Below are 54,336 nucleotides of genomic sequence, written 5' to 3' on the forward strand. Positions count from 1 at the left end.
GAACCAGTCCGGGAACATGTTCTCGAAGAGCTGCGGGATGGCGAGCTGGCCGTTGGTCACCTTCACCCCGGCGGCGATCGCCATGAAGCCGAGCAGCGCGAGCAGGCCCAGCATCAGCGAGTACAGCGGCAGGATCGTGGTGTTGCGGCGGATCACGTTGCGGCTCTTGGAGGAGAGCGTCGCCGTGATCGAGTGCGGGTACATGAAGAGCGCGAGCGCCGAGCCGAGCGCGAGCGTCGCGTACGTCCACTGGCCGGCCTCGCCGGGCACCAGGGCGCCCTTGGGCTTGTGGGTCAGCGGGTTGATCGTCTTGTACGCCTCGGCCGCCTTGCCGAAGATCTCGTCGAAGCCGCCGAGCTTGATCGGGATGTAGATGATCGCCACCGCGATGACGATGTAGATCAGCGTGTCCTTGACGAACGCGATGAGCGCGGGCGCGCGCAGACCGGACGAGTAGGTGTACGCCGCGAGCACGCCGAAGGCGATGAGCAGCGGCAGGTCCTTCACGAACCAGTTGGTGTTCTCGCCGCCGCCGACGCCCATCACGTCCAGGACGGCCTGGATGCCGACCAGCTGGAGCGCGATGTACGGCATGGTGGCGAGGATGCCGGTGACGGCGACCGCGAGCGACAGGCCCTTGGAGCCGAAGCGGCCGCGGACGAAGTCCGAGGTCGTCACGTACCCGTGCTTGTGCGACACCGACCACAGGCGGGGCAGGAAGGTGAAGATCAGCGGGTAGACCAGGATCGTGTACGGCACGGCGAAGAAGCCGGCCGCGCCCGCCGCGTAGATCGCCGCCGGGACGGCGACGAAGGTGTACGCGGTGTAGAGGTCGCCGCCCAGCAGGAACCAGGTGATCCAGGTGCCGAACGAGCGTCCGCCCAGGCCCCATTCGTCCAGGCTGTGCTCGTTCTCGGCCCGGCGCCACTTGGCCGCCAGGAAGCCCATGACCGTGACGGCCAGGAAGAAGAAGACGAAGACGCCGAGCGCGACGCCGTTCACGCCGTCCTTCATCGCGCGTCACCTCCCTTGCGGGCGCGCTGGTCACGCTGCCACAGCTTGTAGGCCACCACGGTCAGCGCGGTGGAGATGAGCACCCAGAGCATCTGGTACCAGTAGAAGAACGGGATCCCCATGAAGGCGGGGTCCACCTTCGCGTAGGAGCTCACCCAGAGCATCGCGACGAACGGCGCGACGAGGCAGACGGCGATCACCACCCTGAGGGGTGTGACGACCGGTTGTTTCCCTTGTGCGGCTTCTGACATGGCGATTCCGTCCCCTCGCTGATCACCTCGTAATGACGGGGAAATCTAGGGGACCGCTTCGATTCGCGGAACCCCTGTCCGTATAACGGATGAGACTCACAGCCAGCCCTCCTTCACCGCCCGCACGCCCGCCTCGAAACGGCTGCGCGCGCCGAGCCGCGACATCAGCTCCGAACTCATCCGCCGCACGGTGCGCAGGGAGACCCCGAGCCGGCGCGCGGCGATGTCGTCGGTGCAGCCGATGCCGAGGAGCATCAGCAACTCGCGCTCCTGCGGCGAGAGATCGTGCTCGTCGCGGCGCGGGGCCTCGCCGAAGGGGGTGCCCGCGTCCCAGAGGCGGTCGAAGAGGACGACGAGGGCGTGCACCAGGCCGGGGCTGCGGACCTCCAGGGCGCCGGCGCGGGCGTCCTCCGGATCGACGGGGACGAGGGCGGCCTCGCGGTCGACGATCACCATGAGCATGGGGACGACGGGCACGGTACGGGCCTCGCCGCCGAGGCCGCAGTACCAGCGCACGTAGTCGGCGGTCGGCGGGTCGTTGCGGAAGCTCTCCTGGTAGATCGACCGGATCCGCACCCCGCGCTCCAGGGCGAGCTGGTCCAGCGGCTGGCTGGCGTCCATGGTGTCGGGCAGCTGGGCCCCGCCCGGGAGCAGCGAGAGGCACTCGGTGCGGGCGCCGGCCGCCAGGTCCTCCAGGCGTTCGCGCACGGCGTCGAGGCCGGTGATCCGGTGGACGACGTCGTGCCGGGCGGGATGGTCCGGGCAGTCGGCGTAGGTGGCGAGGATCCCGGCCACCGCCCGGCCCGCCTGCTCGACCTGGCGTCTGCGCTTGCTGAGTTCGGCCTCGGCGCGGGAGAGCAGGAAGGAGAAGCCGACGTCCGGGGAGTACGGCTCCACCTCGCCCGAGTCCTCGTCCATCAGGACGAGCCTGAGGTCGGCGAGGCAGAGCAGGGCCTCGCGCACCTCCGTCTCGGTGCGGCCCAGATGGGCCGCCATCTCCGTCACCCCGTACTCGGGCCGCTCCAGGAGCAGACGGTAGACGGTCTCCGTCGGCTCCTTGATGCCGAGCGCCTCCAGCATTCCTATCTCCCCCTCGCTGTAGCGGTCGTCGATGCTAGAGGGGTGCACCCGTCTAGGTCTAGACCAATTGGGGTGAACTCCAAGGAGTGAGACGGGGGCGGGCGGCCGGTACGGCGAGGACCCGGCCGCCCAGCGCGTCCAGCAGCGCGGTCAGCGCGAACGCCGAGACGAGCAGCGCCAGTTCGACCTGCGGGCCGATCCCGACCGCGAGCACCGCGAGCGCGCCCGCGGCGGCCGCCAGGAGGCCGGCCGCGTCGGTGGCCCCGGCCGGCGAAGGGGAGGAGCCGGAGGGGGACGGCACGGGGACGGCCGCCGCCGAACGTTCCAGGGACACGCAGAACGCGAACGCCCCCACCACCAGCGGCACCCAGCCCGTCACCGCGCCCGTCCCGGCCGGCCCGAACTGCCACAGCAGCACCGGCCCGCCGGCCGCCGCGGCCGCGGCGAGCAGCGCGCCCAGGAGAGACCGGGCCGCCGCGTGCCGCTGCCTCCGTACGAGGACGCCGAAGGCGACGAGCGCGACCACCGGCACCGCGTACGGCAGCAACCCGTAGTCACCGTCCACCAGATCCCGGTCCACCACCCCCGAACCCCCGACCAGCGCGCCGGTCCCGGCGAGCGCCGCCCGCACCGCATCGACGGCCCGGGCGCCCCCGGCCGTCATCGGCTCCTCCTCCGGCACGACCACGACCAGGGCCGTACCGCCCCGGCGCCACCCGGGCCCGCTCGGCGCAGCCGCGAACCGCACGCCCGGCACCGCGGACGCCCTGCGCACCACCTCCTCGGCCGCGCCCGAAGGCACCAGCACCTCCAGCGGGTTGAGCACACCGGCCGCGACCCCGGCCGCTTCGAGCCGGCCGAGCCCCTCCCGCGCCGGGCCGGCGGCCACCAGGGCACGGGCCTCGGGGTTGCCGACCCGGAGCAGGGGCGCCGCACCCGCGCAGAGCAGGAGGAGGGCGAAGGCGACGAACGAGACGGGGCGGGCCCAGGCCCGGCGCGAGACGCCGGGCCGTCCGCGCCGCCCCGCTCCCACCGCCGACCGCAGCAACGGCTCCAGCGTCAGCGTCACCAGCACACCCACCACGCACACCGCCGCCCCAGCGATGCCGATCGAGCGCAGGAACACCGCCGGGAAGCAGGCCAGCGCGGTGAAGGCCGCCGCGCCCGCCGCGACTCCCGTGACCGTGACCGCGCCCGGCGGCCGCGCCCATCGCCGCACCATGACCACCAGGGCCGTCACCGGGATCGGATAGACCACGACGAAGCTGACCGGAACGGCCGAGGCCACCGCCTCGACCAGCAGCAATGAGGCCACCGAGACCGTCGCGGCGAGCAGCAGCGGGGCCAGGACCCCGAGCGGCGAGCGGAAGGCCCACGCGAGGAGCGCCAGGAAGCCGAGCGCGCAGGCCGCCTTCAGGACGAGCGCCAGGGGGCCGGGGCCGGCCGCCGCGCTGTCCGTCGTCAGCGGCAGCACACCCGTCACCTCCACCCCGGCGGCCCGCAGCGCCCTCGTCGTGTCCTCGACGGCGGTCAGGCCCGCCAGGTCCGGCTTCCCCGCGCCCGGGTAGATCAGGGCGTACGCGGTGCCGCCCTCCGTACGCGTCAGGGTGCGGGCGTCCGGGCCCGCCGCGCGGGCGACCGCTTCGGCGAAACGGCCGGCCGCGGCCCGGTCCCGTACCGCCGCCACCGCCACCAGCGGCGGGACGGCCGCCCCGTTGCCGTACCGGGCGTGGATCGTCTGGTTGGCGCGGTGGCCGGGCCCGCCGGTGGCGGTGAAGGACTGGTCGAGCCGGCCGAGGCCCGCCACCGCGACCGCCCCGCCGACCAGCAGCGCCAGCAGCCACACCACGCCGATCGCCCCGAGGCGCCCCCGGTCAGTCGGCATCGTCGAGCCGCTTCCTCAGCTCCTCGTCGAGCCGCAGCCCCACCGCGCCCAGCGCCTCGTCGAGCTGCGCCGGCGAACTCGCCCCGATCACCGGAAGCACCGGCAGCGCCCCGCCGAGCGCCCACGCCAGGACCACCTGGTTCGCGGACCGGCCAAGCGCTGCGGCGACCTCGCCGAGCACCTTCAGGCGCCGCTCCGAACCGGCGTGCCGGTACTGCTCGGGCACCTCCTTGCCCGGGTCGGTGTAGGCGCCCGTGAGCTGGGTCGTGTACGCCGTGAAGGTCAGCTCGGGCCGCGTGCCCAGGTAGTCGAGCAGCTCCTCGGAGGCGTGCGGGTTCACGCCGAAGTCGGCGCCCGGGCGCGGCCGCAGATAGGTGTAGCGCTGCTGCACGGCCGCGTAGTCCGGCACCCCGGCGGCCCGGGCGGCGCCCCGCGACTCCTCGATCCGCCAGGCGGCGAAGTTGGAGCAGCCGGCCCGGCCGATCTTCCCGGCGGCGACCAGCTCGCCGAAGGCGCCCATCGTCTCGGCCACCGGCGTCGCCCGGTCGTCGATGTGCGCGTAGTACAGGTCGATGCGGTCCGTGCCCAGGTTCCGCAGGCTCTGCTCGACCTGGCGGCGCAGCACCGGCGCCGAGAGCCCCTCCGCGCACTGCGGCCAGGCCGAGCCGGGCGGATCGGGCAGCGCGCCCACCTTGGTGGCGAGGACCATCTCGTCCCGCACGCCCCGGCTGCGCAGCCAGCGCCCGATGAGCAGCTCGCTCTCGGCGCCGGTGGCGCCCGGCTCCCAGAAGGCGTAGGTGTTGGCGGTGTCGATGAACGTGCCGCCGGCCTCGTGGAAGCGGTCGAGGACGGCGAAGGCGGTCTCCTCGTCGATGCGGGTGCCGAAGGGCAGCGTGCCCAGGCACAGCGTGCTCACCCGCGGGCCGCCGGGCCCGCCGAGCGTCGTGTACTCCATCAGATCTCCCTTTCCGAGCAGGGTGTGGTGACGGTCAGTTCCTGGACCAGGTGGTCGGAGAGGCCCTCGGCGTCGCGGAAGCGGTACGAGCCGACGCGGGCGCCGCCGCCCGTGAAGGCCCAGTCGATCCGCCACAGCCGCAGCCTGGAGCGGGCGTGCCAGCTCGCGGGCAGGAGCGAGCGGCAGGCGCCGATCGCGTCGCGCAACGAGCGGGGCAGCCGCCGGATGTCCCCGATGGCCGCGCTGGTGTTGAAGTCCCCGGTCACCAGGACCGGGTGCGGGTTGCCCCGCAGGTCGGCGACGAGCGCCGCGTACTCGGCGTCGCGGGCCGCCGCCCGGCGCCGCATGTCCCGGAAGAAGGCCGGGCGCAGCGGGTTCATGACGGTGAGCTGGACCGGGATGTGCACGTTGTACGTGGACAGGGTCCCGGCGCCGACCCGCAGGTCCGCGCGGAGCGAGCAGGCACCGACCGGCACCGGCGGCCCGGCGAGCGGGAACCGGGACAGCGTCACCGCGTTGTTGTCGATCGCCAGGTGGTGGCCCGGGAACGCGGCCCGCAGCCGCTCCTCGTCGTCGATGTCCCAGACCTCGCCGCCCTCGAAGCCGTTGAGGTACTCCTGCAGGACGTACACGTCCGCGTCGAGGCCGCGCAGGAAGCCGTAGAACCGGTCGGGGTCGCCGCCCTGGTTCCAGTGCTGGGTGTTCCAGGAGACGAGCCGCAGCCCTCCTGGGACGGAGACCGGCCGGAGTGCCCGCAGGTTGACGCCGTTCTGCGGCCAGGCGACCAGCAGCGAGCAGGCCGCGAGCGCCGCCGCGCCCCAGGCGCCGGTGACCGAGGCGGCGACGAGCAGCGCCAGCGGTACGGCGGCGAGGGCGACGGGCGGCAGCAGCGAGACCGCGAGCCAGGCCCACCAGCGCCCGTTGAGCACGAGGTGCAGTGCGAGGAAGACCGCCCAGAGCAGGGCGCACAGGAAGACCACGGCGTCAGCCCCCGCCCCGTTCCGTGTCCCTCGGCAGCCCGACCCACAGGTCCTGCGTCGCGTGGTCCGACAGCTTCTCCGGGTCGCCGAAGGAGTAGCGCTCGGCCCGCGCCCCGTTCCCGGTGAACGCCCAGTCGGTGCGCCAGAACGGCTTCCAGCCGCCCTCCTCCCAGCTCGTCGGGTACGGGTCGGTGCTCACGTCCGCCGCGTCGGCCAGCCGATCGCGCAGCGGGTCCAGATCCGCCATCGCGGCCGTCGCGTTGAAGTCCCCGGCGACGACCACCGGGTGGCGGTTCGCGGCCAGATCGGCCTCAAGCCCTTCGTACTGCGCCCGGCGCGGGGCGAAGCGCTCCCGCATGTGCCGGTAGAAGGCGGGCGAGAGGAGGCCGTCCGGCATGCTGTTCCACACCGGCATGTGCACGTTGTAGAACGACACCACCCGGCCCCTGACCAGCACGTCCGTGCGCAGCACCTTGCTCTCCCGGTACGTCGTCGCCCAGTCGGCGCCCGTCGGCACCGCCCGGGCCGGGCCGACGGCCGGCTGCCCGACGATCGGGAAGCGGGACAGCGTCACCAGCTCGCCGCGGACCGCGATCCCGTAACCGGGGAACTCCTGGCGCAGCCGCGCCAGATCGTCGACGGGCAGCCGGCCCTTCCGGTCGGCGGTCACGTGCTGGTACTCGTGCAGCAGGTACACGTCGGCGTGCTTCGCCTTCAGGAAGGCGTAGAAGTGGTGCTGGGTGCCGAGCATCTGGTTCCACGAGTTGGTGTTCCAGGCGAGGACCCGGACCGCGTCCGATCCCGGCCGCGGCTCGGCCCGCCAGAGCGCCGCCGGGTCGACGCCCGACTGGCCGAGGCCGAGGAGCAGCGCGAGGCCCGCGGCGCCGAGGCTCCGCCACCGCGCCGCGCCGCGGGCGAGCGGCGCCAGGGCGGCGAGCAGCAGCGGGACGAGGACGAAGGCGGCGGGCGGCACGATGCCGACCAGGTTGCCGAGCCAGATCCGGCCGTCGGCCGCCCACTCGACGAGCAGCAGCACCAGCCAGGCCACGGCCGCGCCCGCCACGAGCCGCCCTCTGCGGCGCCCCCGGGGCCGTACCGACGCCGGGGAGGACTCCCGTACGGCCTCGGGCGCGAGCGTGTCAGCCACGGCCCGCACCCGCCGGGGAAGGCGCCGGCTCCGGGCGCGGCTGCGGGTCGTACAGGTGCCGGAAGCGCGCCGAGCACAGCCACTGCACCCCGGCGACCGCGATCGCCGCGAACACCGTCAGGTTCACCAGGAAGTTGACCGCGACGAAGTAGCCGAGGAAGAACCGGCCCCGGTGCCGCCGCACCTCCCGGTACATGTCCAGGTCGCCGAGCACCCCCAGGACGAACAGGGTCAGCGGCAGCAGCGCCCACACCGCGCCCCACAGCGGCGGCGCGGCCAGCGCGGCCACCGAGAGCGGCGCGGCGAGGCTGGCGCCGGCGCGCGGGCCGGTGACGAAGCCGCCCTGGAGGTGGCGCCGGCCGAGGATGAGCGGCACGGCGAGCCGGGCGCGGGCGAAGACCTTGTCGAGGACGATCTTCAGGGTGTCGTCGTGGTCGTGTCGGCCCCGCACCTCAAGGGAGCTGAGCACCGTGTACCGCTCGGAGATCCGGCGGCCGTAGTCCTGGTCCTCGGTGTGGCGCAGGATGGGGTTGAAGGGGCCGACCTCCTCGAAGACGCGGCGGGGCATGGCCAGGATCGCGGTGTGGACGGTGGTGATGACGCCCTCGGACCTCAGCAGCAGGTAGTACTGCTGGAGCGAGCGGTACTCCTCGATCAGGCTGTCCCGGATCAGCGGCTCGGGCTCGTAGGTGCCGCAGATCGCCCCGTACCGCTCGCCGGTCCCGAGGAGCCGGACCGCGTTCGCGACGGCGTCGGGGTGCATGGCGACGTCGGAGTCGAGGAAGACCAGGATCTCGCCCGAGGTGAGCTCGGCGCCGAGGTTGCGGGCGACGGCGACCCCGCTGTTGACGCCGGTGGACACCACCCGGGCGCCCGCCTCGGCCGCGATCCGGGCGGAGTCGTCGGTGGAGCAGTCGTCGACGACGACGACCTCGATGTTCGGGTACGTCTGTGCGAGGGCGGCCTCGACGCACAGGCCGATCGAGCGGCCGTAGTTGTAGTTGGGGACGATGACGGAGACCAGGGGGAGGGACATGATCGGGTTCTCCTAGAAGAGGACCTTGGCGAGGGAGAGGGCCCCCTGCCGCCACGGTTCGACACTGGTGACGCCCTCGCTCTTCTTCGCGGGGCGGGTGGACTGCCGGGCCTGCGCCTGCTGCTCGCGCCACCAGGCGTACGTCCGCAGGATCGCGTCCTGGTTGGAGTGCCTCGGCCGGAAGCCGAGCACGTCACGGGCCTTGTCGGTGGAGACGAAGCTGTCGTCGAGCAGCTTGTGGAGCAGCCGTCCGTAGACCGGGGAGAGTCCGGAGCGCTGGAGCAGGCTGAGCGCGGCGAGCGCGGGCCGGGCGGGCAGCGAGCGGACCCGCTTGCCGTGGCCGGCCGCGTCCAGGACGGCCTGGAAGTCCTCGCGGAGCGTGCCGAAGTCGGTGGCGCCGAGGTTGAAGGTGTCGTCGGCCCGCTCGGCCGGCGCGTGCATCGCGGTGACGACGGCGTCGACCAGGTCGTCCACGTCGAACATCTGGATCCGTACGTCGCCGCGGCCGAGGACCGGGAAGTTCCGGCCCTCCTCGGCCCACTCGAAGAGCATGGCGAACAAGCCCATGCGGCCCGGCCCGAGGAAGGTCTTGGGCCGCAGGATCGGCACGCACATGTCACCGCCCCGGAAGCGCTCGGCGACCTCCTCGGCCTCCGCCTTGGCGGCGCTGTACGTGTCGACGGGCTCGCGCGGGTACTCCTCGGGCGTCGGCACCACCTTCGGCAGCCCGTAGACGGCGGTCGAGGAGATGTGCACGACCCGCGGGACGGCGTTCGCCGCGGCGGCGCCGAGCACCGCCTCCGTACCGCCGACGATCACCGAACGTATGGTGTCGGCCGGGTAGCTGGGCAGGGCGGCGGCGCAGTGCACCACGACGTCCGCACCGTCCGTGACCCGCTTCATGGTGACCTCGTCCCGGACGTCCGAGACGGTGTGGGTGAGGTTCTCGTGCGCGGTGCCCGGCGCCCGCAGGTCCACGCAGTGCACCTGGTGGCCGTCGGCGAGCAGCCGGCGGACGAGCGTCGAACCGAGCATTCCGGCACCGCCGGTGACCACGGCCCGTGTTGTTCCAGCGGGGGTTACCACAGCGACGACACCTTCTCCTTGACGAAACGGGTGAGCAGCCGGGGCAGACCCTGGGCGAGCGTCTTGTCCAGGCAGTCGAGGAAGAACTCGACCTCGTGCTCCTCGGCGACCAGCGAGGGCGCGACCATCAGCGGGTTGTCGCCGTTGAGCGTGTAGTAGGTGTAGACGCCGTGGTCCCGGTAGAGGGCGTTGACCACGGACGAGGTGATCAGCTTGGTGCGGAAGCGCGGGTCCTTCGTCATCGCTCCCGGCACCAGCTTCGTCACCAGCTCCAGGACCTTCGGGCCCTTGTGCAGGAAGACGCCGTGCAGCGCGCCCGCCCCGCGTACCTCGGCCACCACCTCCGGGTGCTCCTTGGCGATCCGCTCCAGACCGGGGCCGAGGATCCGCTCGATCGCCCGGGCGCGCGCCGGATAGTCGTCCTCGACCGCCACGTTGACGGCCTCGATGGCGGTGACCGCCTCCTCGCCGAAGCCGTAGTAGGTGGTGGACGTCGACTGGAGCAGGGCGTCGGTCAGGTTGTCGTACGCCTTGCGGAAGACGGGCTCGCGGGCGACGAAGGCCGAGATGGAGGACTTGCCGCCGCCGAAGGACTTGGAGGTGGTGAGGATGTCGGGGACCAGGCCCTCGTACCGCATGAAGTGGAAGAGCGTGCCGGTCTTGCCCCAGCCGGTGTAGATCTCGTCGAAGAGCAGCACGATGTCCTCGGCCGTGCACAACTCCCGCAGCCCGCGCAGGAACTCCTCCGAGCACTCGTTCATGGTGGAGGCGGACAGCGGCTCGATGAGGATCGCGTACACGTCCGACTCGCCCCTGGCGGTGCGGAGTTCGGCCACCAGCTTCCGTACGGACTCCAGGTCGCCGTAGCGGAAGATCCCCACGCCCGGGATGCCGGGGAACTGGAACGTCGACTGGTTCTGCCCGGTCAGGCTGCCCGAGCCGAGCAGCTTGCCGTGGAAGGAGATGTCGGCCCGCAGCACGCGGGAGCGGCGCCCGCCGTGGTACTTGTACGCGAGCTTGACCGCGCCCTCGACCGCCTCCGCGCCCGAGTTCGGGAAGAACGACATGTTCAGGTCGCCCGGGAGGAGCTGGGCGAGGTTGTGGCCGAGCGCGGCGACGTACGGCGAGAAGTACGTCTTGTGGACCTCCATGCTGCGGCGCTCCTGGAAGCGCTGCCGGGCGGCGAGGATCCGCGGGTGGTTGTGGCCGTGGTTGAGGACGCCGACGCCGCCGGTGAAGTCGAGCACCCGCCGGCCGTCGCGCTGGGTGATCCAGACGCCCTCGGCGCTCGCCACGAGCTCCTGGCCGAAGCCGAAGGAGGTCATCAGGGAGACCTGGGCCTTGTTGACATGGTCCTTGTAGAGGCCGTGGACCTGCTTGGTGGTCAGCGACTCGCAGTCGTCGACGGTGTAGAGCTGCCTTGGCATGGGGTTCCTTCGGTTCGGTCGGAGGTGTGGGGGGAGCGGGGGGAGCGGTGGGGGGAGCGGTGGGGCTCGCGGGGCAGGGTGAGGAGCAGGGCGGCGCCGCCGACGAGGACCTCGCTGAGGGTGCAGACCACCCGGCTGGCGACCGCGACGGCGGTCGCCTCCCGCCAGGGCAGGACGGCGGTCAGCGACAGCAGCAGCAGGGCCTCCCGGGCCCCCCAGCCGTCCGGCAGGACGACCACGAGGCTGGCCGCGGCCGTGGCCAGGGCGAAGCCGCCCACGCAGACCGGCAGCGCGGTCAGCGGCGGCGCGCCGAGCATCACCGCGAGCGCCCACAGGTGCAGGCCCGACACCGCCCAGGAGGCGGTGGCCGCGGCGAGCGCCCGGCGCATGCCGCGGGCGCTCGCCCGGGCCTGCGGAGCCGGCCGGCGGGCCAGCCGGGCGGCGAACGCGGCCAGCCGGTTGAGCAGCCGCGGCTTCACGGCGAGCACCAGGGTGGCCGCGCCGGGCAGCACCAGCCACCAGGCCCCGGTGCCGAGCGTCCAGGGCGCGGCGACGGGTCCGACGGCGAGGCCGGTGAGGACGGCGACGATCACGTTGAGCAGGAAGACGGTGAGCACGACGGGCGCGGGCACCCCGGCGGCGCCGCCCATCCGCAGCTGGGCGAGGACGCCCCAGACCGCGCCCGGCACGTACTTGCCGAGGTAGGACGTGAAGTAGATCCGGGTCGCGGTCCGGCCCGGCAGCCCCGGTCCGAGATCGGAGAGGAGGGAGCGCCAGGTGGCCATGGTGAACAGGACGGCGGCGGCGTTGGCCGCGAGGGCGAGGAGGAGGTACGGGACGGAGCCGGGCCGCAGCACGAGCGCGGCGAGGTCGCCGGCCCGCTCGTACAGGGCGACGCCGACGCCGGCGGCGACGGCGAGCGGGAAGAGGAGGCGGAGCAGGCGTTTCGGGCCTCGCCGGACGGGCGGCGGCGGGGTCGTCGGGGTCGTCGGGGTCGTCGGGGTCGTCTGGGTCGGTGGGGTCGGTGGGGCCGGCGAGGCCGTCCGGGGCGTCGGGGTCGGCGAGGTCGTCCGGGTCGGTGGGGTGGTCGGGGTCGGCGGGGCTGTCGGGGGCGTCGCGGTCATGAGCCGAGCCGGCCGAGCAGCCAGGCGCCGGCCAGCAGCCCGGCCCACAGCAGCGCGTTGGAGACGGTCATCCGGTCGCTGAACAGCGCGCGGGTGGGGTTGCCGCCGCCCGCGTCGACGACGAGCAGCTGGAGGTAGCGGGCGAGCCCGAACAGCGCGAGCGGCGCCGTGAGGACGGCGACGAGCGGCCCGTGCGTACCGAAGACCGGGCTGGCCTGGACGTGCAGCACGTAACTCACCGCCGCGAGGACCGCGGTGAAGGCGAGCAGCTGGTCGAGGAAGCCCACGGTGTAGCCGCGCAGCGCCGGCCGGTGCAGCACCCCGCCGACCGCCATCTCGTGCCGCCGCTTGCCGAGGATCAGCAGCAGGCAGAGCGAGAAGAGGCCGAGCGCGAGCCAGCTGGGCACCGGGTTCCCGGAGGCCAGGCAGCCCTGTGCGAGGCGCAGCACGAAGCCGAGGGCGACGATGAAGACGTCGAGCAGCGGCACGTGCTTGAGCCCCCTGCTGTACGCGGCGTTGAGTACCAGGTACGCGGCGACCGGCCACCAGTCGGCGAGCCCGGCGGTGCCGGTGGCGACGGTCAGGCCGACCGTCGCGAGGAGCAGCGCGGCGAGGGCGGCGGCGAAGGAGACCGCGGTGGCCGTGCCGATCCGGCCGGCGGCGATCGGCCGGTGCCGCTTCTCCGGGTGCCGCCGGTCGCGGTCCCGGTCGCCGAGGTCGTTGACCAGGTAGACCAGGGCGGACGCCAGGGTGAAGACGGCGAGGGCGGCGAGCGCGCCGCCGAGCGCGCCGGCGTCGGTGCGGGGCGCGCCGAGCAGTCCGAGGGGGACGACGACGAGGTTCTTGGTCCACTGTCCGGGGCGGACCAGGGCGGTGAGGTCGGCGAGCCGACTGGGCGGCCGGGAGGACGGCGGTCGGGCCGGCGGCGCCTGACGGCCGGTGAGCGTGGGCGTGGCCATGAACGGACTCCTGAGTCCTGAGGGGTGGGGGGAGGGAACGGCGGGCGTCAGACGGGGGTCTTGGGGCTCGTGGGGGCTGTGGCTGTGGCTTTGGCCGTGGTGGTGGCTGCCGTCGTCGTCGCGCGGCGGCGGACGCTCGGTCCGAAGTCCGGCTCGGTGAGCCAGCGGACGACTCCGCGCGCCGCGCCGAGGACGATCGCCTGGTGGAGGACGAAATGGACCGCGGTGAAGAAGAGGAGGAAGCCGGGGCCCCTCGTGCGCAGCGCGAAGCGGCTGAGTCCCGGGTCGGCGCAGGCGAAGAGCAGCGCGCAGAGCGCGGGTACGAGCAGCAGCCAGGGGGAGAGCAGTCCCAGGAGCAGGGTCGGCAGGGTGAGGGCCGCGGCGAGCACGCCGAGCGGCCGGTTGGCGGTGAGTCCGCCCTGCCGCATCTGGCCGAGCGCCGCGACGAGCAGCTGGGAGCGGCGGTACTGCTCCGAGAGCATCGCCCCGAGCCGGTCGACGTCGTCGTGCCGGCCGCGGATCGCCGGGGTCATCAGGATCCGGTGCGAGCGCACCAGCCGGCCGCTGTACTCGACGTCCTCCGAGTCGCGCAGGTTCTCGTCGAAGGGGCCGACCCGCTCGAAGACCTCCTTGCGGATGGCGCCGAGTGCGAAGAAGGCGGTGCGCACCTCGCCGGCGGCCCGGCGGCGCCAGAAGTGCGCGTGCAGGGCGTGGTAGCGCTCGACCGGGCCGTCGTCGAAGAGCGGCTCGGGGTCCAGGACGCCGTGCACACAGCCGAGTCCGGGATCGGCTTCGAGCAGGTCGACGGCGTTGGCCAGGGCCTCGGGGTGCAGCGCGGTGTCCGAGTCGAGGAAGAAGAGGATCTCGCCGCGGGCCGCGGCTGCCCCGAGGTTCCGGGCCGCGGACACCCCGCGGTTGCGCGGGTTGGCGATGAGCACGACGCCGAACTCACGGGCGATGTCCCGGGACCGGTCGGTGCTGGCGTCGTCGACGACGATGACGTCGAGCGGGGCGTGGGTCTGGGCGAGGACCGAGGCGAGACAGGCGCGCAGGGTCTTCTCGTAGTTGTAGTTGGGGATGATGACGGACACGCTGGGACGGGCCCTGGGCATGGCTGTTCCTCGAAGTGTGTCGGGTGCCGACTGTGAAGTGGGGGGCTGGGGGCTCAGAGGAGCCGGAAGTCCGCGATGCGGTGGTGGCGGAGTTCGGGGGAGTGGCCGAGGAGGCGCAGGCAGAGCCGCAGCGCGTGGCCGACGGCCTCGATCTCGTCGGGGGCCCCGACGTACAGGGCGAGCCGGACCGAGCGGTCGAGGACCAGCGCCCGGGCGCACTCGAAGCGGTCCTGCGGCCGGGCGAGGCGGTGCAGCGTCTCGACGAGCCGGGACGCGGACGGCGGTGGTGGGGGTCGGTCGCCCGGGGCGGCTTCGTCGTCCGGCGCCCTCATCGAGATGCCGACGAGGTAGATGGTGCTCAGCCCCAGGAGAAGCCGTCGCCGGTGTCACCCGGCTGCGGGGTCGCCGCGACGACGCCCTCGGCGGTGACGGTGGTCTGCTCCGTGCTCGTCGTCCCCGCGCCGAGGGAGAGGACGAGCGCGGCCGCGACGGGGACGAGAAGGGCGATCGGTGCGAAACGGGCGAGCGTGCGCATGGCGGAGCAGCCTTCCGTGTAAGGGGGGTTCGGGGCCGGGCCCCGGTGCCGCTCCCGTGCTCCGGGGCGGCTTCGACGGGTTCAAGACTGGCCCGGCCGGGGCCCGGTGTCACCGGAAAACGAGTGGCGCCAACCGCGTGGCCGGTTGGGGACAGCGCGGCCCGGTGCGCCTCGCGCGCGGCTGACCAGCGCCTTCCGCGCGGGCGTCACGTTCCTGCCAGGCGAAAGGTGCCGGGCGGAACGACGGCCTCCCGCCCCGGCCCCGTACGCCTGGCTTCGTACGCCTGGCTTCGTACGCCTGGCTTCGTACGCCCGGCTTCGTACGCCCGGACCCGTACACCCGGCTCCGGACGCCTGGCCTTCGTGCGCCCGGCTTCGAACGACCGGTCCCGTCCTGGACCCGTGCGCCCGGCCCCATACCCCCTGTACCCCCTGCAACGCCGGACGGCCGCACCCCGTCGAGGGGGTGCGGCCGTCCGCTGGGAGAAGGTGTCAGCCGTTGGGGCGCTGGAGGCGGGCCACGAACTTGTAGCGGTCGCCGCGGTACACCGAGCGCACCCACTCGACCGGCTCGCCCTGGGCGTCGAGCGAGTGCCGGGAGAGCATCAGCATCGGCAGGCCCACGTCCGTACCGAGCAGGCCGGCCTCGCGGGGGGTGGCGAGCGAGGTCTCGATGGTCTCCTCGGCCTCGGCCAGGTGCACGTCGTACACCTCGGCGAGCGCCGTGTAGAGCGAGGTGTACTTCACCAGCGAACGCCGCAGCGCGGGGAAGCGCTTGGCGGACAGGTGCGTGGTCTCGATGGCCATCGGCTCGCCGCTCGCCAGGCGCAGCCGCTCGATGCGCAGCACCCGGCCGCCGGGGGAGATGTCGAGCAGTCCGGCGAGGGTGTCGTCGGCCGTCACGTATCCGATGTCGAGGAGCTGCGAGGTGGGCTCCAGGCCCTGGGCCCTCATGTCCTCGGTGTACGAGGTGAGCTGGAGGGCCTGGGAGACCTTGGGCTTGGCCACGAACGTGCCCTTGCCCTGGATCCGCTCCAGGCGGCCCTCGACCACCAGTTCCTGCAGGGCCTGGCGCACCGTGGTGCGCGAGGTGTCGAACTCCGCGGCGAGCGTTCGCTCCGGCGGGACCGGTGTGCCGGGGGGCAGGGTCTCCGTCATGTCGAGCAGATGCCGCTTCAGGCGGTAGTACTTGGGCACGCGCGCGGTACGGGTGGCTGCGCCGCCCTCTGTCTCCGTGCTGCCCGCGTCCGTGGCCATGGCCTGCCTTCCCGATGCCTGTGCTGCTGCCGTCACCGGCTCCTCCGTCTGTCGCGGCTCACATGGTGGCACGGACCGGTCACGGGTCGTCGCCCTCCCTCAGGTGTCGGTCCGATAACGGACCCGACTGCCCTTCTTATACACCCTTGACACCCCTAAAGGTCTAGGCCAAGCTCCGGGTACTGGTCTACACCATTAAAGACCGGGTCCCAGCCCCACAGCATTACTCGACGTATGTCTCGCGTCTTCGCGCGGTGGGAGGGGGAGCAGGCATCCCTGAGGAGGGTGGCGTGAAGCGCAAGCTCATCGCGGCGATCGGCGTCGCGGGCATGATGGTCTCCGTCGCTGCGTGCGGTACGGACAGCGGCGACAAGGGTGACAAGGGCGGCAAGGCCCAGGGTGGCGACAAGACCCTGACCGTCTGGGTCATGGACGGCTCGGCGCCCGACGCCTGGATGGCGGGCGTCAACAAGGAGTTCGAGGCCAAGCACCCGGGCGTCAAGGTCAAGGTCGAGAAGCAGCAGTGGAACGGCATCCAGGAGAAGGTCACCACCGCCCTCTCCGAGGACACCCCGCCGGACGTCCTTGAGCTCGGCAACACCCAGACCGCCGGCTACGCGGTCACCGGCGGCCTCGCCGACCTCTCCGGCGACAAGGCCAAGCTGGGCTACGACGGCTGGAACAAGGGCATGACCGCCTCGGCCGAGCTCGACGGCAAGCTCTACTCCGCCCCGTGGTACGCCGCCAGCCGCGTCGTCGTCTACGACAAGGCCGCCTTCAAGAAGGCCGGCGTCACCCCGCCGAAGACTCGCGCCGAGTGGATCGACGGCCTGAAGAAGCTCAAGGCCGCCGACCCGAAGTCGCAGCCCATCTACCTGCCCGGCCAGAGCTGGTACGTCCTCGCGGGCTTCGTCTGGGACGAGGGCGGCGACCTCGCCGTCAAGGACGGCGACAAGTGGAAGGGCGCCCTGTCCTCCCCCGAGGCCCTCAACGCCATGAACTTCTACAAGGAGCTGGCGTCCTACTCCACCGCTCCGAAGGACAAGGACGAGGCGACCCCGCAGCAGTCCACCGACATCGTCCCCAAGGGCGGCGTGGCGTCCTGGATCGGTCTCGGCTGGGAGGCCGGCGGCGCGATCGACGCCATGAAGAAGGCCGGCAAGACCGCCGACTTCGGCTACTTCCCGATCCCGGGCAAGACCGCCGACAAGCCGGGCTCCGTGTTCTTCGGCGGCTCCAACCTCGCCGTGGCCGAGCGCTCCCAGAACAAGGACCTCGCCAAGGAGTGGCTGGCCCTCGCCGCCGGCAAGGAGCAGATGACCAAGTACGCCGAGGCCACCGCCGGCGCGCTGCTCCCGAACAACGACGCCGCGCAGTTCAAGCCGGCCGCCGGCTCGTTCGCCGAGGCCATGGCCCTGGCCGCCGGCGTCGGCAAGATCACCCCGGTGACCCCGGGCTGGGCGAACGTCGAGACCGCCCCGAACCCGATCAAGGACTACATGACCAAGGTCCTGAAGGGCGGCGACGCCAAGGCCGCCGCCGAGGCCGCCGACAAGGTCATCGGCGAGCGCGTCAACCAGCAGTAACAGCAGCGGTAACAGCAGCGGTAACAGCAGCAGTTACTGAAGAAACTGAAGTTACTGACGAAACTGCACAGCAGTAGTCACACGTAGCCCCGGCGGTGCGGCCCCAACCGGACCGCACCGCCGGCGCTCCGCAGTTTTCAGCGGCCCGCTCCCCCGGGCCGCGCCCCGGTGGGCACGGGAGCCCCAGAACCGCGAGGAAGAAGACCATGACCGTGGACTCCCAGGGGACGGCGACCGCCGGTCCCCAGGACGCGCCCGGGAGGGCGGCAGGGAAGTCACAGACCCCGCCGGCCAGTTCCGGCCCGAAGGAAGTCCTTCAGCCCTCGCGGGGGAGACGCTCCCTGCCCAGCGGGCTGCTGCCGTACCTGCTCGTCGCACCGGCCCTGCTGTCGATGGCGGCGCTGCTCCTCTACCCGCTGATCCGCAACGTGATCCTCTCGTTCCAGGAGCTGGGCCGGAAGGAGTTCATCACCCGCGAGACGGTGTGGACGGGCTTCGACAACTACACCTCCCTGCTGAGCGACTCGGAGTTCTGGACCGTCGTCGTCCGCTCCGTCGTCTTCACCGCCGCGAGCGTCCTGCTCACCATGGCGGTCGGCACCGGCATCGGCCTGCTGCTCAACCGGCTCGGCAAGAAGATGCGGCTGGTGCTCTCGCTGTCCCTGGTCTTCGCCTGGGCCATGCCGATCGTCGCCTCCGTCACCGTCTTCCAGTGGCTCTTCGACGAGCAGTTCGGCGTCGTCAACTGGCTGATGCGCACGCTCGGCTTCGCCGGCTACGAGCAGCACAACTGGTTCGAGACGGGCTTCTCCACCCTGGTGATCTCGATGATCCTGATCGCCTGGGGCTCCATCCCGTTCGTCGCCCTCAACATGTACGCCGGTCTGACCACCATCGGCACCGAGCTGTACGAGGCCGCCAAGATGGACGGCGCGAACGGCTGGCGCACCTTCTGGGCCGTGGTCTTCCCGAACCTCAAGCCCTTCTTCATGATCACGACGTTCCTCGAAGTGATCTGGATCTTCAAGGCGTTCACGCAGATCTACGCCCTGAACAAGGGCGGCCCCGACCGCGCCTCCGAGACGCTGCCCGTCTTCGCCTACATCGAGGGCGTCGGCCAGTTCCACTACGGCGTCGCCGCGGCCATCTCCGTCCTCACCATCGTGATGCTGATCGCGATCATGTCCTTCTACTTCCGCCTGATCCTGAAGCAGGAGGAGGAGCTGTGAGCACCGTGAGCACCACCAGTCCGGCCGCCGAGGCCGCCCCGGCCGCGCCGAAGAAGTACCGCACCCGCAAGCGGCTCACGGCCGGCGCCGTCGTCAAGAACCTCTCCGCCCTCGTGATCGCGGTGGTGTTCGTCTTCCCCGTCTACTGGATGTTCGCGTCCTCGCTGAAGCCGCAGCACCAGATCATGACGAAGGACCCGGTCTTCGTCTTCAAGCCGACCCTTGAGAACTACTCGACCGCCACCGGCGTCGACCTCTTCTGGACCTATGTCACCAACAGCCTCGTGGTGACCGTCGGCGCCGTGGTGCTCGCCCTCTTCGTGGCCCTGCTGGCGAGCTTCGCGCTCGCCCGGATGAGGTTCCGCGGCCGCAAGGCCATCGTGCTCGTCGTGATGATGGCGCAGATGGCCCCGTGGGAGGTCCTCACCATCGCGATGTACATGATCTCCCGCGACAACGACATGCTGAACAGCATCCCGGTCCTCACGGCGATCTACTTCGTGATGGTGCTGCCCTTCACCATCTGGACCCTGCGCGGCTTCATCGCCGCCGTCCCGGTCGAGCTGGAGGAGGCCGCCCAGATCGACGGCTGCACCCGCGGCCAGGCCTTCCGCAAGGTCATCTTCCCGCTGCTCGCCCCGGGCCTGATGTCGACCTCGATCTTCGGCTTCATCACGGCCTGGAACGAGTTCGCGATGATCCTCATGCTCAACAAGGACAAGGAGTCGCAGACCCTGACGCTCTGGCTGACCCAGTTCCAGACCGCGTTCGGCAACGACTGGGGCGCCACCATGGCCGCCTCGACCCTCTTCGCGCTCCCCGTCCTGATCGTCTTCCTCTTCCTCCAGCGCAAGGCCGTCGGCGGCATGACCGCCGGCGCGGTGAAGGGATAACGGCGCCCCATGACCACGCTCGCAACCAGCACGGACACCCTGACCCGGGACGCGCTCACCGTCCTGCAGCCGGGCTTCGTCGGCACCACCGCCCCCGACTGGCTGCTCCGCCGGATCGGCGAGGGCCTCTCCTCGGTCGGACTCTTCGGCCGGAACGTCGTCTCCCCCGAGCAGCTCGCCGCGCTCACCGCGCGGCTGCGCGCCGAGCGGGACGACGTCCTGGTCGCCATCGACGAGGAGGGCGGCGACGTCACCCGCCTGGAGGTCAACGAGGGCTCCTCGTTCCCCGGCAACTACGCCCTCGGCCACGTCGACGACGTCGAGCTCACCCGGGCCGTGGCCCGCGAGCTGGGCCGCCGGCTCGTCGCCTGCGGGGTCGACCTCAACTGGGCGCCCTCGGCCGACGTCAATTCCAACGCCGAGAACCCGGTCATCGGGGTGCGCTCCTTCGGCGCCGACCCCGATCTGGTCGCCCGGCACACCGTGGCCTACGTCGACGGCCTCCAGGCCGTGGGCGTCGCCGCCTGCACCAAGCACTTCCCGGGGCACGGCGACACCAACGTGGACTCGCACGACGCGCTGCCCCGTATCGATGTGGACCTCGCCACACTGCACGCCCGTGAGCTGGTACCTTTCCGCGCCGCCATCGCGGCGGGTTCCAAAGCCGTCATGAGCGCGCATATCCTGCTCTCCGCGCTCGACCCGGATCGTCCGGCCACCCTGAGCCCGCAGATCCTCACCGGTCTGCTGCGCCAGGAGCTGGGCTTCGAGGGCCTGATCGTCACCGACGGCATGGAGATGCAGGCCGTCGCGGCGACCTACGGCATCGAGCGCGGATCCGTCCTCGCGATCGCCGCGGGCGCCGACGCCATCTGCGTCGGCGGCGGGCTGGCCGACGAGGAGACCGTGCTGCGGCTGCGCGACGCGCTGGTGACGGCGGTACGGACCGGTGAACTGCCCGAGGAGCGGCTGGCAGACGCCGCCGAGCGCGTCCGCGCGCTGGCGGCCTGGACCCAGGCGCACCGGGCCAGGGGGGCTGGAACGGGGCCGGGCGCGGCGACACAGGAGGGGACCGCGCCCGGCACCGACGTCGGACTCGTCGCGGCCCGCCGGGCCCTCACGATCACCCCGGGCGAGCGGCCCTTCGCTCCGGTGACGGACGCCCCCTACGTGGCCTCCTTCACGCCCGCCGCCAACTTCGCCGTCGGCGACGAGACCCCGTGGGGCATCGCCGCCGAGCTGGAGCGGCTCCTGCCCGGCACCCGCACCGGCTCGTACGGGGCGGACGCCTCGGCCGACGCCGTGCTGGCCGCCGCGGGGGAGCGGCGCGTGGTCGCCGTCGTGCGCGACGCCCACCGCCACCCGTGGATGTCCGGCACCCTCGACGCCCTGCTCGCCGCCCGCCCCGACACCGTGGTGGTGGAGATGGGCCTCGACGAGTCGGAGCCCCGCGGCGCCCTCCACATCGCCACCCACGGCGCCGCCCGCGTCTGCGGCCAGGCCGCGGCGGAGGCCATCGCCGGCCGCTGAGCCCGGCCTCGTACCCAGGCCCGGTCCCGTACCCGGGCCCGGTCCCGTAACCGGTTCCGGTCCCGTACCAGCCGGGCCCGGACCCGTACCGGTCCCGTACCAGCCGGGCCCGGACCCGTACCGGCCCGTAACCGGTCCCGTACCAGCCCCGTACCCGGTCCCGGTACGGCAGAGGGCCCGGCACCAGATCCTGGTGCCGGGCCCCTTCCGTTCACGGGCTCGCGCGGGCCTTTAGATGCCCTGCCAGGACGGCTTGTTCGCGTAGGTGTGGCGGAAGTAGTCCGCCAGCTTCAGCTTGGAGGCGGCGGCCTCGTCCACGACCACGGTCGCGTGCGGGTGCAGCTGCAGCGCGGAGGCCGGCACCAGCGCGGCGACCGGGCCCTCGACCGTCTGCGCCACGGCCTCGGCCTTGCCCTCGCCGGTGGCCAGCAGCACCAGGTGACGGGCCTCCAGGATGGTGCCGATGCCCTGCGTGATGACGTGGTGCGGCACCTGCTCGATGTCGTCGTCGAAGAAGCGCGCGTTGTCGACGCGGGTCTGCTCGGTGAGCGTCTTGATCCGGGTGCGGGAGGCGAGCGAGGAGCACGGCTCGTTGAAGCCGATGTGCCCGTCGGTGCCGATGCCGAGGATCTGCAGGTCGACGCCGCCGGCCTCGGCCAGCGCCCGGTCGTACGCCTCGCAGGCCGCCTGGACGTCCTCGGCCGAGCCGTCCGGGCCCATGAAGGCGTCCTGGGAGAGCCCGAGCGGCTCCACGACCTGGCGCAGCACCGTCGACCGGTACGACTCCGGGTGCCCGGCCGGCAGCCCCACGTACTCGTCGAGCTGGGCGATCCGGGCCCGGGAGGCGTCCACGTCGCCCGCGGCCACCTTGGCGATCAGGGCGTCGTAGATGGGCAGCGGGGTCGAGCCGGTGGCCACGCCGAGCAGCGCGTCGGGCTTGCGGCGCAGGAGGCCGGCGATGCCGTCCGCGATGAGCTCGCCGCCCGCCTTGGCGTCCTTGACGATGACAACTTCCACGCTGTGCCTGCCGATCTGGTGAGGGGCTGCTGAGGGCCGATGTGGTCACCTATGTGGTATAGACCAATCTAGTCCCAAATCTAGCAGAGCGCAGGCCCTCGGCCCATGCCGTTCCGCCCCGTGAACAACCCCCTCTCATCGTCAGCCGCACCCGTCCCGCGGGCCACTCGAATCCCGCCTCGGCAACCGCCCGTCAGGCCAGCGAGCCTCCCGTCGCGTCGATCCACTGGCCCGTCACCCAGCGCCCGTCGTGCGAGGCGAGGAAGGCCACCACGTCGGCTATGTCCTCGGGGGCCCCGACCTTCCCGAGGGCCGACATCGCCGCCGCCCCCGCCCATGCCTCCGCGTTCCCCCGCAGCCAGCCCGCGTTGACGTCCGTGTCGACGATCCCGGGCGCCACCGCGTTCACCGTGATCCCGCGCGGGCCGAGCACCTTCGACAGATAGCGCGTGAACACGTCGAGCGCGCTCTTCGACATCGCGTACGCCATCAGGTCCGGCATCATCGCGGCGTGCGAGAGCCCGGTCGACACGTTCACGATCCGGCCCCCGTCGCGCAGCCGCTCCGCGCCGAGCTGCGCAAGGAAGAACGGCGCCTTGGTGTTGACCGCGAAGATCCGGTCGTACTCCTCCTCGCCGATCGCCGCGAAGGGCGCCGAGGCGCCGATTCCCGCGTTGTTCACCAGGACGTCCAGGCCGGCGTCCGGGCCCACGGCCGCGTCGAACGCCGCCCACAGCGCCGCCGCGTCCCCCGGGACACCCAGCTCCTGCCCGATCGCGAACGCCTCGCCGCCCGCCGCCTCGATCGCGGTGACCGTCTCCTCGGCCGCCGTCCCGTTGCTCCCGTAATGCACGGCGACTCGTGCCCCGTCCCGCGCCAGGCGCTCGGCGATCGCCCGCCCGATGCCCCGGCTGCCGCCCGTGACCAGTGCCGTCTTCCCCGTGAGCGCACCCATGGCGGCGCCCCCCTCACTTCTGTAGCGGTCGTTACGAAAAGACCGTACACCACTTTCCGTAGTGCCCGCTATAGAATTCCCTGCATGACCACCAAGCAGCGCGGCCGCCCCCGCTCCTTCGACCGCCCGACGGCTCTGGAGCAGGCGACGATGGCCTTCTGGGAGCACGGGTACGAGACGACCTCCGTCTCCGATCTGACCCGGGCCATGGGCATCAGCGCGCCGAGCCTCTACGCGGCCTTCGGCGACAAGAAGACCCTGTTCGAGGAGGTCGTCGCCGCCTACGTGGAGGCGCACGGTGCCTTCGGCAGCCGCGCCTTCGAGGAGGAGGGGACGGCCCGCCAGGCGGTGGGGCGCATGCTGCGCGAGGCCGCCGCGCACTTCACCGAGCCCGGTCACCCGCATGGCTGCCTGGTGATCTCCGCCGGTGTGAACTGCTCCACCCCGGAGGTCGCCGAGGCCCTGCGCGCCCGGCGCAACGCCAACCTGGACGCCATCGAGCAGCGGATCCGCCACGACGTCGAGTCCGGCGAGCTCCCGGCCGGCGCCGATCCCCGCACCCTCGCCCGCTTCAGCGGCGCCGTCCTCCAGGGCATGTCGCAGCAGGCCCGCGACGGGGCGACGGAGGAGGAGCTGGCGGCCGTGGCGGAGGCGGCGATGCGGGCCTGGCCGCGCGGCGAGTAGGGAAGGCCCCGCGGCGAGTGGAGGAAGACCCCGCGGCCCGAGTAAGGGAAAGGTCCGGCGGGGCGAGGGGCCGCATAAAGGGAAGGCTCGGCAGGACGAGTCAGGGAGAAAGGCCCGCGGGCCGCGGCGCCGGGACGGGACCCTCAACCCGTCCGGCACCGCAGCCCGGAGTTGCCCGGCCGGGGGTGTGCGGTCCCGCGGCCGTGTGGGAGGTCTCGGCGCAGTCAGGGCAGAGAGCGCCGGGTACCTCGTCCATCCTCCTGTGCGGGGAGGATGGAGGCTCGAATGTATAGCATTGTGGACTAGACCATTCTTGTCTGTCCATCCGCGTGCAAGCGGTCGTTTCGGGGCCCATCCTCCACCACGGAAGCCCGGAGATCCAGGTTCACCGCCTGTTAATTCCGCGGGTACGCTCGCACACGTGCCCTCCATGAACGACCTCGTCCGCCAGCACACCGCTCTGAGCGAGTCCGACCTCGACTGGCTCCATCTGCTGGTGTCGGAGTGGCAGCTGCTCTCCGACCTCTCCTTCGCCGACCTCGTCCTCTGGGTGCCCACCCTCGACGGGGCCCGCTACGTGTCGGTCGCCCAGATGCGGCCGAACACCGGCCCCACCTCCTACCAGGACGACATGGTCGGCCACCTGGTCCCGCGCGGCCGCCGGCCGCTGCTCGACGCCGCGCTCGACGAGGGCCGGATCGTGCGCGAGGGCGACCCCGAGTGGCGCGAGGAGGTCCCGGTCCGGGTCGAGTCCATCCCCGTACGCCGGGAGGGCCGCGTCCTCGGCGTCATCGCCCGCAACACCAACCTGCTCACCGTGCGGACCCCGTCCCGGCTGGAGCTCACCTACCTCCAGTCCGCCTCCGACCTCGCCCAGATGATCGCCGCCGGCGAGTTCCCCTTCCCCGGCGAGCAGGTCGACATGGACTCCTCGCCGCGGGCCGGCGACGGACTGATGCGCCTCGACGCCGACGGCATCGTGCAGTACGCCTCGCCCAACGCCCTCTCCGCCTACCACCGGCTGGGCCTCGCCGCCGACCTGGTCGGCCAGCACCTCGGCCAGGTCACCGCCGAACTCGCCCCCTCCCGCGGCCCGGTCGACGAGGCCCTGGTCAAGATGGCCTCCGGCTACGCCCCGCGCGAGTTCGAGGTCGAGGGCAACGGCGGCGTGATCCAGCTGCGCGCGATCCCGCTCAAGCCCAAGGGCACCCGCATCGGTTCGCTCGTGCTGCTCCGCGACGTCACCGAACTGCGCCGCCGCGAGCGCGAGTTGATCACCAAGGACGCCACCATCCGGGAGATCCACCACCGGGTGAAGAACAACCTCCAGACGGTGGCCGCCCTGCTCCGGCTGCAGGCCCGCCGGATGGACTCCGACCGCGGCCGCGAGGCGCTCAACGAGGCCGTCCGGCGCGTCGGTTCGATCGCCATCGTCCATGAGACGCTGTCCCAGAACCTGGACGAGCGGGTCGAGTTCGACGACATCGCCGACCGCGTGATCGCGATGGTCGCCGAGATCTCCCCGGGCAAGGTCACCTGCCGGCGCAACGGCCGGTTCGGCATCCTGGACGCCGAGGTCGCCACGCCGCTCTCCATGGTGCTCACCGAGATCCTGCAGAACGCCCTGGAACACGCCTTCGCGCCGGGCGAGACGGGAACCGTCGAGGTCACCGCCGTCCGCGGCGAACCGCGGGCCGACGCCCGGCTGCTGATCACGGTCAAGGACGACGGCCGCGGACTGCCCGAGGGCTTCGACCCGCAGCGGGCCGGCAACCTCGGCCTCCAGATCGTCCGCACCCTGGTCGAGGGCGAGCTCGGCGGCAGCTTCGACATGCAGCCCGGCGCCGAGCGCGGCACCCGAGTGGTGCTCGACATCCCGGTCCAGCCGCAGAAGTGATTCCGCCCGAGTAACCCCCTTCCGCTGAGAGGGAGTTCACAGCAGCGAGCCCCGGACCGAAGTGAATCGGTCCGGGGCTCGAATGCTGTGGGTTACTGCGCGCGCTGCGGCTCGGGGGCGGTGAGTGCGTACACGGTGTACGCGCCGCTTGCCTCAGGCTGTGCAGGTGGCTCAGGCGCTGGCGTTGCGCGCCCGGTTGCGGGCGGCGCGGCGCTTCATCGCGCGGCGCTCGTCCTCGCTGAGGCCACCCCAGACGCCGGAGTCCTGGCCGGACTCGAGCGCCCACTGCAGGCACTGCTCCATGACGGGGCAGCGGCGGCAGACGGCCTTGGCTTCCTCGATCTGCAGCAGCGCAGGACCGGTGTTGCCGATGGGGAAGAAGAGCTCGGGGTCTTCCTCGCGGCAAACGGCGTTGTGACGCCAGTCCATGGCTGCTACCTCTCTCAGGTGTTACGTGCGAGTTGCTTGTGAATGTGAACGCTTTCACGAATCCCCCCGCAAGGGAAGGGCCGACTGCCAGGTGAACTGGTGTGGTCCTTGTTACAGAGGAGGGGTTCTGGCTCTCAGTGGAGGCCGGTCTTGCGGGCCGTCCCGATCGCCAAGAAGAGACTCCCAAACCCCAGCAACGGATACAACCCCTTCCGGAAAGTTTTTTTTGATTCCTCGGTGTCGGCTCGGTCACAGCCGTACTTCTGGGGGGTGGAGGGCAGCCTAAACGTTCGAGTGGAAGGACTTTCGGTCCTTCTGGTCACACAATCACACGCAGTGCACGGCGTACGCCTGTGAACGTCACGCTCGTACGCAGTCCCAGGTGGTCTCCGTCCATCTGGAGGGGGAGGGGGACCTTCGAATGCAAGGTGAAGTCGGTCAGATCATGGAGAGTCAGCGCGTGCTTCCCGTGCGGCCCGCGCTCCGGCGTCGAGGTCAGCAGCTGAGTCGCGTACCGGGCCACCGACGGGGTCGACAGGCGGGTCAGACCGAGCACGTCGAGAGCCGTCTCGAAGGACGCCTCCGGGGACGCGTACACCGGACGATTGCCCAGGTAGGTCCAGGGAGAGGTGTTGCAGATTATGGAGAGGACGAGATCCTCCACAGGATCCTCACCCGGGCGCTCCACGGTGATCGTCCCGTGCCGCCGGTTCCGCTCGCCCAGGAACTGGCGCACCACCTGACGCAGATAGAGGGCGTGGGTCGAACGCTTGCCCCGCTCGCGCTGCTGTTCGACCCGGCCGATCACGCTCGCGTCGAATCCGAAGCCGGCGCAGAAGGTGAACCAGCGTTCGGGTACCGCCTCGTCGTCCGTGCCCGGCGTCCCGGACGCGAGCCCCAGGCTCACCGTCCGTGCCCGCTGCTCGCGCAGCGCGTCGAGGATCACGCCCGTCGCCTCGACGGCGTCGTTCGGCAGCCCGAGGGCCCGCGCGAAGACGTTGGTCGAGCCGCCCGGCACCACCGCGAGCCGCGGCAGCCGCTCCGGATCGGGCCCCGCGTGCAGCAGCCCGTTCACCACCTCGTTGACCGTGCCGTCGCCGCCGAGCGCCACCACGAGATCGATGTCGTCCGACTCCGCGGCCCGTCGCCCCAGGTCACGGGCGTGCCCGCGGTACTCGGTGGTCACCGCCTCCAGCTTCATCTCGCTGGCGAGTGCGTGGATCAGCACGTCACGGGTGCGGGCACTGGTGGTGGTAGCTGCCGGGTTGACCACGAGAAGCGCGCGCATGGTCGCCAGCGTACCTACCCGGCGGTACCGGACGCAGTCCGGTCCAGGGGCCGGGCACCCCCGGGCGGGCCCCCGCTACCCTTCCAGCATGAGCAGTGCGAGCAGTGCCGACACGAGCAGTACGGAGCGGGGTACGGAGCAGGGCGCCCGGCCCGGGCGGCTCACCGCAGCCGCGGTGGTGGCCGGCGTCGAGGGCCTCGCCCTGGCCGCGGGCGGCCTCTACATGCTGGTGACCAGCCTCACCCACCGGACCGGCGACCTCACCTCGGCCCTCATGGGCGGGGTCACCCTGGTCGCCCTCGGACTCATCCCGCTCGCCGCCGCCCGCGGGCTGCTGCGGCGCCGCTCCTGGAGCCGCGGCCCGGCGGTGATCACCCAGATCCTCGCGCTGCCGGTCGCCTGGCAGCTGCTCCAGGCGAACAGCGTCATGATCCCGGCGGGCATCGCCCTCGCGGTCCTCGCGGTGACCGGCCTCGTGCTCCTGGTGAACCCGGCCACGACCGAGGCGCTCGGCATCAAGCGCCCCGGCCAGGACAGCGCGTAGTCCCGCGGGCGCGCGGACTCGTTGCCCGACGGGCCCGCAGGCCGGCAGTCCCGCAGGCCGACAGTCCCGTAGACCGGCAGCCCCGTAGACCGCGGCGGCCCCGCAGGCCGGCAGCCCCGCAGGCCGGCAGCCCCGCAGGCCCTAAGCAGTCTCAGGGCCTACGGGGCTCAGAACCCCCGGACAGGCGGGTCCGGTCACTCCTCCACGAGCAGCTTCTCCCGCAGCTGCGCCAGCGTGCGCGCGAGCAGCCGAGAGACGTGCATCTGCGAGATGCCGACCTCCTGCGCGATCTGCGACTGGGTCATGTTCCCGAAGAAGCGAAGAAGCAGGATCCGCTTCTCCCGCGGCGGCAGGTCCTCCAGGAGCGGCTTGAGCGACTCCCGGTACTCGACGCCCTCCAGCGCCTCGTCCTCCGCGCCCAGCGTGTCCGCGACCGCCGGCGACTCGTCGTCCGTGTCCGGCACGTCCAGCGAGAGCGTCGAATAGGCGTTCGCCGACTCCAGGCCCTCCAGGACCTCCTCCTCGGAGATCCCGAGCCGCTCCGCCAGCTCGTGCACGGTCGGCGAGCGCCCGTGCTGCTGCGAGAGCTCCGCCGTCGCCGTCGTCAGCGAGAGCCGCAGCTCCTGGAGGCGGCGGGGCACCCGTACCGCCCAGCCCTTGTCACGGAAGTGGCGCTTGATCTCGCCGACCACCGTCGGGGTCGCGTACGTGGAGAACTCCACCCCGCGGTCCGGGTCGAACCGGTCCACCGACTTGATCAGGCCGATCGTCGCCACCTGCGTCAGGTCGTCGAGCGGTTCGCCGCGGTTGCGGAACCGCCGGGCCAGGTGCTCCACCAGCGGCAGGTGCATCCGGACCAGCCGGTCGCGCAGCGCCGCCCGCTCCGGCGACCCCTCCGGCAGGGAGCGCAGCTCGATGAAGAGGGCCCGCGCCCCGCTGCGGTCGTGCGGATCGGGAGCCCCGTGCGGGGCCTCGTCCGGCTCGGCCGCCGCCGGGGCCTCTTCGTGCTGCTCGTGCTCGCTCATCTGGTCCGCCTGCTCTGCGTGATCCGTAGCGACGTCGACCTCGACCTCGTCATCGACACCGGCGGCCCCGGCCTCGGCGTCGGCCTCCGGATGCGGCCGGGCCTGCTGCTCGGGGAAGCCGGCCGTCGCGTCCCCCCGCCTCACGCCGGGCCTGGCCCCGCGCCGCGCTGTTTGTACAGGCTGATGGAGACGGTCTTGTCGTCCGCCACGGACGACTCCACCTTCCCGGCCAGCGCCGACAGCACCGTCCACGCGAAGGTGTCGCGCTCAGGCGCCCGGCCGTCGGTCGTCGGAGCCGACACCGTGACGTCGAGCGAGTCGTCGATCAGACGGAACACGCAGCTCAGCACCGATCCCGGCACCGCCTGCTGGAGCAGGATCGCGCACGCCTCGTCGACGGCGATCCGCAGGTCCTCGATCTCGTCGAGGGTGAAGTCCAAGCGCGCCGCGAGGCCGGCCGTGGCCGTACGCAGCACGGACAGGTAGGCACCCGCAGCGGGCAGCCGGACTTCCACGAAGTCCTGGGTCCCGGGCTCGCCTGCGATCTGGGACACCCTCACCTCCAAGGTGGCACATGCTCTTCGGGGCCCGGGGAGAAGGCCCCCCGAACCAGGCGGTACGCAGTGGTTGCGCAGTCCGCCGAGACGCTATCGCGATCCGTCCCGCCGTGTCGCCGGGGGCCCGGAAGGACCGCCCCCCACCCGGCGGCCGCGGAGAACCCGCGGAGGGCTGACCTACCCAGCCGTCAGACGATCGAACCGTCCACGAAGCACCATCGCCAGCGTTCGTTCGGTTCGAAGGTCCGCATCACCGGGTGACCGGTGGCCGAGAAGTGCGCCGTCGCGTGCCGTCCCGCCGAGGAGTCGCAGCAGCCCACGTGCCCACAGCTCAGGCAGAGCCGCAGCTGGACGGGGTGCGTCCCGTCCGCCAGACACTCCGGACAGGTGTCGTGCAGCGGCGCCGGTTCGGGGCGCGGCAGTTCGGGAACGTGCAGGCACTCGCTCATGATGGCCAGGTTACGACGTGGCACCGACAGCGCCGGCACGGACAGCGACGGCGGCGCTACGGCGGCCTCCACGGCGGCCTCCATGGCGGCCACGGCGGTCGCGGTGGCCAGGACGAGGGACGACAGGGGACGGGACGGGCATGGACGCACTGCAGCTGGTGGCACTGGTGGCGGCGAGCACCGCCGTGGCGGGCTTCGCCCGCAGGACACCGGTGCCCGCGCCGCTGCTCCTGGTCGCGGTCGGCCTCCTCGCCTCGTACGTGCCGGGAATGCCGGACTACACCCTCGACCCGCACATCGTGCTGCCGCTGATCCTGCCGCCGCTGCTCTACACGGCCGCCGTCGACTCCTCGTACCTCGACCTGCGCGCCAACATCCGGCCCGTCGCGCTGCTCTCGGTCGGATACGTGCTCTTCGCGACCGTCATGGTGGGCTGGCTCGCGTACGTGCTCGTGCCCGACCTGCCGCTGACCGCCGCCCTGGTCCTCGGCGCGGTCGTCGCCCCGCCGGACGCGGTCGCCGCCACCGCCATCGCCCGCAGGCTCGGCCTGCCCAACCGGATCACCACGATCCTCCAGGGCGAGTCGCTGGTGAACGACGCCACCGCGATCACCGCCTACAAGGTCGCCCTCGCCGCCGCCGTGGGCGAGGGCATCAGCTGGGTCGGCGGCGTCGGCGAGTTCCTGCTCGCCGCGGTCGGCGGCATCGGCGTCGGCCTCGTCCTGATGGTGCCGATCCACTGGATCCGCTGCCGGCTGGGCGAGGCGCTGCTCCAGAACACCCTCTCCCTCCTCATCCCCTTCATCGCCTACGCGGCCGCCGAGGAGGTCGGCGCCTCCGGTGTGCTCGCCGTCGTCGTGGTCGGCCTCTTCCTCGGCCACAAGGCGTACCAGGTGGACTTCGCCACCCGGCTCCAGGAGGAGGCTGTCTGGAAGATGGTCGCCTTCGTCCTGGAGTCCGCCGTCTTCGCGCTGATCGGCCTCCAGCTGCCCTTCGTCGTCGAGGGGCTCGGGCCGTACGGGATGGCGGAGGCGGCCTGGTACGCGGTCGGGGTCTTCGTCTTCGTGGTCGTCGTCCGCTTCGTCTGGGTCTTCCCGGCCACCTTCGTGCCGCGCTGGCTCTCCGCCCGGATCCGCGAGCGCGAGCCCGGGGTGGACTGGCGGGCGCCGGTGGTCATCGGCTGGGCCGGCATGCGCGGCGTGGTCTCGCTCGCCATCGCCTTCTCCATCCCGATCGTCACCGACGACGTCCCGTTCCCCGCCCGCAACCTGGTCCTCTTCCTCACCTTCACCACCGTCATCGGCACCCTCGTCGTCCAGGGCCTCACCCTGCCGCCGCTCATCCGGGTCCTCAAGCTGCCCGGCCGCGACCGCTACCAGGAGACCCTGGCCGAGGCACAGGCCCAGAGCGAGGCGTCCCAGGCCGCCGAGGAACGCCTCGACGCCCTCCTCGCCGACCCGCGCAACGCACTGCCCGAGCCGATCGCCGACCGGCTCCGCACCGTCATGGAGCGGCGCCGCAACTCGGTGTGGGAGCGGCTCGGCGCGGTCAACGAGCTGACCGGGGAGACGGCGGACGACACCTACCGGCGCCTCGCGCGGGAGATGATCGACGCCGAGCGCGAGGTCTTCGTGAAGCTGCGCGACGCCCGCCGGATCGACGACGAGATGATGCGCAGCCTGCTGCGCCGGCTCGACCTGGAGGAGGCGGCGGCCTACCGGGAGGAGGCCGGCTGAGTCCCGCCGGGGTCCGGTGCGCCGGTGACGATCGCCGCGATCCGGGTGCCGGGGGCGAAGGCGCCCTCCTGGGCGAGCGTCAGCAGGCCGTGGAGCATTTTGGCCACATACAGGCGCTCGATGGCGAGTGCGTGCCACGAACCGTGCCGCGCCTCGAAATCCTGTGCGAGGGCGTCGAGTTCCGGCGTCGTACGGGCGTAACCGCCGCCGTGGAAGCGCTCGTCCAGCCACCAGTCGCCGCGCCGACCGCCGAACGCGGCCTCCTGCAGGGCCAGGACCTCCGCGCCCAGGAAGCCGCCCTTCAGGACCGGCACGCCCAGCGCCCGCTGCCCGGGCCCGAGCCCGGCCGCGAGGCCCGCCAGGGTACCGCCGGTGCCGACGGCGACCGCGGCCACGTCGGCCTCGCCCACGAGCTCCCGGCCGAGCTCCACGCAGCCCTGGACGGCGAGCGCGTTGCTGCCGCCCTCGGGGACGACGTACACGTCACCGGGCGCCTCGGCCCGCTCCAGGATCCGTGCCAGGGTGTCGGGCTCGTGCTTGCGGCGGTACGTGCCCCGGTCCACGAACACCAGCCGCATGCCGTCCGCCGCGCAGCGCGCGAGCGAGGGGTTCGGCGGCCGGCCGGCCAGTTCCTCGCCGCGCACGACGCCGATCGTGGCGAAGCCGAGGAGCCGGCCGGCGGCGGCCGTCGCCCGCAGGTGGTTGGAGTAGGCGCCGCCGAAGGTGAGCACCGGGCGCCCGGCGGCCGCCCGCAGGTTGAGCGCGAGCTTGCGCCACTTGTTGCCCGGCAGGTCGGGGTGGATCAGGTCGTCCCGCTTGAGCAGCAGCGTCAGGCCGTGCCGGGTGAAGCGCTCGTCCTCGACCGGCTGGAGAGGGGAAGGGAGCCGGGGCCGCAGGAGGGCGGGATCGAACGCGTTCACCCGGCCATTGTCGCTGTTCGGGGGCGTGGCCCGGAGCGGCCGGTGCGCGCTCGGCACAACCGGTCTGCGGTTGCGGTCGGCGCAGCCGGCCTGCCCCTGGGGGCAGCGCAGCCGGTCTGCCGTTTGCCGTTGCTGTTGCCGTTGCCGTCGCCGCAGCCGGTCTGCCCTTGCCGTCAGCGCAGCCGGTCGGCGATCTGCTCGCGCAGCCAGCCCATCGTGAAGCCGCGCGGGTCCACCTTGCCCGGCTGCCACTCCTTGTGCCCGATGACCGAACGCTGGGTCCAGCCGTGCACCCGGCACAGTGCCGCCGCGGCCTTGGTGATGGCCTCCAGTTGCACCTTGGGCCACGGGTCCTCGCCGTCGCCCAGGTTCTCGCACTCGAAGCCGTAGAAGTGCCGGTTGCCGTCCGTGGTGGCCTGGTCGTCGACCGGCAGTCGCTGCTCGGCGACGACCGCCCGCAGCACGTCGGGGTCGCCGAGGCCGGCGTGGTTGGCCCTGCCGTAGCCGACCAGGTGGACCGTGCCGTCCTTGGCGATCACGCCGTGGCAGAGCGGCCCGGGCAGGGAGTCGTAGCCGTCCCGGCAGATGCGGACGGTGTTGTCGGTGCCGCGGGTGACGGTGTGGTGGATCATCACGCCGTTGACGGGGCCCCAGGGGCCCTTGTGGTTGCGGTTGTGTGTGCGCCAGTCGCCGACCTCGACGACCGTCAGACCCTCGTCGCGCAGTGCGTGGAGGAAGCGGCTCGCGGACATGGGTGGGGCCATGACCGGCTCCTTTCGGGCATGCGAAGTGCGGTGGTTCCGCAGGGGTTTCGCCATGCTCTCGCAGTGCTTCCGGAGTACCGGAGGCGGCGGCTCCGCTGCCATCCGTTCGTACGGTGTGCGAGCCGATCCGGACAGGAAGGCGAAGGGAGGCTTGATCCCTGCGAGTGGAGGAACGCGCGCGATGCCCAGCCCCCTGCGATCCACACCCACTCTTTTGTGTAATGGCGCAGACACGCTCCGTGCTGAAAGGCTCTCTCTCGCAGCTTTGTCGTACGAGAGGGAGTTCCATGTCCGTTGGTTCGGTCGGCGACGAGATCCGCGCGGATCAGGCCTCACCGCAGCAGAGCCTCGGCACCGCTGCCGCGCGGAACCTCGCGTCCACCACCAAGTCGGCGCCGCAGATGCAGGAGATCACCTCCCGGTGGCTCCTGAAGGCGTTGCCGTGGGTGCAGGTGCAGGGCGGCACCTACCGGGTGAACCGGCGGCTCAGCTACGCCGTGGGTGACGGCCGCGTCACCTTCGTGCAGACCGGTGAGCAGGTCGCGGTCATCCCCGCCGAGCTCGGCGAACTCCCGGCCCTGCGCGGGTTCGAGGACGGCGACGTCCTGACCGAGCTGGCGGGCCGCTGCCGCCAGCGCGCGTACGCGCCGGGCGAGGTCATCGCCACTCGCGGCGACACCACCGACCGGGTCCACCTCCTCGCCCACGGCAAGGTCGAGCAGATCGGCGAGGGGCCCTACGGGGACGAGACGGTCCTCGGCGTCCTCGCCGACGGCGCCTACTTCGGCGAGGCCGCCCTCGTCGCCGCGGACGCGAGCTGGGAGTGGACCGCCCGCGCCGCCACGGTCTGTACGGTCCTGGAGCTCACCCGGGCCGACGTGCTGGCCCTCGCCGAGCGGGCCGGCGCGCTGGCCGGCCATCTGGCGGAGTTCGCGGCGCTGCCCCCGCGCGCCACCAACAGGTACGGCGAGGCGGCCATCGACCTCTCCGCCGGCCATGTCGGCGAGGCCGTGATCCCGCACACCTTCGTGGACTACGAGGCGTCCCCGCGTGAGTACGGGCTGAGCATCGCCCAGACCGTCCTCAAGGTCCACACACGCGTGGCCGACCTCTACAACAAGCCGATGAACCAGACCGAGCAGCAGGTGCGGCTCACGGTCGAGGCGCTGCGCGAGCGCCAGGAGCACGAGCTGGTCAACAACCGGGAGTTCGGCCTCCTCGCCAACTGCGACTACGGGCAGCGGATCCAGCCCCACGACGGCGTGCCCGGCCCCGACGACCTCGACGAGCTGCTGTCCCGGCGGCGCAACTCCCGGCTGTTCCTGGCCCACCCGCTGGCCATCGCCGCCTTCGGCCGCGAGCTCAACCGGCGCGGCCTGGTCCCCGACACCGTCGACGTCGACGGCACCAGGATCACGACCTGGCGCGGGGTGCCGATCTACCCGTGCGACAAGATCCCGGTCTCCGACGCGGGCACCACCTCGATCCTCTGCATGCGCACGGGCGAGTCCGACCAGGGCGTGATCGGCCTCAACCAGATCGGCCTGCCGGACGAGATCGAGCCCGGCATGTCCTGCCGCTTCATGGGCATCGACGAGCAGGCGATCACCTCATACCTCGTCACCGCCTACTTCTCGGCGGCCGTCCTCGTCCCCGACGCCCTCGGTGTCCTGGAGAACGTGGAGGTCGGCCGCCGGCGCTGAGCCGGCCACCGGGTGCGGGGCCACGCCGACAGGCCCCGCCCCCGGACGCCCGACTCCGCGCGGGCGGCGGCCGTCCACCGGCCGCCGCCGACCGCCCACCGGCCGCCGCCGCCCGCCCCACATCGACCAGGCCCTGACGAAGGTGACCGCACACATGACCATGACCAGCGCGCACGCCGCGACCGGTACCGACGGGCAGAGCGCCGTGCTGCTCCTGGACCGGACCCGCGGCGTCGTCGAACCCCAACTGCGCACGACAGTCGCGTCCCTGCCGGGTTCCATACGGCGTATCGCCGCGTACCACTTCGGCTGGGAGGAGGCCGACGGCCGCCCGGCCGACGGCCAGGGCGGCAAGGCCATCCGGCCGGCTCTGGTGCTCGCCGCGACCCGCGCGTTCGGCGCGGACCCGGCCCCGGCCGTGAAGGCCGCGGCGGCGGTGGAGCTGGCGCACAACTTCACCCTGCTCCACGACGACATCGTCGACGAGGACCCCACCCGCCGTCACCGTCCCACCGCCTGGGCCGTGTTCGGCATTCCGGACGCGCTGCTCGCGGGCGACGCCATGAACGCGCTGTCGCTGCGGTTGCTCGCCGAGGACCCGCACCCGGCCGCGGCGGCCGCCTCCGCCCGGCTCGCCGCCTGTGTGATCGAGCTGTGCGCGGGCCAGCAGGCGGACTGCGCCTTCGAACAGCGCGGGCCGCACGAGGTCACCCTGGACGAGGTGATGGCGATGGCCACCGCCAAGACCGGCGCCCTGCTCGGCTGTGCGTGCGCGCTCGGCGCGCTGTACGCGGGGGCGGGGGAGGAGGCCGTCGCGGCGATGGACGCCTTCGGCCGTGAGGCCGGGCTGGCGTTCCAGCTGATCGACGACCTCATCGGCATCTGGGGCGACCCGGGCCGCACCGGCAAACCGGCCGGCGCCGACCTCGTCGCCCACAAGAAGTCGCTCCCCGTCGTGGCCGCGCTCACCTCCGGCACCCCGGCGGCCGAGGAACTGGCCGCGCTGTACGCCCGGCCGGTCCTGGACGCCTCCGCGGTACGGGCGGCGGCGGACGCGGTCGAGCGGGCCGGCGGCCGGGACTGGGCACAGAACCAGGCCGCCGAGCGGATGGCCCGAGCGGTGGAGCAGCTCTCCCGCGCGGTGCCGGACCTGTCGGCGGCCGGGGACCTGCTGGCGCTCGCGGAGTTCGTGACGCGGCGCAGCCGCTGAGCGCAGCAGCTGAGAGGAGCTGCTGAGCGGAGCCGTACCGGCGTACGAAAAGGGCTTGCGCTTACCACTACATGTGAAGCACTATGCATGCAGTGGTCCGCAGGCGCGGGCCGCGCCCGCCTACGGAAAGAGATCCGGCTTGCGCAAGCTCACGTACTACGTCGCCTGCTCCCTCGACGGCTTCATCGGCGACCCCCACGGCGACGCCTCGTCCATGTTCCAGTTCATGGACGAGGAGTACGCCGCTTTCATGAACACCGAGTACCCGGACACGCTCCCGACCGCCTTCCGGGCGGCCGTCGGCCTCGCGGACGTGCCCAACAAGCGCTTCGACACGGTCATCCAGGGCCTCGGCTCGTACCGCCTCGCCCTGGACGCCGGCATCACCAGCCCGTACGCCCATCTGCGCGAGATCGTCGCGACCCGCTCGCTCGCCGAGTCGCCCGACCCGAACGTCGAGCTCGTCGCCGGCGACCTGGCCGCCCGGGTCCGCGAGCTCAAGGCCGAGGACGGCTCGCTGGGCATCTGGCTCTGCGGCGGCGCGCAGGTCGCGGGCCAGCTGGTCGACGAGATCGACGAGCTGGTCATCAAGACGTACCCGCAGGTGTACGGCTCCGGCATGCCGATGTTCGGCGCGGACTTCGCCGTCCGGGACTTCGCGCTCGAAGGCGTACGGACCTTCGGCAACGGGGTCGTCGTGCGCACGTACACCAGGAAGCGGTGACGGGGAGCTCGGCCCGGGCGTGCTGACGGGGGAGCGGCCCCCGGGCACCGGTCCTACCCTGGAGGCATGGCCGAGGAGCTCCCCAGGACCACCCGGGACCCGCGGGCCGAGCACCCCTGCCCGGCCTGCGGACAGCCGCGCCAGGTCCTCGCGCGACGGCACAAGGTTCTCGGGGCCTGGGTGCCGGAGTGGGAGGTGCAGCCGTGCCGCAACCCGGAGTGCGAGCTGTACGAGGCGCCTGACGACGGACCGCCGGGGACACCGCCGGACGCGGCGTCAGAAGTCGGCGCGGAAGCCACGACCACGCCCGTGACCGGCAAGGAAGGCGAGACCGGGACAAGTCCGGCCGCCGGGTGACCGGCCGCGCGCCGGAGCCGGTCATACCGCTACAGTCCGCGCATGTCATCGGAGTCGACAGAAGTCTGGACCGGCTGGTACCGGGACCGCCGTGGTGCGGAAGCGATCGTCATCACGGCCGACGGGAGCCATGTGGCCACCCGCATCAGGGGAATCGAGTACACGGGCGCGAGCTTCGCCGCGCTCAGCGCCGCGGACGAGGGCGGGCAGGCCCTCGGCGGGTGCGTCCTGGAGTGGGACCTGCCGCTCCCCGTCGTCACGGACGGCGTCACCCAGCAGGCCACGCTCAGCTGTCTGCTGACCCTCGGCGACCGAGCCGACCTCAGCCTGACGCTGCACTACGGCGGCGCGGCCTTCGAGTCCGGCATCGCGGGCGGTGACTTCGAGGAGGCCCTGGCCCGGGTCCGGCGCCAGCTGCCGCCGGGCACCGAGTTCGGCCGCCGGCTGCCGCAGGCGGCCTGACCCCGCCTCGTAACGGAACGCGAGCAGGGCGACCCGTACGGGCCGCCCTGCCGCCGTATCGGTCCGGGCGTGATCAGTGCTTCATGGCCGAGGCGAGGCCGTAGCGCCACAGCTGGTCGACGCGGGAGCGCTCCTGGCTGTTCGGGTAGGCGTTCTGGCAGGACGTGCCGGGCCCGCCGCCGGACATCAGCTCGCTGCACGGGCCGCTGTAGTGGTCGGGGAGACCGAGGACGTGACCGGTCTCGTGGGCGGTGACGCGGGTGGAGTTGTACTGCTGGTTCTGCTGGTAGTCGAGGAAGATGTAGCCGTTGCCGTGCCCGTCGGTGCTCGCGTACGAGCCGCGGGAGTCGCTGCCCTCGTAGTAGGCGAAGTCCGCGTTGGACCCCTCCACCAGACGGACGTTGACCACCGAGCTGTTCCATATCTGCGCCGAGCGGGCGATCTGGGTGCGGAAACTGGGTGCGTTGGCGGTGCTGTAGACCACGGTGACGGCGTCGGCACCAGGCGTGGCGGCCCGCTTCTTCGCGACCGACTTCATGACGGCGTCGAAGAACGCCTGGTTGGCCTTGGCCTCCGCGGCGGAACCGGCGTACGCCACCGAGGGGGCGGAGGCGGAGGCGGAGGCCGGGGCGGTGGAGAGGGAGAGCGTCAGGCCGGCGCCGAGGGCGGCGGCCAGTAAGGACGTGAGCATCTTCGGGTGTCGCATGTGGGGGCTCCTCCTGTGGGGTTGAGGAGAGTGTCGGGGGAGCCGGGACGCCGGGGGATGATGTCATTCGGCGATAACTCCATTAAATCGCCGCCCGGTTGGCGCTCTGGTGCGCGCGGGAGGGCCGCCCTAACCTCGGGGCATGGAGCTGGAGGTGAGGCACCTGCGGGCGCTGTGCGCCATCGCCGACGCCGGCAGCCTGCACAAGGCCGCCCGCCAACTCGGCGTCAGCCAGCCCTCCCTGACCACCCAGCTGCGCCGCATCGAGCACGCGCTCGGCGCCGAACTCTTCTCCCGCGGCCGCACCGGCTGCCACCCCACCCCGCTCGGCCGCGCCGTGCTCAGCCGGGCCCGCCCCCTCGTCGACGGCATGGCCGCGCTGGTCACCGAGACCCGGGCCGCCGCCGCCCGAAGCGGCGGCCCGGCCCTCCGGGTCGGCTCCACGGCCAGCCGCGCCCTGCCCGGCTGGCTGCGCCGGCTCCGCCGCGACATCGCCCCCGAGATCGCGCTGCGCGTCGACGTCTCCGCCCACAGCCTGCTGCGCACGGTCGCCGCGGGCCAGCTCGACGTGGCCTTCGTCCACGAGGTCGAGGGCTGCCCGCTACGGGTCCCGGACGGCCTCCGGGCGCGCGTCCTCGTCGAGCGCGAGCCGCAGTTCGTCTCCATGGCCCGCGACCACCCCGCCGCCGCCCACGAGGTCGTCGACCTCGCCGACCTGGCCCACGACCGCTGGACCGTCGACCCGGCCGTCGACGGCGAATGGGACGGTCTGCGCCGCGTGCTGACCGCCGCCGGCCTCGACCCGCCGGTGCTGCACGCCGACTACCACACGGCCGCCTCCCTCATCGCCCTCGGCGAGGCCGTCGCCCCCTGCCAGCCCACCTCCGGCCCCCGCGACGACATGGCCGTGCGCCCCCTGCGCGGCGACCCGCTCGCCGTCCGCCTCCTCCTCTTCGCCGCCCCCGGCGCTCCCCTCGACCGCCCGTACGCGGCCCTCGCCGCCGCCTACCGCGAGGTGGCGCTGCGCGCGGCGCCGTACCGGAGGTGGCTGCGGGGCGGCGGGACGGCGGGGCCGTGCATGATGACGGCATGAACGATCACGCGGAGCAGCAGGCGGCGCCGGTGGCGGCAGCCGTCCCCCTCGCCCGGCACGCCCACCCCGAGGACCTGCCCCGGGTCGCCGAACTGGCCGCCGAACACGCCGCCTACGAGCACGCCGCGCCCCCGCCCACCGACCTGGCCGCCCGCCTCCACCGCCTCCTCTTCGACACCGAGGCCCCGCGCCTGCGCTGCCTGGTCGCCGAACTCCCCGACGGCACCCTCGCCGGCTACGCGACCTGCGCCCCGGAACTCTCCACCTGGGACGCCGCCGAATACCTCCACATGGACTGCCTCTATCTCACCGCCGAGGCCCGCGGCCACGGCCTCGGCGCCCTCCTGATGTCCGCAGTCCACCGCGAGGCCCGCGCCCTCGGCCTCACCGAGATCCAGTGGCAGACCCCCACCTGGAACGACGGCGCCATCCGCTTCTACGACCGCCTGGGCGCGACGTCGAAGGAGAAGCGCCGCTACGCACTACCGGTGGAGTGACGAACAGACGGCCTCGCGGTCGGGCCCCTTCGGGGCAGGTGGGGAGGAAGGTCAGGCCTTCTTCGTCTCGTAGTAACGGGCCGGGTCGGTGACCTGCGGAGATGGCTGCCACAGGTCGCTGACCTGGCCTTTTGGCGTTGGCTGGCGATGGGGTGCGGCGGTCTTGAGCGGGTGTCCTGCGGACTGTGTGCGGACTGGCTGAGGACCCGGCGCGAGCGATACTGCGTTCAGGCTGGCCTGGTGGGCGCAGCCCGGTGGCGGCAAACGCGGATGCCGAGCCGGGCGCCCGTCAGGCACGATCCCGGTATGTCTACCGAAGTCAGCGGGATGATCGAGTGCCGACCGGGCGCCCGCCTCTGGGGCCCAGACGATGAGGACTCCGTATGGCAGGCCGCCATCGACCTCTTCCTCCTCAACAACGGCAACGCCTACGACGCCCTCGCCTGCCTTTTCGGCATCCGCAACTCCTTCGGCTTTCGTCCGCTAGCCGAAGGTCGCGGCTTTCCAGCTGACGCATCCGAGGTGCTGCGAACTGAGTACGCCACTTACGCCGGCCCTCCTGACGTGCACGGCACAACGTGGATCACTTGGTCCGAGCTCGCCGCCGCTGACTGGAGCGAGACAGACAGTTCCGGTACGCGCAATCGCGACGGTGTTGCGGGCAACGAGACCGACTGGGGACCGGTCTGGAGCGTGATGCGAACGCTCAGCGAACTCCACGGAGCGGACCAAGTGCGGCTCGTCGTCTGGTTCCATTGAGCGCGAGGTTGGTGGCCGGACGGGCCGGAGGGTAGGAGCTCCCGCCTTTTTCGCGTCGACCTTGCAGCTCTCTCCGAATTTTGGCCCCCTGCTGCCTTCAACTGCTCAGTCCTCGAAGGCAAGCAGCTGGACCAGGCCAACCCAGTTCTCCTCGTCGGCCTCGGTGTGGACGGCGCGGACCCTCCAGCGGCCAGGGGGCAGCGAGACTCCTGCCTGTGCAGGAAGTCCACCACCCGGATACTCCGCGTTCAGCTCAGCACCTGCTTCGGCGGAGTCCATGAGTACAGCTGGACCGTCCGTGATCCACATCCCGCACTCCTCCCAATGGGTGGCGGGATCTGCGAGGACAGCTTCGGCAGCGGCCTTGAGCCCGGTTTCAGAGTCGGCGGCGAGCCAGCGGAGGAAGGCGTGATGCTCAGGCAGGTAACAGGTTGTGGCGGGCTCGTCCCCTAGGACCAACGCCTGCACCCCGTCTTCGCCGACGGCGATCGCGCCGGCCAGATCGTCCACCGCGCAGGCCCTGTCGTAGTCGTCCGGATCGCCCCCGTCCCCCACGACCATCCCGCTCTCCGTGCACCCGCGCCATGCATCCAGCGCGGAGACGGGAATCACGATCAGGGGACCGCCCATCGACTCCACCCAGTCGAAGAGGGCGTGTGACGCTTCGCGAGGGTCAGGAGCTGGATCAGGCATGGAGGTGAGCCTAGCTCCAGCCGCTGAGGGAGACCTGTGGTCCGCCTCCGAGATAGCGGTCGAGGGCGCTGGCGGTGGTCTCCACGAGTTCTTCCGGGATGGCGGTGGCGTCGACCCAGCGGACCTGGGAGTGCTTGTGGGGTTCGCGGTTCTCTGGTTCGCCGGTCCACTCGTGCGTTGCGAAGACAACGGTGAGGAAGCCGTTGGGGGCCTCCACGCCCCAAGATCCGTGGATGACGTGGGCGACCTTGAGGGACTCGGGCTTCACCATGAGTCCCGTCTCTTCGTGTAGCTCGCGGACCGCGGTTTCGGTGATGGGCTCGCCCGGCTCGCTCTTGCCGACGGGGAGGTCCCACATGCCCTGGGCGAACTTGGCGTTCTCGCTGCGCTGGAGCAGGACCACCCGGTTGGTGACCTTGTCGTGGACGATGACGGCGGCGACCAGCAGGGTCATCGATTCGAGCGCCGGCTTGAGGGCCTTCGGTTGGCCGTCGGCCTGCTGGGTCACAGGGTTCCCTTCGTCGGACCGGCTGTCGGGCATGTGAGGGGCGGGACGGTCTTGATCGGGTGCGCTTCGGACTGCTGCGCGGCGTTCCGTCGCTGGAGGGGCGAGGGGACTACTGCCGGAGCGGGGTGTTGGTCCAGAAGGAGTGGGCTTTCTTCAGGAGCTCCTCGGCGGCGTCGCCGTACGATGCCGCACTGCTCAGCGCGGTGAAGGCGTTGTTGTAGAGGTCGAGTTCGCTCTGTTCCGTGATGTCCACGGAGGATGAGACGAGTTCGACGTGGGCCCGGTCGCCGTCGCCGTAGATGTTGAACGCATGGACGGGGAACAGGTCGACTCGCGCGGCGGCAGGAACCGAGCTCTCGGAGGAGGCGCTCGATCTGTTCTCGCATGACCTCGGGTCCACCGATGTTCGTGTAGAGAGCCTGCTCCCCGAGGACGACGTCGTAGTGGTGGTCGCCGTCGTACAGCACCTGCTGCCGTGCATGCGCTTGGCGACGCCCGCCGGCACGTCGTTGGGGATGCCGAGGAAGTCGACGACCGGGCCGAGGATCACGGTGGCGTACGCCTCGGTCTGGAGCGTGCCCCAGATCATCGTGGGCACGTATGCCTTGCCCTCGCGTGTGCTCTGGTACCAGCGCACCAGGTCGTCCTGAGTCGCTTCTGTACCGGTGGACAGACGATCCGTCCAGGGAACTGAACTGGTCACCGCATCCCCTCCTGGGTGGTGCCGCCGAGGCGGCTTCGATGGGCGTTGCAATTCCGATCGAGGATGGCTCCGAGTGTCCGATCAGGCCATGCGCTTCATCTCGATGGCGAGGGCTCCGAGGGCTTCCTTCTCGGGGCCGTAGATGGTGCGGATGTTGGCGAGCTGCTGGTCGCGGGTGGCGGTCGGGTTGACGTGGGACGGGCCCTCGCCGTCGAGGAGGGCCTCGAAGTCGGGGTACTCGGTGACGCGGAGGACCTGTACCTCGCAGGTCTCGTCGGTGTCCTTGATGCGGAAGCGGATGGTGTCGCCGGCGGCGAGGTCGGCGAGGTGCGGGTACTTGACCCGCACCTCGATGGTCTTGCTTCCCGCGGCGACGAGTTCGAAGTACTGGCGGTAGAGGTTGAGCTCGCGGACGCGGGCGCTGCGGTCGGTCATCGGGAGGGAACGCTCCTGGGGGACGGTGCGGTGATCAGGCGGCCGATCTCGGCAGCCGAGTACGAGCGGAAGAAGTGGCGGGGGCCGGAGAGCAGGGTCTCGGCCATGGCGAGCAGCTGGTGCGTACTCGGTGACGGCCGGGCCACTGCCGGGTGTCGAGCATCGAAGGGGCGGCTCCCTCGGGCAAGGGGGCGCGGCCTTCTCGTACGAGGGATTTCGACAGCTTGGCGCCGGTGTCGGTGACGACCTGGGGGCAGAACAGGCGGGCCGGGAGTGGGCGCGGGTGAGGCCCACGGCCTGGAGGGCCTCGTCGACGAGGTGGGAGCCGAAGATCCAGTCGCCGCCCTTGACCATGACGTGCAGGGTGCCCTGGGGGCGCTGGGGAGGGCGAGTTCCTTGACCAGGTTGCGGTAGAGAGTGGATGTCTCCGCCGGCCTCGACGGCCAGGCGGGATGCCAGAACACGTTGTGCTTCACGTCGAAGAGCACGCCCTCCACCGGCCGCGCCAGCCGCGCGGCCAGGTCCTCGGGGTCGCCGTCGCGCCAGTCGGGCCACAGCGACGAGCCGTGCGGGAGGCCCGCCGAGAGGAAGACGCGGTGGTCGGCGGCGAAGGTGAAGCCGAACCGTGTCTCGACCGCGTCGAGCTCACGTTCGGTGAGCCCCGGCCCGATCTCGGTCCCGAGCATGCTCTGAAGCTTCCGGGCGGCCTCTGTGGTCAGGTGCGGCGGCGACTGCGCGGTCATCTGGGTGAGCCTAGTGACCGGTCCCAGAACGCGCCGAAGGGGCCCGGCCGCTGTGCGGTCGGGCCCCTTCGGGGCAGGTGGGGAGGAAGGTCAGGCCTTCTTCGTCTCCCAGAAGATGCGGTCGATCTCGGCGATGAGCTCCAGCGCCTTCTCGCCCGTCTTCGGGTCCGTCGACGCCTTGGCGGCCGAGAGGGCCTTCAGGGTGTCGTTGATGAGCACGTGGAGCTCGGGGTACTTCTCGAAGTGCGGGGCCTTGAAGTAGTCGCTCCAGAGCACCGAGACGTGGTGCTTGGCGAGCTCCGCGCGCTGCTCCTTGATGACCGTGGCGCGGGCCTGGAAGTGCGGGTCCTCGTTCGCCGACATCTTCTCCTGGACGGCCTTGACCGACTCGGCCTCGATGCGGGCCTGGGCCGGGTCGTACACGCCGCAGGGGAGGTCGCAGTGGGCGCTGACCTTCACCTTGGGGGCAAACAGGCGGGAGAGCATGCTGCTGTCCTTCCTCGTGATCGTCTTCTCAGGTGGGACATTACTCGGTGAGAAGCGGGATTTCGCGAGCGCCCCCAGGGGCTTAGGACAAAAGTCCAGGGTCACCATGGGACTCGTGGACGATCGGACCGGGAGGTGCCGAATGGTGGAATCGGGGCATGAGCCGGGGCGGGAGCCCGGGGCCCCGTTCGGGATCGCCGAGGTGACGGGGGTGTCGATGGTGCCCACGCTGCTCCATGGCGATCAGCTGTTCGTGCACTACGGGGCGCGGCTGCGGCCCGGGCAGGTGGCCGTGCTGCGGCATCCGCTGCAGCAGGACCTGCTGATCGTGAAGCGGCTGGTGGAGCGGCGGGACGACGGCTGGTGGGTGCTGGGGGACAACCCGGCCGCGGAGGGCGACAGCCGGGTCTTCGGGGTCGTGCCGGAGCAGCTGGTGCTGGGGCGGGTACGGGCGCGGTACCGGCCCGTCACGCCCGGGCGTCAGCGGTCGGCCGGTGTGGTGCTCTCCTGGCTGCTCACGGCCGTGCGGCCGGTGCGTTCGGCCTCCGCGGCCTCCTGGCGTTTGCGGGCCCGGTAGGCGGCCACGTTGGCCCGGGTCGCGCAGCGGTCGGAGCAGTAGCGACGGGAGCGGTTGGTCGAGGTGTCGAGGTAGGCGTTGCGGCAGGGGGACGCCTGGCACAGGCCGAGCCGGTCCGCGCCGAACTCCGTCAGGTGGAAGGCGAGGCCCATCGCGGCGATGGCCGCGTAGCCCGCGGTCGCGTTCGACGGGTGATCGGCGAGGTGCATGTGCCAGCGCGGCCTGCCCTCCTCGTCGAGGTAGTCGTGCCCCGAGATCTGCGGGCTGACCGGGAATTCGAGCAGGAGCGAGTTGAGGAGGTCGACCGCTCCGGTGTGGTCGCCCTCGTCGGCCGCGGTGAAGACCGCGCGCAGCCGGGCCCGTACCGAGCGGAAGCGGGTCACGTCGGCGTCGGTCACCCGCCGGGCCATCTGGGAGGCCTCCCCGAAGAGTTCTCGGACCGCGTCGACGGAGGTGAGGGAGTCCTTGCTGCGGGCCGGCTCCTCGGTGTTGACCAGGCGCACGGCGTAGTCCGAGTAATAGGCCAGTTCCACTTGTAGTCCTTACTCCGGCGGGCTAGGGTCGAGGCGGGGAAGGGTAAGCGACGCTTTCCCTTTGAGGGTATTACGAAGAGGGTGGAGGCAGAAGCATGACCGACACGACCCGCACCGACTGGACGGCCTGGCAGCAGAGCTGGGACCGCCAGCAGGAGTGGTACATGCCGGACCGCGAGGAACGCTTCCGCGTGATGCTCGACATGGTCGAGGCCGTCGTGGGACCGGAGCCCCGCGTGCTCGACCTCGCGTGCGGTACGGGAAGTATCACGGACCGGCTGCTCCAAAGGTTCCCGAAGGCGACCAGCACCGGCGTCGACCTCGACCCGGCCCTGCTCGCCATCGCCGAGGGCTACTTCGAGGGCGACGAGCGCGTCACCTTCGTCACCGCCGACCTCAAGGACCCCGCCTGGACGCGCGAGCTGCCCCACGACTCGTACGACGCCGTCCTGACCGCCACCGCCCTCCACTGGCTGCACAGCGAGCCGCTGACGGCCCTCTACGGGCAGCTCGCCGGCCTCGTCCGCGACGGCGGCGTCTTCATGAACGCCGACCACATGATCGACGAGACCACCCCGCGCATCAACGCCGCCGAGCGGGCGCGGCGGCACGCCCGGATGGACGCCGAGAAGGCCGCCGGCGTGCTCGACTGGGCCGACTGGTGGGCGCTCGCCGCCAAGGACCCGGTGCTCGCCGGGCCCACCGCCCGCCGCTACGAGATCTACGGCGAGCACGCCGACGGCGACATGCCCTCGCCCCGCTGGCACGCCGACACCCTCCGCGCCGCCGGCTTCGCCGAGGCCCGGGCCGTCTGGGCCTCGCCCTCCGACACGCTCCTCCTCGCCGTGAAGTAGGACCGGGTACGCCGAAAAAGGGGCGGTGCGGGCTGTTGCCCGTACCGCCCCTTCCCGTACCGCTCAGAGCACCTTCGAAAGGAACGCCTTCGTCCGGTCGTGCTGCGGGTTGCCCAGGACATCGCGCGGGTGGCCCGACTCGACGACCACGCCGCCGTCCATGAACACCAGCGAGTCGCCGACCTCGCGGGCGAAGCCCATCTCGTGCGTGACGACGATCATCGTCATGCCCGACTCGGCCAGGTCCCGCATGACGTCGAGGACGTCACCCACGAGCTCCGGGTCGAGCGCCGAGGTCGGCTCGTCGAAGAGCATCAGCTTCGGCTCCATCGCCAGCGCGCGGGCGATGGCCACGCGCTGCTGCTGGCCGCCGGAGAGCTGCGAGGGGTAGTTCCCCGTCTTGTCGCCGAGGCCGACGCGGTCGAGCAGGCGCTCGGCCCGCTCGCGCGCCACCGCCTTGGACTCGCCCTTCACCTGGATCGGCGCCTCCATGACGTTGGCCAGGGCCGTCATGTGCGGGAACAGGTTGAAGCGCTGGAAGACCATGCCGATGTCGCGGCGCTGGGACGCGACCTCGCTGTCCTTCAGCTCGTAGAGCTTCTCGCCCTTCTGGCGGTAGCCGACCAGCTGGCCGTCGACCGAGAGCCGGCCGCCGTCGATGCGCTCCAGGTGGTTGATGCAGCGCAGGAAGGTCGACTTGCCGGAGCCGGACGGACCGACGAGGCAGAACACCTCGCCGTTCTGGACCTCCAGGTCGATGCCGCGGAGGATGTGCGCGGCGCCGTAGGACTTGTGGACGCCTTCGGCCTTGACCATGGGCTGACCGGTCATGCCGTCACCTCCGGACGCTTGAAGGAGGCCAGGTTCTTCCTGACCCGCTGCCAGGGGGTGGGCGGCAGGTTGCGGGTGGACCCGCGGGCGAAGCGGCGCTCCAGGTAGTACTGGCCGACGCTGAACACGCTGGTGAGCGCGAGGTACCAGATGGAGGCCACGAAGAGCATCTCCATCACGGCGCCGGCGGTGGTGCCGATGTTGGACGAGGCACGCAGTAGTTCGGTGTACTGCACGGCCGAGACCAGGGACGAGGTCTTCAGCATGTTGATGAACTCGTTGCCGGTCGGCGGCACGATCACGCGCATGGCCTGCGGCAGGACGATCCGCCACATGGTCTTCGTCTGGGACATGCCGAGCGCGTGCGCGGCCTCGGTCTGGCCCTCGTCGACCGACTGGATGCCGGCGCGGACGATCTCCGCCATGTACGCGCCCTCGTTGAGGCCGAGGCCGAGGAGCGCGACCATGAACGGCGTCATGACGTCGACGGTCTCGTTCTTGTAGATCGGCCCGAGGTTGATGTACTCGAAGATCAGCGACAGGTTGAACCACACCAGCAGCTGCACGTACACCGGGGTGCCGCGGAAGAACCAGATGTAGAGCCAGGCGACCGCGCCGGTGACCGGGTTCTTCGACAGGCGCATCACGGCGAAGAGGATGCCGAGGACGAGACCCAGCGCCATCGAGGCGACCGAGATGACGACTGTGCTCCACAGGCCGTGCAGGACCGAGGTGTCGAACAGCTTGTCCCACACCGTGTTCCAGATGATGTTGCCCTGGGAGAAGGCGTAGAGCAGCCAGCCGAGGAGCGCGACCACCACGACGGCGCTGACCCAGCGGCCGTAGTGGCGGACCGGGATGGCCTTGATCGCCTCGTAGGGGACGCCCGACGGGGGGCCGGCCGGGCCGGCCGGCGGCTTGTCCGTGGGGCCGGAACCGGCCGGAGCGGCGGCCGGTTCCTTGCGGATCTTGTCAGTCATACGACTGCCCTTCAGGTGGAGCGGGGGACGGCGGGGAGGCTCACTGGCCGGCGTTGACGGTCGCCTGCTTCACGGCGCTGCCCTCGACGTTCCACTGCTTCAGAGCCTGGCCGTAGGACCCGTCCTTGATGGCCGCGTCGAGCGCTTCCTTGACGGCGTCGCGCAGCTGGGTCTTGTCCTTGGAGACGCCGATGCCGAAGAGGCCGACGTCGCTCTGGTTGCCGGTGACCTCGAAGTCGTTGCCGCCGCCGGAGGTCTTCGCGATGTACGAGGCGACCGGGTAGTCGTTCAGGTCGGCGACCGCACCGCCGGCCTTGACGCGGGTCTGGGCCTCGGCGTCGGTGTCGAACGCCTGGATGGTGAGCTTCTTGCCACCGCACTTGGTGGCCTGGGCCTTGAACGTGTCCTCGTAGATCGTGCCGCGCTGGACGGCCACGGTCTTGCCGCAGAGGTCGTCGAGGGAGTTGATGTGCTGCGGGTTGCCCTTCTTGACGAGCAGGGAGACGCCGGAGCTGAAGTAGTCGACGAAGTCGATGCCCTTGCCGATCTTCTTCCCGTTGTCGTCCAGGCCCTCCTGACGCTTCTTGTTGTCCGTCATCGAGGACATGATCAGGTCCTGGCGGCCGGTGTAGATCGAGGTGATCAGGCCGTCGAAGGTGCCCGAGGTGAACTTGAACTCGACGCCGAGCTGCTTGCTCAGGGCCTTGGCGATGTCGGGGTCGACGCCCACGATCTTCTCGCCCTGGGTGAACTCCATCGGGGCGTACGAGGCGTCCGTGCCGACCTTGATGACGCCGGCCTTCTGGATGTCGGCCGGGAGCTTGGAGAACAGCGGCGCGCTGGAGGCGGCGGCGGAGGAGGACGAGCCACCCTCCTTCGTGGAGCCGCCGTTCGTCTGGTCGCCACAGGCGGTCAGCAGCATGGAGCCGGCGACCGCGATGGCGGCGACCGCGGCAAGACGGGACGTGCGGGTCTTGGCGACGGTCGTGCAGCGCGTGGAGCGTGCGGTCATGGTCGGGTTCCTCCGGCGGGTGAGGGGAGTTGCCTACGTTGCCTAGGGGTCGTGCACGCAGCTTCGAGTGCCGCGACCTCGTGTGATTTGGCATCTTGCCATTCGGACTGCCCGAATCCGACGGCCAAGGATGTCAAAATCGGATAACGGGTGGCCTCGGAATGGGCTTGCCCAGTCCTCCCAAGCGAAATCTTCTGCGGACAGGTGGGGTCCCCACCGCAAAATCTTCCGTTCATCTCGCCATTCGGACGACATGAAGGCCGCTATTCGGGTCGGGAAAGTATGTTTCCGGACATCGAGTGACGTGTCGCTCTCCGTCCGTGTCCGGTAGCGCTCGGTATGAGTCGCGTCACCGAGGCCGAATGGACTCGTCTCCGGACCCGTCCGTCCGGTAAGAAGGATCCTTACACCCCTCATCCGGGGCTCAGGGCGCGTTGTGCGGCGCGCCCGCGCGGCTGCCAGACACGGCGGCCGCGGGACCCGCCCACCCCTCCTTACCAGGGAGTGGCAACCCTCAAATGAAGAAGACTTAAGGGGTCAACCCAATGGCAGCGGAGATCGTCAATCCTCGCAGCGAGAGCGGTACCGAAGGGGCTCCCGGCGAGCCCTTCGATCCGGTCTTCGCGCTGCACCGCGGCGGCAAGATGGCCATCCAGGCCACGGTGCCGGTGCGGGACAAGGACGACCTGTCCCTCGCGTACACGCCCGGCGTCGCCAAGGTGTGCACGGCAATCGCGGAGCAGCCCGAGCTGGTCAACGACTACACCTGGAAGTCCCAGGTCGTGGCCGTCGTGACCGACGGCACGGCGGTGCTCGGCCTCGGCGACATCGGCCCGGAGGCGTCGCTTCCGGTCATGGAGGGGAAGGCGATCCTCTTCAAGCAGTTCGGCGGCGTGGACGCGGTGCCGATCGCGCTCGCCACCACGGACACCGACGAGATCGTCGAGACCGTCGTCCGGCTCGCCCCGTCCTTCGGCGGCGTGAACCTGGAGGACATCTCGGCGCCGCGGTGCTTCGAGATCGAGCGCAAGCTCCAGGAGCGCCTGGACATCCCGGTCTTCCACGACGACCAGCACGGCACGGCGATCGTCACGCTCGCCGCGCTGCGCAACGCCGCGAAGCTGACCGGCCGGACCCTCGGCGACCTGCGCGCGGTCATCTCCGGCGCCGGTGCGGCCGGTGTGGCCATCGCGAAGTTCCTCCTGTCGGCGGGCATCGGCGACGTCGCCGTGACCGACCGCAAGGGCATCGTCAGCCAGGACCGCGAGGACCTGACCGACGTCAAGCGCGAGATCGCCGAGCTGACGAACAAGGCGGGCCTCTCCGGCTCCCTGGAGACCGCCCTCGCCGGCGCCGACGTCTTCATCGGCGTCTCCGGCGGTACGGTCCCCGAGGAGGCGGTCGCCGCCATGGCGCCGAAGGCCTTCGTCTTCGCCATGGCCAACCCGAACCCCGAGGTGCACCCGGACGTCGCGCACAAGTACGCGGCGGTCGTGGCCACCGGCCGTTCGGACTACCCGAACCAGATCAACAACGTCCTCGCGTTCCCCGGCATCTTCGCCGGCGCGCTCCAGGTCCGGGCCTCCCGGATCACCGAGGGCATGAAGATCGCCGCGGCCGACGCGATCGCCGCCGTGGTCGGCGACGACCTGTCGGCCGACTGCGTGATCCCGTCGCCGTTCGACGAGCGGGTCGCCCCGGCCGTCGCGGCCGCGGTCGCCGCCGCCGCGCGCGCGGAGGGCGTCGCCCGCCGCTGACCCAGGGCTCGGCAGCACACCCCCGAGGGCCCCGCCAGGTTCGTGAACGCGAACCGGGCGGGGCCCTCGCGTGTGCGGGTGCGGTGGACCGGGCGGGGCCCTCGCGTATTCGGGTGTGGTGCACGGGGCGGGGCCCTCGCATATGAGGGCGCGTGTGCGTGTGCGGGGCGGGCCCTCGCCCGGGTGCAGGACGCGGCGATGCGGGTGCGCACGGAGTCCCGCGCGGGGTGGGCGGCAAGATCACCGCGAGGGACGTGCGTCACACCTCGGCGTGGTTCCGCGAGCTCCCCGTCCGCCCCTAGGGTCAGGGGCATGTTCGCTGCCTACGCTGCCCGAATCGACCGCGACCAGCCCCTGAACGGCCTCGAACTGGGCGAACGGCCCGAGCCCGAGGCACGGCCCGGGTGGACGACCGTCACCGTCAAGGCCGCCTCGCTCAACCACCACGACCTGTGGTCGCTGCGCGGGGTCGGACTGTCCGAGGACAAGCTGCCGATGATCCTCGGCTGCGACGCCGCGGGCGTCGACGAGCACGGCAACGAGGTCGTGCTGCACTCCGTCATCGGCCAGACCGGCCACGGCGTCGGCCCCGACGAGCCGCGCTCCATCCTGACCGAGCGGTACCAGGGCACCTTCGCCGAGCGGGTCTCCGTGCCCGCCTGGAACGTGCTGCCCAAGCCCAGGGAGCTCTCCTTCGAGGAGGCCGCCTGTCTGCCGACCGCCTGGCTCACCGCGTACCGGATGCTCTTCACCAACGCCGGGGTACGGCCCGGGGACTCGGTCCTCGTGCAGGGCGCCGGCGGCGGTGTCGCCACCGCCGCGATCGTCCTCGGCAAGGCGGCCGGCCTGCGGGTCTTCGCCACCAGCCGTGACGAGGCCAAGCGGAAGCGGGCCGTCGAGCTGGGCGCCCTGGAGGCGTACGAGCCCGGCGCGCGGCTGCCGCAGCGGGTGGACGCGGTCATCGAGACCGTCGGCGCCGCCACCTGGTCGCACTCGGTCAAGTCGCTGCGGCCCGGCGGCACGCTCGTCATCTCCGGTGCCACCAGCGGCGACCGGCCCTCGCACGCCGAACTGACCCGGATCTTCTTCCTGGAGCTGAAGGTGGTCGGCTCGACCATGGGCTCCAAGGACGAGCTGGAGGACCTGCTGTCCTTCTGCGCCGCGACGGGTGTGCGGCCGGTGATCGACGAGGTGCTGCCGCTGGACCGGGCCCGGGAGGGCTTCGCGAAGATGGCGTCCGGCGAGCTCTTCGGGAAGATCGTCCTGAAGACCTCCTGAGGACCTCCTGAGAAACGTCCTGAAGACCTGCTGACCGACCTCTTGATGACCCGCCAGTAATACTGATGGGATCTCCGGCACGCGAAACGTGAACAACGCTCACCTCGTCGTGCCGGAGGCCCTCCTTGTTGCGAACCACCCTTGCCGCGACCGCCGTCGTCGCCGCGCTCCTCGCCCCGACCGCCGCCCGCGCCGACACGCCCGAGGCGAGCGGTGGGGCCATACCGGCCCTCACCGACGCCCGGGGGCGCACCCTCCAGCTGCGGGGCTGGAACGTCGCGGACAAGTCCCACCGGGGCGAGCAGGCGCTCTCCGGCATCACCGAGAAGCACTTCCGCGACATGCGCGCCAAGGGCTTCAACCTCGCCCGTGTGCTGGTCTTCTGGGACGACCTGGAGCCCAGGCCCGGCCAGTACAGCGAGGACTACCTCCGCAGGATCGAACGGGTACTGGACTGGGCCGAGAAGTACGACATGAAGGTCGTCCTCGATGCCCACCAGGACGTCTTCGGGCCGGCCTTCGGCAGCCGGGGCGTTCCGGCGTGGGCGACCAGGACCGACGGGCTGCCCTTCACCCCGCACCCCGACGACTGGTTCTCCGAGTACTTCGAGCCCGCCGTCCAGCGCGCCTTCACCCACCTCTACGAGGACCCCGACCTGAGGCTCGCCCAGGCCCGGATGTGGCGGGTGCTGGCCGACCGTTTCCGCGACCACCCGGCCGTCCTCGGCTACGACCCCATCAACGAGCCCATGGGCGAGATGCGGGAGGGCGAGGACCTGGCGACCGCCGCCCGGCGGATCGAGCGCGAGCAGCTGACGCCGATGTACAACCGCGTCGCGGACGCGATCCGGTCGGCCGACCGGGAGGGCTGGATCTTCGTCGAACCGACCCCGATCGTCGGCGAGGGCGTGCCGACCGGCCTGGGCCGGATCGACGACCCGAAGATCGTCTACGCCCCGCACTTCTACAACTCCGCCATGGAGGCGGGCGGGGACTACGACCCGTCGGCCGGCTGGGTCGAGAGCTACGAGGCCGCCGTCACCCAGTACCCGAAGGAGTACCAGGTCCCCGTGGTGGTGGGCGAGTGGGGCCCGCTCAACAACTCGCTGCCGAACATGAACCGCTTCTATCGCGAGGCCATGGCCTCGCTCGGCCGCTACTCCTCCGGCTGGGCGGGCTGGGAGTGGTGCTACGGCGGCGGCTACTGCGCGGTGGACGGCGCCGGCGCCTTCCGTACGAACAAGGAGCTCACCGCCGAGCCCTACGCCGAGGCCGTCGCCGGCACCGTGCGCGCCGCCGGGTACGACTCCGGGGCCGGCGTCTACCGCCTCGACTACGACTCCGCCCGCCGCGGCCCCCGCGCCACCGAGTTGTCCCTGCCCCCGGGCGCGTGGCAGGTCGCGGCCCGGGGGAGGGCGATCGTGCTGCGCCCGCGACCGGGCCGCGCGATCGTCCTCGCCGCACCGGGCGCACGGGTCACGGTCACGGTGACGCGCGGCTGAGGCGGGGCGGGCGGACTCGGGTTCGGGCCCTGCGCCCGCCCGGGCCCGGGCAGGCGCACGCCCAGATCCACCGGACCGTCCTTCTCGGCCGGCCCCGTCCCTACCGCTTCTGCCCTGAACCGCCCAGCAGCGACAGGATGCTGTCCGCCGCCGCGCCCAGGTGGCGGCGGGTCTCGGCCAGTTGGGCCGATGTCAGGCCGTGGTCGCGGGCCGCGTCGCGGACGTCGTCGCGGAAGCGGTCGAGGAGGCGGTCGAGTTCGCGGGCGGGGTCGGCGGAGTGCGCTATGTCGGCGGCCCAGTCGGAGACGGCCTGTTCGGGGGTGGTGGTGCGGCTGTGGGAGGCGCCGGTGACCAGGTCGCCGAGCTGGGCCGTGATGCCGGAGATGCCCTCCCAGACGCCCTTGGGCCACTCGCCGCGGCTCATGCCGTCCTGGACCTGCTGCTGCACCTGCTCCTGGACCTGCTGGGCGATGCGCTGGAACTCCTTCGCCTGGCGCCTGGCCGACTGGGCCTCGGCGCGCGCCTGGCGGGCCTGCTCCTTCCACTCCTGCTTCGCCTTGCGCAGCTCCTCCTTGGCCTCGG

Annotated in this window: 57 protein-coding genes (1 of these 57 only partly in view); 21 read left to right on the forward strand and 36 right to left on the reverse strand. The window is 71.7% G+C overall.

The features are described from left to right. The 16 genes from ACWEJX_RS19240 to ACWEJX_RS19315 all read right to left on the reverse strand — a co-directional run. Nucleotides 1-1,014, reverse strand: a 1,014-nt coding sequence (locus ACWEJX_RS19240) for a sodium:solute symporter family protein (protein WP_451608625.1), incomplete at its 3' end; no start/stop codon positions are given. Continuing rightward, on the reverse strand, nt 1,011-1,265 hold the full coding sequence (locus ACWEJX_RS19245; RefSeq protein WP_451608626.1) for a DUF3311 domain-containing protein: 255 nt from the start codon (nt 1,263-1,265) through the stop codon (nt 1,011-1,013). The genes ACWEJX_RS19245 and ACWEJX_RS19240, both read right to left, overlap by 4 nt. 96 nt (nt 1,266-1,361) lie before the next feature. After that, nucleotides 1,362-2,345: a LuxR C-terminal-related transcriptional regulator gene (locus ACWEJX_RS19250; RefSeq protein WP_451608679.1), complete on the reverse strand. Its 984-nt coding sequence runs from the start codon at nt 2,343-2,345 to the stop codon at nt 1,362-1,364. Nucleotides 2,346-2,403: 58 nt separating this feature from the next. Then, the gene (locus tag ACWEJX_RS19255) at nt 2,404-4,230 is read right to left on the reverse strand and encodes a hypothetical protein (RefSeq protein ID WP_451608627.1); all 1,827 of its coding nucleotides are present in this window, start codon (nt 4,228-4,230) and stop codon (nt 2,404-2,406) included. Beyond that, complete coding sequence (locus tag ACWEJX_RS19260; protein ID WP_451608628.1) at nt 4,220-5,185, reverse strand: aldo/keto reductase; 966 nt, start codon at nt 5,183-5,185, stop codon at nt 4,220-4,222. Before ACWEJX_RS19260 ends, ACWEJX_RS19255 begins: the two co-directional genes overlap by 11 nt. Further along, complete coding sequence (locus tag ACWEJX_RS19265) at nt 5,185-6,165, reverse strand: endonuclease/exonuclease/phosphatase family protein (RefSeq protein WP_451608629.1); 981 nt, start codon at nt 6,163-6,165, stop codon at nt 5,185-5,187. Before ACWEJX_RS19265 ends, ACWEJX_RS19260 begins: the two co-directional genes overlap by 1 nt. Before the next feature lie 4 nt (nt 6,166-6,169). Further along, a complete protein-coding gene (locus tag ACWEJX_RS19270; protein WP_451608630.1) occupies nt 6,170-7,312 on the reverse strand; it encodes an endonuclease/exonuclease/phosphatase family protein in 1,143 nt (380 codons plus the stop codon). After that, the gene (locus ACWEJX_RS19275) at nt 7,305-8,348 is read right to left on the reverse strand and encodes a glycosyltransferase family 2 protein (RefSeq protein ID WP_451608631.1); all 1,044 of its coding nucleotides are present in this window, start codon (nt 8,346-8,348) and stop codon (nt 7,305-7,307) included. Before ACWEJX_RS19275 ends, ACWEJX_RS19270 begins: the two co-directional genes overlap by 8 nt. 12 nt (nt 8,349-8,360) lie before the next feature. Continuing rightward, entirely contained in the window at nt 8,361-9,434 is a 1,074-nt protein-coding gene (locus ACWEJX_RS19280; protein WP_451608632.1) for an NAD-dependent epimerase/dehydratase family protein, read from the reverse strand. Then, nucleotides 9,428-10,861 carry an aspartate aminotransferase family protein gene (locus ACWEJX_RS19285; protein WP_451608633.1) on the reverse strand — a complete coding sequence of 478 codons (1,434 nt, stop codon included), beginning with the start codon at nt 10,859-10,861 and terminating at the stop codon, nt 9,428-9,430. The genes ACWEJX_RS19280 and ACWEJX_RS19285 overlap by 7 nt, the downstream gene beginning before the upstream one ends. After that, complete coding sequence (locus tag ACWEJX_RS19290) at nt 10,819-11,985, reverse strand: lysylphosphatidylglycerol synthase domain-containing protein (protein ID WP_451608634.1); 1,167 nt, start codon at nt 11,983-11,985, stop codon at nt 10,819-10,821. The genes ACWEJX_RS19285 and ACWEJX_RS19290 overlap by 43 nt, the downstream gene beginning before the upstream one ends. Continuing rightward, the gene (locus tag ACWEJX_RS19295) at nt 11,982-12,944 is read right to left on the reverse strand and encodes a UbiA prenyltransferase family protein (RefSeq protein WP_451608635.1); all 963 of its coding nucleotides are present in this window, start codon (nt 12,942-12,944) and stop codon (nt 11,982-11,984) included. Before ACWEJX_RS19295 ends, ACWEJX_RS19290 begins: the two co-directional genes overlap by 4 nt. Nucleotides 12,945-12,991: 47 nt before the next feature. Then, nucleotides 12,992-14,056: a glycosyltransferase family 2 protein gene (locus ACWEJX_RS19300; RefSeq protein ID WP_451608636.1), complete on the reverse strand. Its 1,065-nt coding sequence runs from the start codon at nt 14,054-14,056 to the stop codon at nt 12,992-12,994. Nucleotides 14,057-14,109: 53 nt separating this feature from the next. Next, the gene (locus ACWEJX_RS19305; RefSeq protein WP_451608637.1) at nt 14,110-14,388 is read right to left on the reverse strand and encodes a hypothetical protein; all 279 of its coding nucleotides are present in this window, start codon (nt 14,386-14,388) and stop codon (nt 14,110-14,112) included. A gap of 26 nt (nt 14,389-14,414) precedes the next feature. Then, nucleotides 14,415-14,591: a hypothetical protein gene (locus ACWEJX_RS19310; RefSeq protein WP_451608638.1), complete on the reverse strand. Its 177-nt coding sequence runs from the start codon at nt 14,589-14,591 to the stop codon at nt 14,415-14,417. A 492-nt stretch (nt 14,592-15,083) separates the two neighbouring features. Further along, nucleotides 15,084-15,848 (reverse strand): GntR family transcriptional regulator, encoded by a 765-nt coding sequence (locus tag ACWEJX_RS19315; protein WP_345492086.1) that lies wholly within the window; start codon nt 15,846-15,848, stop codon nt 15,084-15,086. Between the two features lie 290 nt (nt 15,849-16,138). Here ACWEJX_RS19315 and ACWEJX_RS19320 point away from each other — a divergent pair, with 290 nt between their 5' ends. From ACWEJX_RS19320 to ACWEJX_RS19335, 4 genes are all read left to right on the forward strand, one after another. Further along, nucleotides 16,139-17,434: an extracellular solute-binding protein gene (locus ACWEJX_RS19320; protein WP_403792258.1), complete on the forward strand. Its 1,296-nt coding sequence runs from the start codon at nt 16,139-16,141 to the stop codon at nt 17,432-17,434. Nucleotides 17,435-17,640: 206 nt separating this feature from the next. Beyond that, nucleotides 17,641-18,663: a carbohydrate ABC transporter permease gene (locus tag ACWEJX_RS19325; protein ID WP_451608639.1), complete on the forward strand. Its 1,023-nt coding sequence runs from the start codon at nt 17,641-17,643 to the stop codon at nt 18,661-18,663. A 113-nt stretch (nt 18,664-18,776) separates the two neighbouring features. Beyond that, nucleotides 18,777-19,556 carry a carbohydrate ABC transporter permease gene (locus ACWEJX_RS19330; RefSeq protein WP_451608680.1) on the forward strand — a complete coding sequence of 260 codons (780 nt, stop codon included), beginning with the start codon at nt 18,777-18,779 and terminating at the stop codon, nt 19,554-19,556. A 9-nt stretch (nt 19,557-19,565) separates the two neighbouring features. Continuing rightward, nucleotides 19,566-21,086, forward strand: a complete 1,521-nt coding sequence (locus tag ACWEJX_RS19335; protein WP_451608640.1) for a glycoside hydrolase family 3 protein — start codon at nt 19,566-19,568, stop codon at nt 21,084-21,086. Between the two features lie 231 nt (nt 21,087-21,317). On the opposite strand, the gene nagB is transcribed toward ACWEJX_RS19335, so the two are convergent. Beyond that, complete coding sequence (gene nagB / locus ACWEJX_RS19340) at nt 21,318-22,103, reverse strand: glucosamine-6-phosphate deaminase (RefSeq protein WP_403792253.1); 786 nt, start codon at nt 22,101-22,103, stop codon at nt 21,318-21,320. A gap of 193 nt (nt 22,104-22,296) precedes the next feature. Further along, nucleotides 22,297-23,058 carry an SDR family oxidoreductase gene (locus tag ACWEJX_RS19345; RefSeq protein WP_451608641.1) on the reverse strand — a complete coding sequence of 254 codons (762 nt, stop codon included), beginning with the start codon at nt 23,056-23,058 and terminating at the stop codon, nt 22,297-22,299. A gap of 84 nt (nt 23,059-23,142) precedes the next feature. On the opposite strand from ACWEJX_RS19345, the gene ACWEJX_RS19350 reads away from it, so the two are divergent. Then, nucleotides 23,143-23,742, forward strand: a complete 600-nt coding sequence (locus ACWEJX_RS19350; RefSeq protein WP_451608642.1) for a TetR/AcrR family transcriptional regulator — start codon at nt 23,143-23,145, stop codon at nt 23,740-23,742. 430 nt (nt 23,743-24,172) lie between these two features. Further along, nucleotides 24,173-25,639: a sensor histidine kinase gene (locus ACWEJX_RS19355; RefSeq protein WP_451608681.1), complete on the forward strand. Its 1,467-nt coding sequence runs from the start codon at nt 24,173-24,175 to the stop codon at nt 25,637-25,639. A 171-nt stretch (nt 25,640-25,810) separates the two neighbouring features. Here the strand turns inward: ACWEJX_RS19355 and ACWEJX_RS19360 are convergent, their stop codons facing one another. Together ACWEJX_RS19360 and ACWEJX_RS19365 are read right to left on the reverse strand one after the other, a co-directional pair. Continuing rightward, the gene (locus ACWEJX_RS19360; RefSeq protein WP_003953983.1) at nt 25,811-26,068 is read right to left on the reverse strand and encodes a WhiB family transcriptional regulator; all 258 of its coding nucleotides are present in this window, start codon (nt 26,066-26,068) and stop codon (nt 25,811-25,813) included. Nucleotides 26,069-26,387: 319 nt separating this feature from the next. Next, complete coding sequence (locus ACWEJX_RS19365; RefSeq protein WP_451608643.1) at nt 26,388-27,356, reverse strand: diacylglycerol/lipid kinase family protein; 969 nt, start codon at nt 27,354-27,356, stop codon at nt 26,388-26,390. A gap of 88 nt (nt 27,357-27,444) precedes the next feature. Between ACWEJX_RS19365 and ACWEJX_RS19370 the strand changes: the two genes are divergently transcribed. Continuing rightward, nucleotides 27,445-27,900 carry a hypothetical protein gene (locus ACWEJX_RS19370; RefSeq protein WP_451608644.1) on the forward strand — a complete coding sequence of 152 codons (456 nt, stop codon included), beginning with the start codon at nt 27,445-27,447 and terminating at the stop codon, nt 27,898-27,900. A 194-nt stretch (nt 27,901-28,094) separates the two neighbouring features. On the opposite strand, the gene ACWEJX_RS19375 is transcribed toward ACWEJX_RS19370, so the two are convergent. The 3 genes from ACWEJX_RS19375 to ACWEJX_RS19385 form a co-directional block, all read right to left on the reverse strand. Next, entirely contained in the window at nt 28,095-29,069 is a 975-nt protein-coding gene (locus ACWEJX_RS19375; RefSeq protein WP_451608645.1) for an RNA polymerase sigma factor SigF, read from the reverse strand. After that, a complete protein-coding gene (locus tag ACWEJX_RS19380) occupies nt 29,066-29,479 on the reverse strand; it encodes an ATP-binding protein (protein WP_403792244.1) in 414 nt (137 codons plus the stop codon). Before ACWEJX_RS19380 ends, ACWEJX_RS19375 begins: the two co-directional genes overlap by 4 nt. A 191-nt stretch (nt 29,480-29,670) precedes the next feature. Beyond that, nucleotides 29,671-29,931: a UBP-type zinc finger domain-containing protein gene (locus ACWEJX_RS19385; RefSeq protein WP_403792242.1), complete on the reverse strand. Its 261-nt coding sequence runs from the start codon at nt 29,929-29,931 to the stop codon at nt 29,671-29,673. Nucleotides 29,932-30,071: 140 nt separating this feature from the next. Here ACWEJX_RS19385 and ACWEJX_RS19390 point away from each other — a divergent pair, with 140 nt between their 5' ends. Next, a complete protein-coding gene (locus ACWEJX_RS19390; protein WP_451608646.1) occupies nt 30,072-31,667 on the forward strand; it encodes a Na+/H+ antiporter in 1,596 nt (531 codons plus the stop codon). Here ACWEJX_RS19390 and ACWEJX_RS19395 read toward each other — a convergent pair. Continuing rightward, complete coding sequence (locus tag ACWEJX_RS19395) at nt 31,646-32,587, reverse strand: 1-aminocyclopropane-1-carboxylate deaminase/D-cysteine desulfhydrase (RefSeq protein ID WP_451608647.1); 942 nt, start codon at nt 32,585-32,587, stop codon at nt 31,646-31,648. The genes ACWEJX_RS19390 and ACWEJX_RS19395 overlap by 22 nt on opposite strands. 173 nt (nt 32,588-32,760) lie before the next feature. Beyond that, complete coding sequence (locus ACWEJX_RS19400) at nt 32,761-33,351, reverse strand: N-acetylmuramoyl-L-alanine amidase (protein WP_451608648.1); 591 nt, start codon at nt 33,349-33,351, stop codon at nt 32,761-32,763. 287 nt (nt 33,352-33,638) lie between these two features. Between ACWEJX_RS19400 and ACWEJX_RS19405 the strand changes: the two genes are divergently transcribed. From ACWEJX_RS19405 to ACWEJX_RS19425, 5 genes are all read left to right on the forward strand, one after another. Further along, nucleotides 33,639-35,054: a family 2B encapsulin nanocompartment shell protein gene (locus ACWEJX_RS19405; protein WP_451608649.1), complete on the forward strand. Its 1,416-nt coding sequence runs from the start codon at nt 33,639-33,641 to the stop codon at nt 35,052-35,054. A gap of 154 nt (nt 35,055-35,208) precedes the next feature. Continuing rightward, nucleotides 35,209-36,264 carry a family 2 encapsulin nanocompartment cargo protein polyprenyl transferase gene (locus tag ACWEJX_RS19410; protein WP_451608650.1) on the forward strand — a complete coding sequence of 352 codons (1,056 nt, stop codon included), beginning with the start codon at nt 35,209-35,211 and terminating at the stop codon, nt 36,262-36,264. Between the two features lie 139 nt (nt 36,265-36,403). After that, nucleotides 36,404-36,988: a dihydrofolate reductase family protein gene (locus tag ACWEJX_RS19415; RefSeq protein WP_451608651.1), complete on the forward strand. Its 585-nt coding sequence runs from the start codon at nt 36,404-36,406 to the stop codon at nt 36,986-36,988. A gap of 66 nt (nt 36,989-37,054) precedes the next feature. After that, nucleotides 37,055-37,345 carry a hypothetical protein gene (locus ACWEJX_RS19420; RefSeq protein WP_451608652.1) on the forward strand — a complete coding sequence of 97 codons (291 nt, stop codon included), beginning with the start codon at nt 37,055-37,057 and terminating at the stop codon, nt 37,343-37,345. Between the two features lie 42 nt (nt 37,346-37,387). Continuing rightward, the gene (locus ACWEJX_RS19425; protein WP_403792228.1) at nt 37,388-37,807 is read left to right on the forward strand and encodes a DUF6304 family protein; all 420 of its coding nucleotides are present in this window, start codon (nt 37,388-37,390) and stop codon (nt 37,805-37,807) included. A gap of 73 nt (nt 37,808-37,880) precedes the next feature. Here ACWEJX_RS19425 and snpA read toward each other — a convergent pair whose 3' ends face one another. Continuing rightward, entirely contained in the window at nt 37,881-38,513 is a 633-nt protein-coding gene (snpA, locus tag ACWEJX_RS19430; protein ID WP_451608653.1) for a snapalysin, read from the reverse strand. 142 nt (nt 38,514-38,655) lie between these two features. On the opposite strand from snpA, the gene ACWEJX_RS19435 reads away from it, so the two are divergent. From ACWEJX_RS19435 to ACWEJX_RS19445, 3 genes are all read left to right on the forward strand, one after another. Continuing rightward, nucleotides 38,656-39,606 carry a LysR family transcriptional regulator gene (locus tag ACWEJX_RS19435; RefSeq protein ID WP_451608654.1) on the forward strand — a complete coding sequence of 317 codons (951 nt, stop codon included), beginning with the start codon at nt 38,656-38,658 and terminating at the stop codon, nt 39,604-39,606. Further along, the gene (locus tag ACWEJX_RS19440) at nt 39,603-40,103 is read left to right on the forward strand and encodes an N-acetyltransferase family protein (protein ID WP_451608655.1); all 501 of its coding nucleotides are present in this window, start codon (nt 39,603-39,605) and stop codon (nt 40,101-40,103) included. Before ACWEJX_RS19435 ends, ACWEJX_RS19440 begins: the two co-directional genes overlap by 4 nt. Before the next feature lie 306 nt (nt 40,104-40,409). Continuing rightward, complete coding sequence (locus ACWEJX_RS19445; RefSeq protein WP_451608656.1) at nt 40,410-40,862, forward strand: hypothetical protein; 453 nt, start codon at nt 40,410-40,412, stop codon at nt 40,860-40,862. Nucleotides 40,863-40,967: 105 nt separating this feature from the next. Here ACWEJX_RS19445 and ACWEJX_RS19450 read toward each other — a convergent pair whose 3' ends face one another. The 5 genes from ACWEJX_RS19450 to sodN form a co-directional block, all read right to left on the reverse strand. Then, on the reverse strand, nt 40,968-41,555 hold the full coding sequence (locus tag ACWEJX_RS19450; protein ID WP_451608657.1) for an immunity 21 family protein: 588 nt from the start codon (nt 41,553-41,555) through the stop codon (nt 40,968-40,970). Nucleotides 41,556-41,565: 10 nt separating this feature from the next. Further along, the gene (locus ACWEJX_RS19455) at nt 41,566-42,096 is read right to left on the reverse strand and encodes an NUDIX domain-containing protein (RefSeq protein WP_451608658.1); all 531 of its coding nucleotides are present in this window, start codon (nt 42,094-42,096) and stop codon (nt 41,566-41,568) included. After that, entirely contained in the window at nt 42,060-42,530 is a 471-nt protein-coding gene (locus ACWEJX_RS19460) for a Scr1 family TA system antitoxin-like transcriptional regulator (protein ID WP_451608659.1), read from the reverse strand. Before ACWEJX_RS19460 ends, ACWEJX_RS19455 begins: the two co-directional genes overlap by 37 nt. 317 nt (nt 42,531-42,847) lie before the next feature. Next, entirely contained in the window at nt 42,848-43,201 is a 354-nt protein-coding gene (locus ACWEJX_RS19465) for an ASCH domain-containing protein (RefSeq protein WP_451608660.1), read from the reverse strand. Nucleotides 43,202-44,034: 833 nt separating this feature from the next. Next, a complete protein-coding gene (gene sodN, locus ACWEJX_RS19470) occupies nt 44,035-44,430 on the reverse strand; it encodes a superoxide dismutase, Ni (protein ID WP_451608661.1) in 396 nt (131 codons plus the stop codon). Between the two features lie 142 nt (nt 44,431-44,572). On the opposite strand from sodN, the gene sodX reads away from it, so the two are divergent. Beyond that, nucleotides 44,573-45,007: a nickel-type superoxide dismutase maturation protease gene (sodX, locus tag ACWEJX_RS19475; RefSeq protein WP_451608662.1), complete on the forward strand. Its 435-nt coding sequence runs from the start codon at nt 44,573-44,575 to the stop codon at nt 45,005-45,007. Here sodX and ACWEJX_RS19480 read toward each other — a convergent pair. After that, complete coding sequence (locus tag ACWEJX_RS19480) at nt 44,911-45,540, reverse strand: CGNR zinc finger domain-containing protein (RefSeq protein ID WP_451608663.1); 630 nt, start codon at nt 45,538-45,540, stop codon at nt 44,911-44,913. The two genes, sodX and ACWEJX_RS19480, sit on opposite strands and share 97 nt — an antisense overlap. A gap of 95 nt (nt 45,541-45,635) precedes the next feature. Between ACWEJX_RS19480 and ACWEJX_RS19485 the strand changes: the two genes are divergently transcribed. Continuing rightward, nucleotides 45,636-46,394: a class I SAM-dependent methyltransferase gene (locus tag ACWEJX_RS19485; protein WP_451608664.1), complete on the forward strand. Its 759-nt coding sequence runs from the start codon at nt 45,636-45,638 to the stop codon at nt 46,392-46,394. A gap of 63 nt (nt 46,395-46,457) precedes the next feature. On the opposite strand, the gene ACWEJX_RS19490 is transcribed toward ACWEJX_RS19485, so the two are convergent. The 3 genes from ACWEJX_RS19490 to ACWEJX_RS19500 are packed head-to-tail and all read right to left on the reverse strand — an operon-like array spanning nt 46,458 to nt 49,217. After that, nucleotides 46,458-47,225 carry an amino acid ABC transporter ATP-binding protein gene (locus ACWEJX_RS19490; RefSeq protein ID WP_451608665.1) on the reverse strand — a complete coding sequence of 256 codons (768 nt, stop codon included), beginning with the start codon at nt 47,223-47,225 and terminating at the stop codon, nt 46,458-46,460. After that, complete coding sequence (locus ACWEJX_RS19495) at nt 47,222-48,205, reverse strand: amino acid ABC transporter permease (protein WP_451608666.1); 984 nt, start codon at nt 48,203-48,205, stop codon at nt 47,222-47,224. The genes ACWEJX_RS19490 and ACWEJX_RS19495 overlap by 4 nt, the downstream gene beginning before the upstream one ends. A gap of 40 nt (nt 48,206-48,245) precedes the next feature. Further along, nucleotides 48,246-49,217 carry an ABC transporter substrate-binding protein gene (locus ACWEJX_RS19500; protein WP_451608667.1) on the reverse strand — a complete coding sequence of 324 codons (972 nt, stop codon included), beginning with the start codon at nt 49,215-49,217 and terminating at the stop codon, nt 48,246-48,248. Between the two features lie 545 nt (nt 49,218-49,762). Between ACWEJX_RS19500 and ACWEJX_RS19505 the strand changes: the two genes are divergently transcribed. The 3 genes from ACWEJX_RS19505 to ACWEJX_RS19515 all read left to right on the forward strand — a co-directional run bounded on the left by ACWEJX_RS19505 (nt 49,763) and on the right by ACWEJX_RS19515 (nt 53,754). Beyond that, complete coding sequence (locus tag ACWEJX_RS19505; protein ID WP_403792209.1) at nt 49,763-50,974, forward strand: NAD(P)-dependent malic enzyme; 1,212 nt, start codon at nt 49,763-49,765, stop codon at nt 50,972-50,974. Between the two features lie 312 nt (nt 50,975-51,286). Continuing rightward, nucleotides 51,287-52,252, forward strand: a complete 966-nt coding sequence (locus tag ACWEJX_RS19510) for a zinc-binding dehydrogenase (protein ID WP_451608668.1) — start codon at nt 51,287-51,289, stop codon at nt 52,250-52,252. A gap of 125 nt (nt 52,253-52,377) precedes the next feature. Continuing rightward, on the forward strand, nt 52,378-53,754 hold the full coding sequence (locus tag ACWEJX_RS19515) for a cellulase family glycosylhydrolase (protein ID WP_451608669.1): 1,377 nt from the start codon (nt 52,378-52,380) through the stop codon (nt 53,752-53,754). Nucleotides 53,755-53,854: 100 nt separating this feature from the next. Here the strand turns inward: ACWEJX_RS19515 and ACWEJX_RS19520 are convergent, their stop codons facing one another. Next, nucleotides 53,855-54,336, reverse strand: the 3' portion of a protein-coding gene (locus tag ACWEJX_RS19520) for a helix-turn-helix transcriptional regulator (protein ID WP_451608670.1). 409 nt of this gene lie beyond the right edge of the window; 482 of the gene's 891 nt are visible here — the last part of the coding sequence; its start codon lies off the right edge, out of view — the gene reads right to left on this strand; it ends in the stop codon at nt 53,855-53,857.

Source organism: Streptomyces sp. NPDC004788 (genome assembly GCF_053601115.1).

Coding starts and splice junctions, on each gene's coding strand:
- ACWEJX_RS19425 (WP_403792228.1), top strand. CDS start 37,388: ATGTCATCGGAGTCGACAGAAGTCTGGACCGGCTGGTACCGGGACCGC.
- ACWEJX_RS19435 (WP_451608654.1), top strand. CDS start 38,656: ATGGAGCTGGAGGTGAGGCACCTGCGGGCGCTGTGCGCCATCGCCGAC.
- ACWEJX_RS19455 (WP_451608658.1), bottom strand. CDS start 42,096: ATGCCCGACAGCCGGTCCGACGAAGGGAACCCTGTGACCCAGCAGGCC.
- ACWEJX_RS19405 (WP_451608649.1), top strand. CDS start 33,639: ATGTCCGTTGGTTCGGTCGGCGACGAGATCCGCGCGGATCAGGCCTCA.
- ACWEJX_RS19465 (WP_451608660.1), bottom strand. CDS start 43,201: ATGACCGACCGCAGCGCCCGCGTCCGCGAGCTCAACCTCTACCGCCAG.
- ACWEJX_RS19385 (WP_403792242.1), bottom strand. CDS start 29,931: ATGAGCGAGTGCCTGCACGTTCCCGAACTGCCGCGCCCCGAACCGGCG.
- ACWEJX_RS19345 (WP_451608641.1), bottom strand. CDS start 23,058: ATGGGTGCGCTCACGGGGAAGACGGCACTGGTCACGGGCGGCAGCCGG.
- ACWEJX_RS19260 (WP_451608628.1), bottom strand. CDS start 5,185: ATGGAGTACACGACGCTCGGCGGGCCCGGCGGCCCGCGGGTGAGCACG.
- ACWEJX_RS19310 (WP_451608638.1), bottom strand. CDS start 14,591: ATGCGCACGCTCGCCCGTTTCGCACCGATCGCCCTTCTCGTCCCCGTC.
- snpA (WP_451608653.1), bottom strand. CDS start 38,513: ATGCGACACCCGAAGATGCTCACGTCCTTACTGGCCGCCGCCCTCGGC.
- ACWEJX_RS19245 (WP_451608626.1), bottom strand. CDS start 1,265: ATGTCAGAAGCCGCACAAGGGAAACAACCGGTCGTCACACCCCTCAGG.
- ACWEJX_RS19315 (WP_345492086.1), bottom strand. CDS start 15,848: ATGGCCACGGACGCGGGCAGCACGGAGACAGAGGGCGGCGCAGCCACC.
- ACWEJX_RS19410 (WP_451608650.1), top strand. CDS start 35,209: ATGACCATGACCAGCGCGCACGCCGCGACCGGTACCGACGGGCAGAGC.
- ACWEJX_RS19300 (WP_451608636.1), bottom strand. CDS start 14,056: ATGCCCAGGGCCCGTCCCAGCGTGTCCGTCATCATCCCCAACTACAAC.
- ACWEJX_RS19500 (WP_451608667.1), bottom strand. CDS start 49,217: ATGACCGCACGCTCCACGCGCTGCACGACCGTCGCCAAGACCCGCACG.
- ACWEJX_RS19275 (WP_451608631.1), bottom strand. CDS start 8,348: ATGTCCCTCCCCCTGGTCTCCGTCATCGTCCCCAACTACAACTACGGC.
- ACWEJX_RS19355 (WP_451608681.1), top strand. CDS start 24,173: ATGAACGACCTCGTCCGCCAGCACACCGCTCTGAGCGAGTCCGACCTC.
- ACWEJX_RS19490 (WP_451608665.1), bottom strand. CDS start 47,225: ATGACCGGTCAGCCCATGGTCAAGGCCGAAGGCGTCCACAAGTCCTAC.
- ACWEJX_RS19445 (WP_451608656.1), top strand. CDS start 40,410: ATGTCTACCGAAGTCAGCGGGATGATCGAGTGCCGACCGGGCGCCCGC.
- ACWEJX_RS19305 (WP_451608637.1), bottom strand. CDS start 14,388: ATGAGGGCGCCGGACGACGAAGCCGCCCCGGGCGACCGACCCCCACCA.
- ACWEJX_RS19365 (WP_451608643.1), bottom strand. CDS start 27,356: ATGCGCGCGCTTCTCGTGGTCAACCCGGCAGCTACCACCACCAGTGCC.
- ACWEJX_RS19505 (WP_403792209.1), top strand. CDS start 49,763: ATGGCAGCGGAGATCGTCAATCCTCGCAGCGAGAGCGGTACCGAAGGG.
- ACWEJX_RS19390 (WP_451608646.1), top strand. CDS start 30,072: ATGGACGCACTGCAGCTGGTGGCACTGGTGGCGGCGAGCACCGCCGTG.
- sodN (WP_451608661.1), bottom strand. CDS start 44,430: ATGCTCTCCCGCCTGTTTGCCCCCAAGGTGAAGGTCAGCGCCCACTGC.
- ACWEJX_RS19495 (WP_451608666.1), bottom strand. CDS start 48,205: ATGACTGACAAGATCCGCAAGGAACCGGCCGCCGCTCCGGCCGGTTCC.
- ACWEJX_RS19350 (WP_451608642.1), top strand. CDS start 23,143: ATGACCACCAAGCAGCGCGGCCGCCCCCGCTCCTTCGACCGCCCGACG.
- ACWEJX_RS19360 (WP_003953983.1), bottom strand. CDS start 26,068: ATGGACTGGCGTCACAACGCCGTTTGCCGCGAGGAAGACCCCGAGCTC.
- ACWEJX_RS19450 (WP_451608657.1), bottom strand. CDS start 41,555: ATGCCTGATCCAGCTCCTGACCCTCGCGAAGCGTCACACGCCCTCTTC.
- ACWEJX_RS19440 (WP_451608655.1), top strand. CDS start 39,603: ATGAACGATCACGCGGAGCAGCAGGCGGCGCCGGTGGCGGCAGCCGTC.
- ACWEJX_RS19325 (WP_451608639.1), top strand. CDS start 17,641: ATGACCGTGGACTCCCAGGGGACGGCGACCGCCGGTCCCCAGGACGCG.
- ACWEJX_RS19510 (WP_451608668.1), top strand. CDS start 51,287: ATGTTCGCTGCCTACGCTGCCCGAATCGACCGCGACCAGCCCCTGAAC.
- ACWEJX_RS19400 (WP_451608648.1), bottom strand. CDS start 33,351: ATGGCCCCACCCATGTCCGCGAGCCGCTTCCTCCACGCACTGCGCGAC.
- sodX (WP_451608662.1), top strand. CDS start 44,573: ATGGTGGAATCGGGGCATGAGCCGGGGCGGGAGCCCGGGGCCCCGTTC.
- ACWEJX_RS19285 (WP_451608633.1), bottom strand. CDS start 10,861: ATGCCAAGGCAGCTCTACACCGTCGACGACTGCGAGTCGCTGACCACC.
- ACWEJX_RS19295 (WP_451608635.1), bottom strand. CDS start 12,944: ATGGCCACGCCCACGCTCACCGGCCGTCAGGCGCCGCCGGCCCGACCG.
- ACWEJX_RS19370 (WP_451608644.1), top strand. CDS start 27,445: ATGAGCAGTGCGAGCAGTGCCGACACGAGCAGTACGGAGCGGGGTACG.
- ACWEJX_RS19250 (WP_451608679.1), bottom strand. CDS start 2,345: ATGCTGGAGGCGCTCGGCATCAAGGAGCCGACGGAGACCGTCTACCGT.
- ACWEJX_RS19335 (WP_451608640.1), top strand. CDS start 19,566: ATGACCACGCTCGCAACCAGCACGGACACCCTGACCCGGGACGCGCTC.
- ACWEJX_RS19255 (WP_451608627.1), bottom strand. CDS start 4,230: ATGCCGACTGACCGGGGGCGCCTCGGGGCGATCGGCGTGGTGTGGCTG.
- ACWEJX_RS19290 (WP_451608634.1), bottom strand. CDS start 11,985: ATGACCGCGACGCCCCCGACAGCCCCGCCGACCCCGACCACCCCACCG.
- ACWEJX_RS19485 (WP_451608664.1), top strand. CDS start 45,636: ATGACCGACACGACCCGCACCGACTGGACGGCCTGGCAGCAGAGCTGG.
- ACWEJX_RS19420 (WP_451608652.1), top strand. CDS start 37,055: ATGGCCGAGGAGCTCCCCAGGACCACCCGGGACCCGCGGGCCGAGCAC.